Annotated in this window: 46 protein-coding genes (2 of these 46 only partly in view); 22 read left to right on the forward strand and 24 right to left on the reverse strand. The window is 65.0% G+C overall.

Annotation, left to right across the window (positions count from 1 at the left end):
* The 3 genes from ACZY08_RS24420 to ACZY08_RS24430 form a co-directional block, all read right to left on the reverse strand.
* Positions 1-270: the beginning of an MlaE family ABC transporter permease gene (locus ACZY08_RS24420; RefSeq protein WP_166906603.1), read on the reverse strand. 495 nt of this gene lie to the left of the window's left edge; the window shows 270 of its 765 coding nt (coding positions 1-270); it begins with the start codon at positions 268-270; its stop codon lies off the left edge, out of view.
* Positions 271-540: 270 nt separating this feature from the next.
* The gene (locus ACZY08_RS24425; RefSeq protein WP_463746970.1) at positions 541-1458 is read right to left on the reverse strand and encodes a 3-oxoacyl-ACP reductase; all 918 of its coding nucleotides are present in this window, start codon (positions 1456-1458) and stop codon (positions 541-543) included.
* A gap of 12 nt (positions 1459-1470) precedes the next feature.
* Entirely contained in the window at positions 1471-1662 is a 192-nt protein-coding gene (locus ACZY08_RS24430) for a ferredoxin (protein ID WP_036391771.1), read from the reverse strand.
* Positions 1663-1827: 165 nt separating this feature from the next.
* Here ACZY08_RS24430 and ACZY08_RS24435 point away from each other — a divergent pair, with 165 nt between their 5' ends.
* The 4 genes from ACZY08_RS24435 to ACZY08_RS24450 all read left to right on the forward strand — a co-directional run bounded on the left by ACZY08_RS24435 (position 1828) and on the right by ACZY08_RS24450 (position 6907).
* Positions 1828-3006 carry an acyl-CoA dehydrogenase family protein gene (locus ACZY08_RS24435; protein ID WP_463746969.1) on the forward strand — a complete coding sequence of 393 codons (1179 nt, stop codon included), beginning with the start codon at positions 1828-1830 and terminating at the stop codon, positions 3004-3006.
* Between the two features lie 13 nt (positions 3007-3019).
* Complete coding sequence (locus ACZY08_RS24440; protein ID WP_463746968.1) at positions 3020-4117, forward strand: acyl-CoA dehydrogenase family protein; 1098 nt, start codon at positions 3020-3022, stop codon at positions 4115-4117.
* Between the two features lie 2 nt (positions 4118-4119).
* Positions 4120-5631 (forward strand): long-chain-fatty-acid--CoA ligase FadD17, encoded by a 1512-nt coding sequence (gene fadD17, locus ACZY08_RS24445; protein WP_463746967.1) that lies wholly within the window; start codon positions 4120-4122, stop codon positions 5629-5631.
* Between the two features lie 301 nt (positions 5632-5932).
* Positions 5933-6907 carry an NAD-dependent epimerase/dehydratase family protein gene (locus tag ACZY08_RS24450; protein WP_463746966.1) on the forward strand — a complete coding sequence of 325 codons (975 nt, stop codon included), beginning with the start codon at positions 5933-5935 and terminating at the stop codon, positions 6905-6907.
* Here the strand turns inward: ACZY08_RS24450 and ACZY08_RS24455 are convergent.
* A complete protein-coding gene (locus ACZY08_RS24455; protein ID WP_463746965.1) occupies positions 6893-7447 on the reverse strand; it encodes a TetR/AcrR family transcriptional regulator in 555 nt (184 codons plus the stop codon). The two genes, ACZY08_RS24450 and ACZY08_RS24455, sit on opposite strands and share 15 nt — an antisense overlap.
* A gap of 43 nt (positions 7448-7490) precedes the next feature.
* On the opposite strand from ACZY08_RS24455, the gene ACZY08_RS24460 reads away from it, so the two are divergent.
* The gene (locus ACZY08_RS24460) at positions 7491-8225 is read left to right on the forward strand and encodes a DUF6597 domain-containing transcriptional factor (RefSeq protein WP_463746964.1); all 735 of its coding nucleotides are present in this window, start codon (positions 7491-7493) and stop codon (positions 8223-8225) included.
* Here ACZY08_RS24460 and ACZY08_RS24465 read toward each other — a convergent pair.
* Complete coding sequence (locus ACZY08_RS24465; RefSeq protein WP_463746963.1) at positions 8162-8557, reverse strand: VOC family protein; 396 nt, start codon at positions 8555-8557, stop codon at positions 8162-8164. The two genes, ACZY08_RS24460 and ACZY08_RS24465, sit on opposite strands and share 64 nt — an antisense overlap.
* 127 nt (positions 8558-8684) lie before the next feature.
* Here ACZY08_RS24465 and ACZY08_RS24470 point away from each other — a divergent pair, with 127 nt between their 5' ends.
* Entirely contained in the window at positions 8685-10238 is a 1554-nt protein-coding gene (locus tag ACZY08_RS24470) for a succinic semialdehyde dehydrogenase (protein WP_463746962.1), read from the forward strand.
* Between the two features lie 150 nt (positions 10239-10388).
* Positions 10389-11654 (forward strand): PucR family transcriptional regulator, encoded by a 1266-nt coding sequence (locus ACZY08_RS24475; RefSeq protein WP_463746961.1) that lies wholly within the window; start codon positions 10389-10391, stop codon positions 11652-11654.
* On the opposite strand, the gene ACZY08_RS24480 is transcribed toward ACZY08_RS24475, so the two are convergent.
* The 4 genes from ACZY08_RS24480 to ACZY08_RS24495 all read right to left on the reverse strand — a co-directional run bounded on the left by ACZY08_RS24480 (position 11616) and on the right by ACZY08_RS24495 (position 17598).
* Positions 11616-13604 (reverse strand): FAD-dependent oxidoreductase, encoded by a 1989-nt coding sequence (locus tag ACZY08_RS24480; RefSeq protein ID WP_463746960.1) that lies wholly within the window; start codon positions 13602-13604, stop codon positions 11616-11618. The genes ACZY08_RS24475 and ACZY08_RS24480 overlap by 39 nt on opposite strands.
* A 216-nt stretch (positions 13605-13820) precedes the next feature.
* On the reverse strand, positions 13821-14657 hold the full coding sequence (locus ACZY08_RS24485; protein ID WP_463746959.1) for a class I SAM-dependent methyltransferase: 837 nt from the start codon (positions 14655-14657) through the stop codon (positions 13821-13823).
* 134 nt (positions 14658-14791) lie between these two features.
* The gene (locus ACZY08_RS24490; RefSeq protein WP_463746958.1) at positions 14792-15913 is read right to left on the reverse strand and encodes an NAD(P)H-dependent flavin oxidoreductase; all 1122 of its coding nucleotides are present in this window, start codon (positions 15911-15913) and stop codon (positions 14792-14794) included.
* Entirely contained in the window at positions 15910-17598 is a 1689-nt protein-coding gene (locus ACZY08_RS24495) for an acyl-CoA synthetase (protein ID WP_463746957.1), read from the reverse strand. The genes ACZY08_RS24490 and ACZY08_RS24495 overlap by 4 nt, the downstream gene beginning before the upstream one ends.
* 33 nt (positions 17599-17631) lie before the next feature.
* Between ACZY08_RS24495 and ACZY08_RS24500 the strand changes: the two genes are divergently transcribed.
* Together ACZY08_RS24500 and ACZY08_RS24505 are read left to right on the forward strand one after the other, a co-directional pair.
* Positions 17632-18432: a crotonase/enoyl-CoA hydratase family protein gene (locus ACZY08_RS24500; RefSeq protein WP_463746956.1), complete on the forward strand. Its 801-nt coding sequence runs from the start codon at positions 17632-17634 to the stop codon at positions 18430-18432.
* A 113-nt stretch (positions 18433-18545) separates the two neighbouring features.
* Positions 18546-19826: a sensor histidine kinase gene (locus ACZY08_RS24505; protein ID WP_463746955.1), complete on the forward strand. Its 1281-nt coding sequence runs from the start codon at positions 18546-18548 to the stop codon at positions 19824-19826.
* A gap of 674 nt (positions 19827-20500) precedes the next feature.
* Here ACZY08_RS24505 and ACZY08_RS24510 read toward each other — a convergent pair.
* From ACZY08_RS24510 to ACZY08_RS24520, 3 genes are all read right to left on the reverse strand, one after another.
* Entirely contained in the window at positions 20501-21706 is a 1206-nt protein-coding gene (locus ACZY08_RS24510; RefSeq protein ID WP_463746954.1) for a cytochrome P450, read from the reverse strand.
* Positions 21703-22410 carry an acetoacetate decarboxylase family protein gene (locus ACZY08_RS24515; protein WP_463747227.1) on the reverse strand — a complete coding sequence of 236 codons (708 nt, stop codon included), beginning with the start codon at positions 22408-22410 and terminating at the stop codon, positions 21703-21705. The genes ACZY08_RS24510 and ACZY08_RS24515 overlap by 4 nt, the downstream gene beginning before the upstream one ends.
* A gap of 117 nt (positions 22411-22527) precedes the next feature.
* A complete protein-coding gene (locus tag ACZY08_RS24520) occupies positions 22528-23559 on the reverse strand; it encodes an LLM class F420-dependent oxidoreductase (RefSeq protein ID WP_463746953.1) in 1032 nt (343 codons plus the stop codon).
* A 58-nt stretch (positions 23560-23617) separates the two neighbouring features.
* On the opposite strand from ACZY08_RS24520, the gene ACZY08_RS24525 reads away from it, so the two are divergent.
* The 5 genes from ACZY08_RS24525 to ACZY08_RS24545 are packed head-to-tail and all read left to right on the forward strand — an operon-like array spanning position 23618 to position 28171.
* Positions 23618-24619 (forward strand): Zn-ribbon domain-containing OB-fold protein, encoded by a 1002-nt coding sequence (locus tag ACZY08_RS24525; RefSeq protein WP_463746952.1) that lies wholly within the window; start codon positions 23618-23620, stop codon positions 24617-24619.
* Between the two features lie 13 nt (positions 24620-24632).
* Positions 24633-25694 carry a thiolase domain-containing protein gene (locus ACZY08_RS24530; protein ID WP_463746951.1) on the forward strand — a complete coding sequence of 354 codons (1062 nt, stop codon included), beginning with the start codon at positions 24633-24635 and terminating at the stop codon, positions 25692-25694.
* A complete protein-coding gene (locus tag ACZY08_RS24535; protein ID WP_463746950.1) occupies positions 25694-26869 on the forward strand; it encodes a thiolase domain-containing protein in 1176 nt (391 codons plus the stop codon). The genes ACZY08_RS24530 and ACZY08_RS24535 overlap by 1 nt, the downstream gene beginning before the upstream one ends.
* 2 nt (positions 26870-26871) lie before the next feature.
* Positions 26872-27750: a TIGR03619 family F420-dependent LLM class oxidoreductase gene (locus ACZY08_RS24540; protein ID WP_463747226.1), complete on the forward strand. Its 879-nt coding sequence runs from the start codon at positions 26872-26874 to the stop codon at positions 27748-27750.
* 1 nt (position 27751) lies between these two features.
* A complete protein-coding gene (locus ACZY08_RS24545) occupies positions 27752-28171 on the forward strand; it encodes a nuclear transport factor 2 family protein (RefSeq protein ID WP_463746949.1) in 420 nt (139 codons plus the stop codon).
* Between the two features lie 76 nt (positions 28172-28247).
* Here ACZY08_RS24545 and ACZY08_RS24550 read toward each other — a convergent pair whose 3' ends face one another.
* On the reverse strand, positions 28248-28772 hold the full coding sequence (locus tag ACZY08_RS24550; protein ID WP_463747225.1) for a gamma carbonic anhydrase family protein: 525 nt from the start codon (positions 28770-28772) through the stop codon (positions 28248-28250).
* A 61-nt stretch (positions 28773-28833) separates the two neighbouring features.
* On the opposite strand from ACZY08_RS24550, the gene ACZY08_RS24555 reads away from it, so the two are divergent.
* From ACZY08_RS24555 to ACZY08_RS24565, 3 genes are all read left to right on the forward strand, one after another.
* Positions 28834-29469, forward strand: a complete 636-nt coding sequence (locus tag ACZY08_RS24555) for a hypothetical protein (protein WP_463746948.1) — start codon at positions 28834-28836, stop codon at positions 29467-29469.
* A 108-nt stretch (positions 29470-29577) separates the two neighbouring features.
* The gene (locus ACZY08_RS24560) at positions 29578-30741 is read left to right on the forward strand and encodes a Rieske 2Fe-2S domain-containing protein (protein ID WP_463746947.1); all 1164 of its coding nucleotides are present in this window, start codon (positions 29578-29580) and stop codon (positions 30739-30741) included.
* Positions 30741-31220 carry a hypothetical protein gene (locus ACZY08_RS24565; RefSeq protein WP_463746946.1) on the forward strand — a complete coding sequence of 160 codons (480 nt, stop codon included), beginning with the start codon at positions 30741-30743 and terminating at the stop codon, positions 31218-31220. The genes ACZY08_RS24560 and ACZY08_RS24565 overlap by 1 nt, the downstream gene beginning before the upstream one ends.
* Before the next feature lie 49 nt (positions 31221-31269).
* Here ACZY08_RS24565 and ACZY08_RS24570 read toward each other — a convergent pair whose 3' ends face one another.
* The 4 genes from ACZY08_RS24570 to ACZY08_RS24585 are packed head-to-tail and all read right to left on the reverse strand — an operon-like array spanning position 31270 to position 35381.
* Positions 31270-32310, reverse strand: coding sequence for a TIGR03617 family F420-dependent LLM class oxidoreductase (locus ACZY08_RS24570; RefSeq protein ID WP_463746945.1), 1041 nt, complete (start codon positions 32308-32310; stop codon positions 31270-31272).
* A gap of 15 nt (positions 32311-32325) precedes the next feature.
* On the reverse strand, positions 32326-33471 hold the full coding sequence (locus ACZY08_RS24575) for a sulfotransferase family protein (RefSeq protein WP_463746944.1): 1146 nt from the start codon (positions 33469-33471) through the stop codon (positions 32326-32328).
* Positions 33468-34250 carry an SDR family oxidoreductase gene (locus ACZY08_RS24580; RefSeq protein WP_463746943.1) on the reverse strand — a complete coding sequence of 261 codons (783 nt, stop codon included), beginning with the start codon at positions 34248-34250 and terminating at the stop codon, positions 33468-33470. Before ACZY08_RS24580 ends, ACZY08_RS24575 begins: the two co-directional genes overlap by 4 nt.
* A 3-nt stretch (positions 34251-34253) precedes the next feature.
* A complete protein-coding gene (locus ACZY08_RS24585; RefSeq protein ID WP_463746942.1) occupies positions 34254-35381 on the reverse strand; it encodes a hypothetical protein in 1128 nt (375 codons plus the stop codon).
* A 101-nt stretch (positions 35382-35482) separates the two neighbouring features.
* Here ACZY08_RS24585 and ACZY08_RS24590 point away from each other — a divergent pair, with 101 nt between their 5' ends.
* Positions 35483-36388, forward strand: a complete 906-nt coding sequence (locus ACZY08_RS24590) for an IclR family transcriptional regulator (protein WP_463746941.1) — start codon at positions 35483-35485, stop codon at positions 36386-36388.
* Positions 36389-36417: 29 nt separating this feature from the next.
* Here the strand turns inward: ACZY08_RS24590 and ACZY08_RS24595 are convergent, their stop codons facing one another.
* From ACZY08_RS24595 to ACZY08_RS24625, 7 genes are all read right to left on the reverse strand, one after another.
* A complete protein-coding gene (locus ACZY08_RS24595) occupies positions 36418-37179 on the reverse strand; it encodes a phthiotriol/phenolphthiotriol dimycocerosates methyltransferase (protein WP_463747224.1) in 762 nt (253 codons plus the stop codon).
* 363 nt (positions 37180-37542) lie between these two features.
* The gene (locus tag ACZY08_RS24600) at positions 37543-37869 is read right to left on the reverse strand and encodes a hemophore-related protein (RefSeq protein ID WP_463746940.1); all 327 of its coding nucleotides are present in this window, start codon (positions 37867-37869) and stop codon (positions 37543-37545) included.
* 116 nt (positions 37870-37985) lie between these two features.
* On the reverse strand, positions 37986-40820 hold the full coding sequence (locus ACZY08_RS24605) for an MMPL/RND family transporter (RefSeq protein WP_463747223.1): 2835 nt from the start codon (positions 40818-40820) through the stop codon (positions 37986-37988).
* 35 nt (positions 40821-40855) lie between these two features.
* Positions 40856-43738 carry an MMPL/RND family transporter gene (locus ACZY08_RS24610; protein ID WP_463746939.1) on the reverse strand — a complete coding sequence of 961 codons (2883 nt, stop codon included), beginning with the start codon at positions 43736-43738 and terminating at the stop codon, positions 40856-40858.
* Positions 43735-44145 (reverse strand): MmpS family transport accessory protein, encoded by a 411-nt coding sequence (locus tag ACZY08_RS24615; RefSeq protein WP_463747222.1) that lies wholly within the window; start codon positions 44143-44145, stop codon positions 43735-43737. Before ACZY08_RS24615 ends, ACZY08_RS24610 begins: the two co-directional genes overlap by 4 nt.
* A 312-nt stretch (positions 44146-44457) precedes the next feature.
* On the reverse strand, positions 44458-45258 hold the full coding sequence (locus ACZY08_RS24620) for an alpha/beta fold hydrolase (RefSeq protein WP_463746938.1): 801 nt from the start codon (positions 45256-45258) through the stop codon (positions 44458-44460).
* 23 nt (positions 45259-45281) lie between these two features.
* Positions 45282-47021: an AMP-binding protein gene (locus ACZY08_RS24625; RefSeq protein ID WP_463746937.1), complete on the reverse strand. Its 1740-nt coding sequence runs from the start codon at positions 47019-47021 to the stop codon at positions 45282-45284.
* A 409-nt stretch (positions 47022-47430) separates the two neighbouring features.
* Here ACZY08_RS24625 and pks2 point away from each other — a divergent pair, with 409 nt between their 5' ends.
* The 4 genes from pks2 to ACZY08_RS24645 form a co-directional block, all read left to right on the forward strand.
* A complete protein-coding gene (gene pks2, locus ACZY08_RS24630; protein ID WP_463746936.1) occupies positions 47431-53703 on the forward strand; it encodes a sulfolipid-1 biosynthesis phthioceranic/hydroxyphthioceranic acid synthase in 6273 nt (2090 codons plus the stop codon).
* 451 nt (positions 53704-54154) lie between these two features.
* Positions 54155-54967: a GAP family protein gene (locus ACZY08_RS24635; RefSeq protein ID WP_463746935.1), complete on the forward strand. Its 813-nt coding sequence runs from the start codon at positions 54155-54157 to the stop codon at positions 54965-54967.
* Positions 54968-55026: 59 nt separating this feature from the next.
* On the forward strand, positions 55027-56982 hold the full coding sequence (htpG, locus tag ACZY08_RS24640; RefSeq protein WP_463746934.1) for a molecular chaperone HtpG: 1956 nt from the start codon (positions 55027-55029) through the stop codon (positions 56980-56982).
* An 80-nt stretch (positions 56983-57062) separates the two neighbouring features.
* Positions 57063-57671, forward strand: partial view of a WS/DGAT/MGAT family O-acyltransferase gene (locus tag ACZY08_RS24645; protein WP_463746933.1) — the 5' portion only. 708 nt of this gene lie beyond the right edge of the window; the window shows 609 of its 1317 coding nt (coding positions 1-609); it begins with the start codon at positions 57063-57065; its stop codon lies beyond the right edge, outside the window.

Here is a 57671-nt window from a genome sequence, read left to right on the forward strand (position 1 = left end):
CTGCGTGATGGTGCCGAATGCAGTACCTGCGCCCGACAGATCGGCTGCGCCGATCTCACGGAGAAGAATATTGAGAGTAAAGGCCACCAGGACCGTGAACGGAATGGCCACCAACAGCGTGGGTACCAGCGAGACGCGGGCAATCATCCAGGTCTGGTCGAGGAATTCCTTGAGCTGGAAGGGTCGACGAAAGATCTTGGCGAACGTGTCCAAGGACATCTCGACGAAACCGCCAACGGCCCGGGCGGGAACCGCAAGCTGTTCGATCAACCTGGACTCCGTTCTCGGCGTACTCGGGTGGGGAAATTTCGCGGAAACTCGCGTTAGCGAAAAACTGACTGCCACATGTCGTGGCCGTCCCCCCACCCCTTGGTCTTATTGCGCTCTTAGTGAGCCGGATCATATTAACTAGAACATGTTCGCACTGTCAAAGAATTCAAATTATCGGCTTAAACAGCGGTTTTCCCAGCTCAAGATAGGTGCGGTCACCCCTTGAATAGAACGCGTTCCAGTGCCATTGAGCGACCCCAAACGAGACTGTCAGTCTCGTGAAGTCATCAGTTCAGTGGCCGAGAATCCACGCTCCAGGTCACGATCAGCAAAGTATTCGTGCAGTGCCCCGCTGAGGTCTGCCGGGTTCCAGGCGGCGGAGTCCGCAGTGAAATGCATCTCCGCTGTCGGGGGCGCGACCAACGTGACAGTTGGACCATAGACGATGAACAGCTGACCGTTGACGGCTTCGGACGCCGGCGCAGCCAGGAATCGCACGAGGGTGACGACGTGGTCGGTCGACAGTGGGTCGACCTGACCGTCGGCCACCTCGGGCGCGTCGCCGAAGACGCCTGCGGTCATGGCCGTGCGGGCCCGCGGCGCGATCGCGTTGGCCCGTACACCGAAGCGCTCCAGAGCCCGGGCCGCCGACACCGTCAACGCAGTGATTCCCGCCTTGGCGGCGCCGTAGTTGGGCTGGCCGACGGGACCCGACAGCCCGGCTTCCGACGAGGTGTTGATGATCCTGCCGTAGACCGTCCCGTCCCCGGCCTTGGCCTTGTTGCGCCAGTAGACGGCGGCGTTGCGGGTCAGCAGGAAGTGGCCGCGCAGATGCACCGCGATGACCGCGTCCCACTCCTCGTCGCTCATGTTGAACAGGATCCGGTCGCGAGTGATACCCGCGTTGTTGACGACGATGCCCAGGCCGCCCAGACCGTCGGCGGTCGCGACCAGCTCATCGGCGGTCGAGCGCACGCTGATGTCTCCGGCAACCGCGACACCCTTGGCGCCGGCGGCCGCGATCTCGTCGAGGACATCAGAGGCGTCCAGCGCGCCGGCCATGTCGTTGACCACCACGGTCGCCCCGGCCTTGGCCAGGCCGATGGCTTCGGCACGGCCCAAGCCTGCGGCCGCGCCGGTGACCACGGCCACTTTTCCGGACAGATCGATCTGAGCATCGTCGGTCATTTATGAATACCTCTAGTCTTTTCGGATCAGGGCTGCGCGGGGGCATTCGGCGATGGACTGCTCGGCCAGATCCTCCTGGTCGGCAGGCACCGGATCGGACTTGACCACGGCATAGTCGTCGTCGTCAAGATCGAACAAATCGGGGGCAATACCCACGCAGACCGCATTGCCTTCGCAGCGATCACGGTCAACTTCTACTCGCATGGCGACCTCCTCACGACGTGTGCACGCACGGGGCTGCGTACGTGCAGCCACAGAATACGACCACACCTGACGGATACCAGTCAGACACCGGCCTGGATCCTAAGACTAGAACGTGTTACAACCAGGTGAGAACTCAGGTCTATCAAGCAGTAAGGATGCAGCGCAATGCGGATCGGTTACACCCCCGAGCAGGAGGAGCTGCGCCGCGAGTTGCGCGCGTACTTCTCCAAGCTGATGACACCCGAACGGGTCGAGGCCCTCAGCTCGTCCGAGGGCGAGATGGGACGCGGCAACATCTATCGCGAGACCGTCGCGCAGATGGGCAAAGACGGCTGGCTGACGCTGAGCTGGCCCGAGGAATTCGGCGGACAGGCCCGCCCACCCATGGACGGATTGATCTTCACCGACGAGGCCGCCATCGCCGGCGCCCCGGTGCCGTTCCTGACGATCAACAGCGTGGCGCCGACGATCATGCACTTCGGCACCGAGGAGCAGAAGAAGTTCTTCCTGCCCAAGATCGCCGCGGGCGAGCTGCACTTCGCGATCGGCTACTCCGAACCCGGCGCGGGCACCGACCTGGCTGCACTGCGGACCACTGCGGTCCGCGACGGCGATGACTACGTGGTCAACGGCCAGAAGATGTGGACGAGCCTGATCGCCTACGCCGACTACGTGTGGCTTGCCGTGCGCACCAACCCCGAGGCCAAGAAGCACCGCGGCATCTCGATGCTGATCATGCCGACCACGGCCGAGGGCTTCTCCTGGACTCCGGTGCACACCATGTCCGGCGTCGACACCAGCGCCACTTACTACCAGGACGTGCGGATCCCGGCCACCAACCTGGTCGGCGAGGAGAACGCCGGCTGGAAGCTCGTGACCAACCAGCTGAACCACGAGCGCGTCGCCCTGGTGTCCTCACAGCCGATCTATGTCGCGCTCGACGGGGTCCGCGAGTGGGCCCAGAACACCAAGGACGTGCACGGCAAGCGGGTCATCGACTCCGAGTGGGTGCAACTCAACCTGGCGAGGGTGCACGCCAAGGCAGAGGTTCTCAAGCTGATCAACTGGGAGCTGGCCTCGTCCACTTCCGCACCTTCACCCGCGGACGCGTCGGCGGCCAAGGTGTACGGCACCGAGTTGGCCACCGAGGCCTACCGCCTCCTGATGGAGGTCATGGGCACCGCGGCGACCTTGCGTCCGGACAGCGCCGGTGCGCTGCTCCGCGGCCGCATCGAGCGGTTCCACCGGTCGGCGCTGATCCTGACCTTCGGCGGCGGCACCAACGAGATTCAGCGTGACATCATCGGCATGGTCGCTTTGGGCCTGCCCAGGGTCAACCGGTAAGGACGGCACACCAATGGATTTCAAGACGACTGAAGAGGCCGACGATCTCGGCGGCCTGGTGCGCACGATCACCGAGTCGGTGTGCACACCCGAACGCCAGCGCGAGCTCGACGGGCTGGAGCAGCGTTTCGACGCCGAACTGTGGGCCAAGCTGGTCGAGGCCGACGTGCTCTCGGCGGCGGCGCCGGAGTCGGTGGGGGGCGGTGGTTTCGGCGTGCTCGAGCAGGCCGCCGTGTTGACTGCGCTGGGCCGCCAGTTGGCGGCCGTGCCCTACCTGGATTCGGTGGTGCTGGGAGCCGGCGCGCTGGCCGCGTTCGGGTCCGAGGAACTGCGCACCCAGTGGGCTGCGCCCGCGGTGTCCGGCGACAAGATCCTCGCTGTGGCCCTCGACGGCGAGATGGGCCAGGGCCCTGTGCAAGCTCAGGCGGATGGTCCTGGGTACAAGCTCACCGGCACCCGCACCCAGGTCAACTACGGACCGATCGCCGACGCGTACCTGGTTCCGGCCGAAACCGATTCCGGGGTCAGTGTTTTCCTGGTTTCCGGTGATGATCCCGGCGTGACGGTCAGCGTGCTGAGCACCACCGGTAAGGGCAGTGTCGCCCACCTGGAGCTGCAGGCCACCGCGGTGGACGCCACACGCGTCGTCGGTGGCGCAGAGGTCGCCCAGTGGCTGACCACACACGCGGATCTGGGCCACAGCGCCTACCAGCTCGGTGTGTTGGAGCGGGCGTTGGAGCTGACATCCGAGTACGCCCGCGAGCGCGAGCAGTTCGACCGGCCGATCGGCAGCTTCCAGGCTGTCTCGTCGCGACTGGCCGACGGCTACATCGACGTCAAGGGCCTGCGTCTGACGCTGACCCAGGCGGCGTGGCGGTTGTCCGAGAACCTGCCTGCCGACATTGATGTCGCCAGCGCGGCGTTCTGGGCTGCCGAGGCCGGCCATCGCGTCGCACACACCGCGGTGCACGTGCACGGCGGTGTCGGCATCGACATGGACCACCCGGTGCACCGGTACTTCCTGGCCGCCAAGCAGACCGAGTTCGGGGTCGGCGGGGCCACCGGCCAGCTGCTGCGCATCGGCCGCGAACTCGCCGATACCCCGGTTTAGGGATGGGGGGTCCAACCGTCGGTCCGACGGTCTCCGAGCTGCTGGTCCCGCTGGCCGACGTCACCGACCGTGGTGTTTACCAAGAGGATTCGTTCGTCAGCTGGGCTGACCACATCGCCGCCGGTGCGCAACTGGCCGCGGCGCTGCGGGCACGGTTGGACCCCTCCAAACCCCCGCATGTCGGGGCGCTACTCGGCAACACCACTTTCTTCTCCAGTCTGTTGGTGGCCGCAGGGCTGAACGGGCTGGTCCCCGTCGGGCTCAACCAGACCCGCCGCGGCGAGGCTCTGGCGCGCGACATCGCACAGGCCGACTGCCAGCTGGTGCTGACCGACAACCCTGATGCCGTCCCACCCGGGGTGGAATTCATCGATGTCGAATCCGCCGGGTGGGCAACCGAACTCGCGTCGCACCGGGACACCCCGGTGACGTTCGCCGACGTGTCGGCTGATGACCTGTTCATGCTCATCTTCACCTCCGGAACCAGTGGCGATCCCAAGGCTGTGCGGGTCACCCACGACAAGGTGGCGTTTCCGGGCCGGATGCTGGCCGACCGCTTCGGACTGGGGCCCAGCGACACCGTTTACCTGTCGATGCCGTTGTTCCATTCCAATGCGATCATGGCCGGGTGGGCCGTAGCGACCGCTGCCGGCGCGTCGATTGCGTTGCGGCGCAAGTTCTCCGCATCCGGCTTCATCCCCGACATCCGGCGCTTCGGCGCCACCTACGCGAACTACGTCGGCAAGCCGTTGTCCTACATCCTGGCGACCGAGCCGGCGCCAGACGATGCCGACAACCCGTTGAAGATTCTCTACGGCAACGAGGGCGCGTCGCGTGACCTGAGCCGGTTCGCCGAGAGATTCGGTGTGACCGTGGTCGACGGATTCGGTTCCAGCGAGGGCGGTGTGGCGATCGCCCGCACCCCTGACACTCCCGAAGGCGCCCTGGGACCACTCACCGATCAGGTGGCGATCGTCGATGTGGACACCGGTGAACCGTGCCCGCCCGGCGTCGTCGGCGAGTTGGTGAACCCGACGGGGCCCGGCTGGTTCCGCGGCTACTACAACGATCCCGACGCCGAGGCGGCCCGGATGGCCGGCGGCATCTACCACACCGGCGATCTGGCCTACCTCGACGAGGACGGCTACGCGCACTTCGCCGGGCGGCTCGGTGACTGGATGCGGGTGGACGGCGAGAACCTCGGCACCGCACCGATCGAGCGAATCCTGTTGCGTCACCCCGACGTTGCCGAGGTCGCGGTGTACCCGATCCCCGATCACGATGTGGGTGATCAGGTGATGGCCGCACTGGTCCTGGGGGCGCGGTCGGCGTTCGACATCGACAGCTTCGTCAAGTTTCTTCATGAGCAATCCGACCTGGGGCCCAAGCAGTGGCCGTCGTATGTGCGCGTCGGAGCCGCGTTGCCGCGCACCGAGACCTTCAAGGTGATCAAGCGGCAACTCTCCGCGGAGGCCACCGAGTGCGCCGATCCTGTCTGGCCGGTACCGCGCTGACTTTGCGCGCTGTGGCACGCCGCGCCCTGTAGGGATGTGTCGTCGCGCCCGCCTGATAACAACTGTGTCGGTGAAATCGCCTCAGGGGCAGCGTTGTCGCTCACGTTCGTGAACAGTTGATACGGCTGGGCCGCCAACGCCGTTCATCTGGGATGCGCGATCCGCGCCAGTAACGCTGCGGCGGCCTGAAGCCCATTTTTCCGCCGTGGCGTTACTGGCGCGGTCGTGCTGACGACATACCCCAGGGGCACCCACGCGCGCTATTTCGATACCATCGGCATCGAAACATGGGAGACACAGCATGCACATCGCAGTAACCGGCGGCACCGGCTATCTCGGGGCCCACACCGTTCGTGGCCTGCTCGCCGCGGGACACCGCATCCGACTGCTGGTCGCACCGGGATGCGGCGACGACGAGGTGATCGGTCATCTCGCCGCGCTCGGCGAGATGGCGGTGCTCGCGGGCGACATCCGCGACGGTGACACCGTCGGGGAACTGCTGTCGGGCTGCGACGCACTGATCCATGCCGCAGGCATCGTCGGCACCGACCAGCGCCGTGAAAAGTTGATGTGGGAGATCAACGCATACGCAGGAGAGACCGTGCTGAACCGCGCCGTCGAGGCGGGGCTCGATCCCATCGTCTCGGTCAGCAGCTACAGCTCACTGTTCCCGCCGCCGAACGGGGTGATCTCCGCCGACACCCCGCCTGCACCGGGCCGCAGCCCGTACGCCCAGACGAAGGCATATGCCGACCGGGTGGCCCGGCGGTTGCAGGACGCCGGAGCTCCCGTGGTGGTCACCTACCCGTCGAGCGTGGTGGGCCCGGCTTACTTCACCGCCGCCGGGGTCACCGAGCGCGGTTGGGCGCCGATCGCCAACGCCGGTGTGGCGCCTCGGATGTCTGGCGGCATGCAGATGATCGATGTGCGCGACGTCGCATTGGTGCACGAGCGGCTGATGGCACCCGGGCGCGGCCCCAAGCGGTACGTCTGCGGCGGCGTGATGGTGTCGTTCAACGAGATGATCGATGTCCTCGAACAGGGCGCCGGCCGCAAGATCCGCCGAATCCCCTTGTCCGCGAGACTTTTCCGCGGTATCGGCTGGTGCTCGGATCTTGTCGGCGGGATCCTGCCGCTCGGTGACGGGATCAGCTACGAGGCGGCCATGCTGCTCACCGCCGCCACCCCCACTGACGACAAGAGCACGCTCACCGATCTGGGTATCGACGCCTGGCGCTCGCCGCAGGCGGCGATGCTGACCTCATTCGGCCGGTGACACGCCCAGCGCGCGGCTGAGCAGCCACACCAGGCGTTTCCGCAGTTCGGGTGAATCGTCGTCGGTGGCCACCGTGGTGGTGAACAACGCCGCACCCGCCGCCATGGACAACGCCGCCCGGGCGTCGGATTCCGATCCGTAACCCCTGGCCGCGAACATCTCGATCGCGGGCCGGCTGAACCCGTCCCACAGCGCCTTGCGCATCGCGTCGTTCTCACGCAAGGCCAGCAGCAGCCCGGGCACGGCTTCGCTGACGTCCGGGCGACTGAACAATTGGTGGCTGCCACGCACCACCCAATCGATCCACCCAGCGAGGTCGGTGCCGGAGAACGGCGACATGTCGGGCGCTTCGCCGAGTATCGCGTTCAGCACCAGTTCCGCCTTCGACGCCCAACGCCGGTTCAGGCTGGACCTGCCCACCCCGGACCGCACCGCGACCAACCGAACGCTCAGGTCGTCCCAGCCCACCTCGACCAGCAACTCACGGGTGACCGCAAGCACGCGCTCGTCGATCGACGTGTCGCGTGGTCGCCCGCTCATTCCCCCGATTCAACCGCATGGCGCCACGGGTAGCGTCGGTGACGTGGGCTACCGCGAACACCGTCCGCCGCCCCGGCTGCGCAACCTCGTGGAGTGCCGGTGGATCCGCACCGGCACGGCAGAACCCGGCCGGATCCTGCCCGACGGCTGCATGGATCTGATCTCGCTGGACGGCAGGATCGTCGTCGCCGGCCCCGACACCACGGCGTTCGTCGCCGCAGCAAGCCGGGATCCCCTGCAGGGTTTACGGTTTCGTCCCGGCGTTCTACCCCGCCTGCTCGGTGTTCCGGCCTCCGAACTGCGCAACACCCGGGTCGATCTTCGCGAGTTGTGCGCGATCGACGACGGCAGTTCGCTCGATGAACTCGCCGTGACACTGGCAGCCCGGGCGCCTCGTGCCGAGACCGCGCCTTGGACACTGCCGGCACTTCACGACATCACGCGCCGGTTGGCAGCCGGCGAGTCGGTCCGTGCGACGGCACGCCACGTCGGCTGGTCGACCCGAACGATGCAACGGCAGTGCGGGGCGGTCTACGGCTACGGGCCGGCGACACTGCGTCGCATCCTCCGGTTCCGGCGCGCGGTGGCACTGATCGGCACCGGTATGAGCGCCAGGGCGGTGGCGGCGCAGGCCGGTTACGCCGATCAGCCGCACCTGCACCGTGAGGTCCGCGCCCTGGCCGGGGTGGGAATGCCGCAGCTGCGTGAACTCCGTCAGTTTTCCAGTGCCGCGAACAGGTCCACCGACGTACCGTCTGGATCTTCGACAGTCGCATAACGCTGCCCCCACGGCGCATCGAATGGCTTGAGCGTCCCCGGGTGCCCGGCGCCGGTGAGCCGCTCATAGAGTTCGTCGACGTCGCCGGGTGAATCGACGCCGAATGCGAGGGCCACCCGCCCGGGCCCGGCCGGAGGCGTCCACCCGGGAAGCATGCCTGCGATCACCTCCTCGGTGTCGAACGCGAGCCGGTTTCCGCCCGGCAGCGCCACCTCGGCATGTGGCCCGTCCAGGTCTGGAACGGCCAGGCCGAGCAGCCGGTAGAAATCCAGCGAGCTGCGCAGGTTCTTGCTGACGATCTCGATGACCGCCGAGGTCAGGTTCAAGGACATACCCGCAGGTTAGGGCGTTGGTCCACCCTCAGTCGTGAACAGATCGGACAAGCTGCGCCTTTGTCGGACCGCGGGTACCGAGTAGGTTGGCCAGGACTGTTAGTTACTTGCCAGTAGGGAGTCCCCGATGCCCGCTCCGTCCGCCGCCGAGTTCGCCCGCCTACGTGCGCTCGTCGCCATCGAAGACGTCGAAGCCCGTCAGTCCAAGCCGATCGACGAGGTCTTCACCGGCAAGGAACTGACCACCATCCCGGTCGGCACCGCCGACGACGTGACCGCCGCCTTCACCAAAGCCCGTGCCGCACAGGCGCAGTGGGCCAAGCGTCCGGTCAAGGAACGCGCCGCCGTCATCAAGCGCTTCGGCGCACTGCTGGCCGAGAATCGCGACTTCCTGATGGATGTGGCCCAGGCCGAGACCGGCAAGGCCCGCTCAGCCGCGCAGGAAGAGATCGTCGATATGATCTTGAACGCGGGCTACTACGCGCGCGAGGCGGCCCGGCTGCTGTCGACGAAGCGTGTACAGGGTCTGCTGCCGGGGTTCGTCAAGACCGTGGTCAACCACCACCCCAAGGGCGTCATCGGCGTCATCTCACCGTGGAATTACCCCATGACCCTGTCGATCTCGGATTCGATCCCGGCCCTGCTGGCCGGCAACGCCGTGGTGGTCAAGCCGGACAGCCAGACGCCGTACTGCACGTTGGCCAACGCCGAACTGCTGTATCAGGCCGGCCTGCCGCGCGATCTGTTCGCGGTGGTTCCCGGTCCGGGCTCGGTGGTCGGTACCGCGATCGTCGAGAACTGCGACTACATGATGTTCACCGGTTCGACGGCCACCGGGCGGACACTGGCCGAGCAGTGCGGGCGCCGGTTGATCGGTTTCTCCGCCGAGCTCGGTGGCAAGAACCCGATGATCGTCACCAAGGGCGCGAATCTGAAGGTGGCCGCCAAGGCCGCGACTCGCGCCTGCTTCTCCAATGCCGGTCAGCTGTGCATCTCAATCGAGCGGATCTACGTCGAGCGCGAGGTCGCCGACGAGTTCACCGCCAAGTTCGCCGAGCAGGTGCGCAACATGAACCTGTCGGCGGCCTACGACTTCACCGCCGACATGGGCAGCCTGATCTCCGAAGATCAGATCAAGACCGTGTCCGGCCATGTCGATGATGCAAAGGCCAAGGGCGCCAACGTTGTTGCCGGCGGTAATGCGCGCCCCGACATCGGCCCGCTGTTCTTCGAGCCGACCGTGCTGACCGGTGTCACCGACGAGATGGAATGCGCACGCAACGAGACCTTCGGCCCCCTGGTGTCGATCTACCCGGTCGATTCCGTCGACGAGGCCGTCGAGAAGGCCAATGACACCGAGTACGGCCTCAACGCGAGTGTGTGGGCCGGATCGAAGTCGGAGGGCGAGGCGATCGCGGCCCGGGTGAATTCCGGCACGGTCAACGTCGACGAGGGCTACGCGTTGGCATTCGGTAGTACCGCGGCCCCGATGGGCGGCATGAAGGCCTCCGGCGTCGGGCGCCGCCACGGTGCCGACGGGATCCTCAAGTACACCGAGTCGCAGACCGTCTCCACCGCGCGGGTGATCAATCTCGATCCGCCGCTGGGTATTTCACAGACGTTCTGGCAGAAGGCACTTACCCCGATGATCCGCGCACTGCAGAAGCTGCCCGGCCGCTAGAACCACGCCGGCAATGTTGAGGCGACATTCTTCCGGTCAGGTGCGGTGACGATCGGTGTGGCCCTGGCGGCGGGGTGCACCGAACCCGCTGGTGGGGAGAGTGCCGCCGACTAGGCCCCGGTCTCGCGGTCGGGGCCTACGCTTCATCTCATGGAGCAGCGCACGCCGCTACCTGCCGACACCGATCCCGCCGCAGTGATCGCCGCGCGGCTGGCTGACCGGGTCGACGATGTCACCCAGATGATCCAGCAGCATCTGATATCCGAGATCGCCGAGATGCGCGGGCAACCTCAACTGCTCGATCTACTGCGCGACAGCGTGGCCGAGAACGTCGAAACCGTCTTCTCGGCGATCCAGCACGGCACGGCGATCGAGCGCATCGAACCGCCACCCTCCGCGTTGGCACACGCCAGGGAGCTGGCCCGCCGGGGCGCCCCGGCCAACGCCCTGGTGCGCGCGTATCGGCTCGGCCAGCAGACCCTGCTCGACATCGTGCTCGACGAGGTCCGGCTGCTCGACCTGGATACCCAGCAGGCCCTGGACGTGTTTCAGAGCGTCACCGCCACCACGTTCACCTACATCGACCAGATCTCGCAGCGGGTCACCGCGGCGTATCAGGTCGAGCGGGAGCGTTGCCTGGCAGCCCAGAACACCGCGCGGGCCATTCGGGTCCGGGAACTGCTCGAATCCGGCCCGGTCGACATCGACGAGGTGAGCGTCCAGATCGGCTATCCGCTGCGACGGATCCACTTGGCGGTGGTTGTCTCCTATACCGATTCGCCCGAGGGTGATGAGCTGGTGCACATGGGGCGCCTCGCCCGTTCCCTCGCCGAATGCCTTGGTAGCCAAGGCGCCCCACTGTTGGTCGCCGCCGACCGGCTGACCGGGTGGGGCTGGATTCCGTTGACGGCGGACTCGGCGGCAGAGGCAGTTGAGCGCACGCGCCAGTTCGCCGCCGAGCAGCGGCACCCACCGCTGGTCGCAATCGGGGATCCGCTGCCGGGAGTCGAAGGCTTCCGGCGGTCACACCGCCAGGCGCTGGGTGCACTGAGGGTCCTCACGTCGGGCGCACAGTCCGACCGGTTCATCGCCAACACCGACCCGGGCGTATCGGCTGCCGCACTGCACGTCGACAATCTGCCCGCGGCACGTGCCTGGGTGGGTGAGGTGCTCGGCGGTCTGGCCTCCGCGACCGAAGCCGATGAACGTCTCCGCGAGACACTGTGGGTCTTCCTGCAGTCCGGCTCGAGCTACAAGGCTGCCGCGACGGACCTGAACATGCATTTCAACACCGTGCGGTACCGCGTCCAGCGGGCCGAAGAACGACGAGGCCGGCCGATAACCATCACCGACCGGCTCGACGTCGAGATCGCTCTCCTACTGTGCCACTGGTTCCAGGCTGCGGTCCTGCAGTGATTCCGTGGCCGCGCGGAGGATGGCTTCGGCGGTGCGGTGCGCCACTGCCATGGTCGAGATCATCGGATTCACCCCGGTAGCGGTCGGCAGTGCGCTGGCATCGCCGATGTAGACACCGGAGGTGTCGTGGACTTCGCCCCACGGGTCGGCCACCGAGGTCGCCGGGTCCGAACCCATGCGGCAGCTGCTCATCTGGTGCGCGGAGAACACCCGGTGCCCGCCGGCACCGAAGGGAACACCCTTGAGCGTCTCGATGAACTGCTCGAGGTCCTCGCCCCGGCGCCAGCGCAGCGAACCGGCCGTGAACGGCACGATCTCGCGGGCGCCGCTCGCTGCGTGCAAGCGAATCTGGGCCTCCAGCGAGCGCTGCTCGTTGCGCACGTCGACCTCGTCGGTCACCTCGTAGTGGATCACCGAGTTGCCGGCGTCGTCGATCGTCACGCTCCCGTGCCCACGGTCGCGCGGGATACCGACAAACCACACCGCGTTCTCGAGCTGAGCCATCGTCTCTTTGAGTTCAGCCGCCGAGGACCGCGCCATCCCGGCTGCGATGATCGAGTTCGACCACTGCACACCTTGGATCAGAAAGCCGTGCCCGTCCTCGACATCGGCGAACTCGTCGACCATCGCCGTCATCGGGGCGCCCCACCACGGCCGCTGCGGCTCGTCGTGCAGAGCGAGAGTCGCGATCACCGGGTGCAGGTGCAGGTTCTTCCCGACGGCGGGACCGCCGATTCCCGAACGAAGCAGCAGCGCAGGAGATTCCAGCGATCCGCAGGCCACCACGACGCGTGGGGCGCGTACCTGCAGATCAGTGGTTGCGCCGGTTCGCGGGTCGACGACCGTTGCCGCCACGCCGGCGGCGCGGCCGTCCTCGGTCAGTACCCGTTCGGCGTTGCAGCGCACGATCACTCGCGCGCCCGCGGCGACCGCGTCGGTCAGATAGGTGCGGCGTACATCGAGTTTGGCGCCCGACCGGTCCCCCATACCTATGTAGCCCGCGGTGTCGGGTGAGTAGGCGGCGGGGTCGGCATTTCGGGTCAGACCCGTGAACGACCAGCCGAGTTCGGCTGCGCCGGCGCGCATCCGCTCATGCGGGCCGTTGAGGTCCGAGCAGTGCGCGTTGACACCGAGTCGGGCCCACACGGCATCCATGTGCCGGTCGAAGTCGGGGCCGTCGACGCCATCGAGGCCGGATTCGCGAGCCCACTGTTCGCGCACATGCGCGGGGGTACGCAGGCAGTTGGACCAGTTGACGGTCGGCCCGCCGCCCAGGGTGGAGCCGGCCAGCAGCGACACGTTGAAATCGGCGGTCGGGGTTGGGCCACCGTGCCAGAACAACTGCTGGAAGGCAGGCAGTTCGAGTCCGCTGAAGTCGGATTCGTTGTGGTTGCCGCCGGCCTCGAGCACCACGACGTCGAGACCCGCGCCGGCGAGCACGCCGGCGATCAGACCACCGCCGGCACCCGAACCCACCACACAGACGTCGGCTTCGATCACCGAGGCGTCCGGCAGATAAGGCTCGAATCCGCCGTCGCCACCGGGTTCGACGGCCGGGCCACCCGGGAAGCCGAAACCGGCCCACATCGGGTTGCTGCCGGTCTGGGGATCGGGGCCCGCGTAGGCGAAGGCCAGCGTCAGCGACGCCAGAGCGTTCACCCCTGCGGCGGCTTCCGGGCCCAGCAGCCCGACATTGGTCAGGATCTGTTCCCGCGCCGACGGTGGCTCGCCGACGAAACCTGCCGCGTGCAGCGCATCGAGCAGCCCCAGCAGGCCTGCCTGCTGGGCCTGGGGCATCGCGGCGAGGGCCATCGCAACGCCGGCGTCGGCGTGCAGGTCGCTACCGGACAGCGCCCAGAATCCCGTGGGGTCATCGGCGCGTTCCAGTGCCGGCACAACCGCCTCGGCCAGGGCCTGCAGTACCTCACGGTGGTTCTCGGTGATCGGCATGTCTGTGTGACTCCTCGCTCGCGGATGGTTCTCGCGGCGCAGATGTAGGTCAGATACACATCGATCAGGGGATGTTGGGGCGAGGGGCAATCCCCACGCCCATTGGTGATCCGGCGTCGCGTTCGTGACGAAAATTACGCGGCGAGCGGGCGGATTCCGATGTACCGGCGCCACCAACTCTGCGGGGCCGGTTGTATCCGGACTACAACGCCGCTGTCAGCGGGGACGTCGCGCGACGACTGCGAAGTTCAGCGGGATCCGGGGCGCCTCCGGCGGCAGGGCCCAGCCTTGAGGGCAGGGCACCAGCGCCGGGAATGCCTGCCAGTCCATGTAGGGCAGTTCGGCCAATGCCTCGATGACGAGCCCGGCCTGCAGCAGGCACGTGATCACTTCGGACAGGTCGTGGCGCCACTCGTGGTTGCGCACTTGGGTGATCTGATCGGCCGAGTTCTCGGTGTATGTTCCTGGGTCGTCGTAGGTTCGGACTCCGCCGCCGCTGAGGTAGTCGTCGGTGATGTTCCACGGCTCGTAGTCCATCGCGCTCAGGATCGGATGGTCGTCGCGGATCAGGAACACTCCGCCCGGCTCAAGCAGGTCGTGGATCGATCGGGCCCAGCTGGCCAGTTCGGGCAGCCACACGATGGTTCCCGTACTGGTCACGATGGTCTCGAAGCGTCGCTGGATCAACGTCGACGCGAACCGCGCGTCGCCCTCCACCCAGGTGATCTCGCGGCCGTCGGCCTCGGCGATCCTGGCCGCGTGCCGCAGCGAATTCGGCGACAGATCCACGCCGTGCACGTCGCGGGCTCCCAGCCTCGCCCACGACACGGTGTCGGTACCGATGTGGCATTGCAGGTGCAGAAGCGAGCGGTCTTTCACACCGCTTTCCGGCAGGTGGGGCGCGAGCACCTCGAGGTCGTTGCGCACCACCCATGAGATATCGGTGGGATCGGCCAGAAACCCTGGTACGTCATACATCTGGGACCGGACGTGCACATCGGCCCGTTCGTCCCAGTTCGCACGGTTGGCCGCAAGAGCGTCGGCTTCGTTCACCAGCTGATCCTTTCCTCGCCGCCGCGACCATACCGGTCTGCACGAGGAAGTCTCGCTAGGTTTTTTCGGGACCGCTCAGTTTGAACACCCGGCGCCCGCAACGAGGCGAACCCATTCCTCCTCACGGGAGAAAATCAGCTGCCGGCGATACCGTCCAGGCGCTTGGTGGCCGCCTCGAAACCGCTCACCAGCTCACCGATGATGTCGGCGACCGGCCGGATCTCGTTCATCCGGCCCACGATCTGACCGACCGGCATCGCGACCGCGGTCGGGTCATCGGAAAGGCTCATCCGCTGATGCGCCTCGCCGACCAGAATGTTCTGCAACGGCATCGGCAGCGCTTCGGGGGCGTCCGGTGCGTCCCAGGCATCGGTCCAACGGCTCTTCAAGATCCGGGCGGGCTTGCCGGAGTAGATCTTCCGGCGCACGGTGTCGGCGGAGGTGGCATTCAGCAATGCCTCCTGGATCACCGAGGCACCCGACTCGCGACGCACGCCCAGGTCGTACTCAGCCGCGGTGAGGAATGCCGATCCCATCCAGACACCCTGAGCACCGAGTGCCAGGGCCGCCGCGACCTGTCGGCCGCTGCCGATACCGCCGGCAGCAAGCACCGCGGCCTTACCGTCGACGGCGTCGACGATTTCCGGCCACAACACCACCGAGCCGATCTCACCGGTGTGCCCGCCGGCCTCATGCCCCTGGGCGATCACGATGTCCACCCCGTTGGCCACGTGGCTGAGCGCATGCTTCGCGCTGCCGGCCAGCGCGGCCACCGGCACACCTGCCTTGTGAGCCTGCTCGATGACGTCATTGGGCGGGGACCCCAGCGCGTTGGCGATCAGCTTGATCGGATGGCGCAACGCCACCTCGACATGGCTTCGCGCCACCGAGTGCAGCCAGCCCAGCACACCTGTGTTGTGCTCGCCCTCCGCGGGGAGCGGCGGAACGCCGAGATCGGCAAGGGTTTTCGCGACGAAGTCCCGGTGAGCCTGCGGAATCAGCTTGTCGATGTCGACTGCGCTGCCCTCGGTGGGGATCTTGTTCGGCATCACCACGTCGACGCCGTACGGCTTGCCGTCGGTGTTGGCGTCCATCCAGGACAGCACGTTTTCCAGCTCGTCGGGATCGTTGAACCGCACGCAGCCCAGCACACCCAGACCGCCGGCCCGGGTGACCGCGGCGGCCACCTTCTCCGACGGGGTGAAGACGAAAATCGGGTATTCGATCCCGAACCGTTCGCAGAGGTCGGTTTTCACGACTTGGCTCCCACGTGATTGGCGTGCACCTCGTCGGCGGCCCGCTCCTCGGTGGTGTCCTTGGCCCACCGGTAGTCAGGCTTGCCCGCAGGCGAACGCTTGACCTCGTCGACCAGCCACAGGCTGCGCGGCACCTTGTAGCCCGCGATCTCGCTGCGCACGAACGTGTCGAGGTCGGCCAGGGTCGGGCGTGCACCCTCGCGCGGCTGTACGACGGCCGCGACGTGCTGACCGAAACGCTCGTCGGGCACGCCGACCACCAAGGCGTCGAACACGTCCGGGTGCCCCTTCAGCGCGGCCTCGACCTCTTCGGGGTAGATCTTCTCGCCACCGGAGTTGATCGACACCGAGCCGCGGCCCAGCATGGTCACGCTGCCGTCTGCCTCGACCTCGGCGTAGTCGCCCGGGATGGCGTAGCGGACCCCGTTGAAGGTCCGGAAGGTCTCAGCGGTCTTCTTCTCGTCCTTGAAGTAACCGACCGGGATGTGGCCGCACTTGGCGATGATGCCGCGCACGCCCGATCCCGGGACCACCTCGTTGCCGTCCTCGTCGAGCACCTTGGTGTTCTTGTCGATCGTCACGCGCGGACCGCCGGTGTGGCTCTGTCCCTTGGCCACCACGGAGGTACCGCCGAAACCGGTCTCCGACGAGCCGATCGAGTCGGTGATGATCCGGTTGGGCAGCAGCTCCAGGAACTTCTCCTTGAGACTGGTGGAGAACAGGGCCGCGGTGCTGGCGAGCAGGAACAGCGACGACAGGTCGTATTCGTTCCCTGCGTCCTGATGGGCCAGCAGCGCATCGAGCAGCGGCCGGGCCATCGCGTCACCGGTGAAGAACAGGAGATTCACCTTGTGCTCGTGGATCATCCGCCACGCGGCGTCGGCGTCGAACTCCGGCATCAGCACCACGGTGTGCCCGGTGAACAGCGCCATCCAGGTGGCCGACTGGGTCGCGCCGTGGATCATCGGCGGGATGGGCAGCCGGATCATCGGCGGGTTGGCGACGGCCTGCTTGGACAGGTCGTATTCGTCGGCAACGGGCTCGCCGGTGGCGAAGTCGGTGCCGCCGAACAGCACCCGGTAGATGTCCTCGTGACGCCACATGACGCCCTTGGGGAAGCCGGTGGTGCCGCCGGTGTAGAGCAGGTAGATGTCGTCCTCGCTGCGCGGGCCGAAGTCGCGCTCGGGTGAGTGCTCGGCGATGGCCGAGTAGAACTCGACGCCGCCGTAACGCTGGTAGTCGTCGTCTGACCCGTCTTCGACCACCAGGACGGTCTTCACATTCGGCGTCTCCGGCAGCACGTTGGCCACCCGGTCGGCGTAGCGCCGCTCATGGATCAGCGCGACCATGTCCGAGTTGTCGAACAGGTACTTCAGCTCGCCCTCGACATAGCGGAAGTTGACGTTCACCAGGATCGCGCCGGCCTTCACGATGCCGAGCATCCCGATGACGATCTCGATGCGATTGCGACAGTAGAGGCCGACCTTGTCGTCCTTCTTGACGCCTTGGGCGATCAGGTAGTGGGCCAGACGGTTGGCCTTCTCCTCCAACTGCGCATAGGTCAGCTGTTCGTCGCCACAAATCAGGGCGACACGGTCAGGCACAGCATCGATGGCGTGCTCGGCAAGATCCGCAATATTCAGAGCCACAGAACCTAAACTAGAACGTGTTACATTTCGAGACAAGTCTGGGTTGAAATTGCAGAGAGGCTGGCACTCGTGAGCGAGACCGAAAAAGGGCCCGACGCCCTCATTGAGCAGCGCGGACACACCCTGATCCTGACGCTGAACCGGCCGGAGGCGCGCAACGCGCTTTCCACCGAGATGCTCTCGATCATGGTCGAGGCCTGGGACCGCGTCGACAGCGATCCGGAGATCCGTACCTGCATCCTCACCGGCGCCGGCGGGTACTTCTGCGCCGGCATGGACCTCAAGGGCGCGACCAAGAAGCCGCCGGGCGATTCGTTCAAGGACGGCAGCTACGACCCGTCACGGATCGACGGCCTGCTCAAGGGTCGCCGGCTGACCAAGCCGCTGATCGCCGCAGTGGAGGGTCCGGCCATCGCCGGCGGCACCGAGATCCTGCAGGGCACCGATATCCGCGTGGCCGGTGAGAGCGCCAAGTTCGGCATTTCCGAGGCCAAGTGGAGCCTCTACCCCATGGGTGGCTCGGCGGTGCGCCTGGTGCGCCAGATTCCGTACACGATCGCCTGCGACATGCTGCTGACCGGGCGGCACATCACCGCCGCCCAGGCCCTGGAGTACGGCTTGATCGGTCACGTCGTTCCCGATGGCACCGCGCTGGACAAGGCCCTGGAGATCGCCGAGGTGATCAACAACAACGGCCCGCTGGCCGTGCAGGCCATCCTCAAGACCATCCGCGAGACCGAGGGCATGCACGAGAACGAGGCGTTCAAGCCCGACACCGCCAACGGCATCCCGGTGTTCCTGTCCCAGGACGCCAAGGAAGGCCCGCTGGCTTTCAAGGAGAAGCGCGCGCCCAAGTTCCAGATGCGCTGATTCGCGGGGCGGCCGGCACAGACCGTCACCGTCGTGGTTTCGTCGCCAACTGTCCTCGTCGCGGCACTGAGCAGTCCTATACTCGTGCCAACTTGCCGGGACGGGAGCCGGGCATGTCTGAACGCGATGAGGCGTCTGCGCCGACCGCCGATACCTCGGTACGCCATGGCCTGTTACTGCAACTCGCCCTGCGAATACTCATGGCGATGTTCATCGGTGCGGCCCTGCTGTCGCAGCCTCCGCACTCGAACCTGTGGCTGCACCGGGCGATCTTCGCCGGATATGTCGCGGCGGTCGCGGCGTGGAGCTGGTGGGAGCTGCGCTCTGCCGATCGGTTGGGCGGGGGAACCCGGCGGTCGGTGGCGCTGCTCATGCTGTGCGTGGATCTCCTTGCGGTAGCGATCATTTCAACGGAGACAGGGATCAGTTCGGCAGAGACCTGGACCTCCGACGTGGTACAGCACGGGCTGTTCCTGATCCCACTGATCGCGGCAGCACAGCTCGACCCGGTCGTCAGCGCCACGATCGCGGTCCCCACGGTGGTCACTTTCTTCGCAGTGAGCTGGGTCGACAAGGCTGCCAACGGCAATGAGCCCTGGGGGTCGATCCTGGCACGGACCGCCGTGCTGTTCGGCTTGGCCGCCGGGTCGGTCGCGTTGTCGCGGATTCAGCAATCGAGAACGAGGACCATCGCCGGCCTCGCCCTGGAGCGGACTCGCCTGCTCGAAGAAGTGATCAGCCTGGAGAAGCGCGAACGCCAATCGCTTTCCGAACGCCTGCACGATGGCGCGCTCCAGTACGTGCTGGTGGCGCGGCGCGATATGGAGGAGGTCCGGGACGGATCGGTCGACGGGATGGACCGCGTCGACTTCGCGTTGGCGGAGTCCTCCCGGCTGCTGCGTGACGTGGTCCGTGAACTGCACCCCGAGGTGTTGGCCCGGGCCGGCCTCAAAGCGGCAATGACCTCACTTGCCGACGGAATCGCGACGCGCACCAGCCTCGCGGTCCAGTTGGACGCCAGCAGCTGGCCCGACGACTTGCGCACCGACGCCGATCACCTGATCTACAGTGCGGCCCGCGAATTCTCGACGAATGCCATCAAGCACGCACAGGCCGATAATCTGCGGTTCATCTTGGGGTACAACGGTATTCAGGCCGCACTGGGCATCACCGACGACGGCATCGGCATTCCGCCGGAGCGTCTGGCCCAAAGCGTCGAAGATGGCCACATCGGGTTCGCCTCGATCTGCGCCAAGGTGCTGGCCGCGGGCGGCACATTCGTGGTCGCGAGCCCACCCGGAACCACCGTGTCGATTTCGGTGCCCGCGAAGTGCACCTCCGATGCGAACAGAGCATTGGCGGTCAAGCGGCCGCCCAACTTTCAGCTGAAGTAGTTCCGTACGCAAAACTGAGGCCCTGCCCGATGTTTCGAGCAGGGCCTCAGCTTCAGGCGGTCGACGCACTGCTAGCGCCAGTGCCCGGGCCGTGGCCTCCAGTGTCCCGGCGGCGGCCCCCAATGTCCGGGTGGCGGCGGAGGCGGCCCCCAGAACGGTGGAGGTGGCGGCCCCCAGAACGGTGGCGGCGGAGGCGGTCCCCAGAATGGCGGCGGAGGTGGTGGTGGCGGGCCCCACGGCCGCAACGGCGGAGCGGGCATCGAGGACAGCGGGACCGATCCCGCAACCTGAACGCTTGCCGGCGCCGGGGTCATTCCCGGTGTCGGCGCCGCGTTGGCCTGACCGGCCACTCCGATGGCGCCGGCCAAAAGCGCCCCACCCAGCACTACTCCGCTCAACACACTTCGCCCAGGTAAATGTCGTGCCATCTCATGCACTCCTCTAGTCGTCGCGTCACATCCCCCGATATCGCGAGCCTATCTAATTAGGCCAGCTATACGAAACCCGTGAAGGCGTTACACAGCGGATGCTTAACCAACGCACAGGAGTACACAGCCGGCTGACATGCCCGAGGGGCCGGTGCCGCGTCTGCGCAGAGCTCTAAATCGAGGATTGCTGCTCAATAGTGGCTGGAATCCTCGGTTTAGAGCACCTGAAGCCCCCGACGCAGACCGCTATGCCCCCACCGGAGCGCTCGGGGTGAACACGACCGGCATCGATTCCGGACCGCTGACGAAGTTGGCCGGACGCAACGGCAACTGGTTGTCGTCGGCCAACCTCAGATCGGGCAGTCGTTCGAGCAGCCGTTCGAGCATCAGGCGCAGTTCCAGGCGAGCCAGCTGATTGCCCAGGCAGAAATGCGTCCCGAAGCCGAAAGCCAGATGGCTGTTGGGGTTTCGATCGATCCGGAAATCGTCCGGATCTCCGAACACCGCCTCGTCGAAATTCGCCGACTCGAACATCAGCATGATCTTCTCGCCGGCCTTCAACTCGGTTCCGTGGAAGGTGGTGTCGGCGGTCAGGGTGCGGCACATGTTCTTGACCGGTGAGGTCCAGCGCAGCGTTTCCTCGATCGCGCCGGGCAGCAGGGACTGATCAGCTACCAGACGATCCCACTGATCACGGTGGCGCAGTAGCTGATCGGCCCCGCCCGAGAGCGTGTGCCGCGTGGTCTCGTCGCCGCCGATGAGGATCAGGAGCGTCTCCATGACGATCTCGTCGTCACTCATCTTCTGTCCCTCGACCTCGGCATTCACCAGGATCGAGAACAGGTCATCGGTCGGCTCGGCGCGGCGCTTGGCGATCACATCCATGGTGAACGCGGTGTAGGCGGCAAACGTCTCCATCAGCATGTTGACGGCCGTCTCGTCGAGATGTGAACTCAGCCCGCAGACCAGGTCATCCGACCACTTCAGCAGCATCTCGCGCTCAGTGGGCAGCACACCGAGCATGTCACCGATCACCGCCATCGGCAGAGGTGCGGCAATGTCGCGGACGAAATCGCATTCCCCGCGTTCACACACCGCGTCGATCAGGGTGTCGCACAGGTTCACGATCGACGGCACCTTGTCCATCACGCGCTTGCGGGTGAAGCCGGAGTTGACCAGCTTGCGGCGCAACACATGTGCCGGATCGTCCATGTCGATCATGTAGGGCATGCCGGGCTGATCGGGACGGATTCCACCGGCGTTGGAGAACAGCTCGGGATTACGCTCGGCATCGATCACCGCCGCATACGTGGCGGCCGCGGCCAACCCGTTGCGGTCGCGGAAGACCGGCTCGTTGGCCCGCATCCATCGGTAGGCCTCCCGCGCGCCACCGTCGGCATAAAAATTGCCGTTGGTGAGGTCGACATCAGGCTTGAGCAGTACTTGGGTCACGAAATCTCCTTGGCATCAGCAAACGTCATCTGCACATTGCGGACCGAACTGGACAACATCGCCCGTTTGGGCAGGCCCAGGGCCGCGAGCTCTTTGGCGTACGGGTGCTCTCCCAGCCGCACCGTGACCCCGCCCGGGCGGTACCGCACACCGGAAAGCCGCATCTGGCCTTCGGTTTCGCGCAGGACGCCGTCGAGGTGGGAGAAAGTGGACTGCACCTGCGGTTTGGCGGTGAACCGGGATGGAATCGGGAGCCCAGGTTTGAAATCCATGCCCACCGCCGGCTTGCCGTCGATGCTGACATCGAAGCTGAACGGCCTACCGTCACGAACCCCGGCGCCATTGTCCGCACCGCGAACGGTGAAGTCCGCCAAGACCTTCGGATAGCCCCAAATCTGTCGGCCGGCCTGCAACGTGAACTCCCCGTCGACCGGAAGATGATGCACCAAGGCGCCGGCCGACCCCAGACCGCGCAAACCGCTGTCCTGAGATCCGGGCCGGTTCACCATCACGTTGGTGCCGTACTCCAGATACGGGCCCAGATCACCGTCGATGTAGTGCATCAGCATCAGCACGACGAGCGCGCGGTGCGGCCGGTGCCGGTAGACCTGCAGACCGCTGTAGTCGATCATCCGCTGCGCAGCAGCGGCGTCCACCGAGAACATCGCCATGTGCTGTTCGGCCGTGCGGATCTGCACCGGCATGGTCAGTACGGTGCCGGCAACGGTGTGTTGCGAAGGCCCGGAAGAGGGCGCGCTGTGACTCACGCCATAAATCTAGAACCTCGAGTAGACAGGTTGCAACAAAGTGTCTACTCAGACTCAGACCAAGGCGGCGAGATCTTTGATCTGCTCGACAGAGCGGGCACCGACGACCATCATCGTGACGCCGGAGGCCTCCCAGGCTTTGATCTGATCCTTGACGTAGTCGAGGTTTCCGACGATCGCGGAGTCATCGACCAGCTCGTCGGGGATGATCTTGGCGGCTTCCTCTTTGCGGTCGTTGCGGAAGAGTTTGGTGACGTCGTCGACGACCTCCGCATATCCCATCCGGCGGTACACCTCGGCGTGGAAGTTGGTGTCTTCAGAACCCATCCCGCCCATGTACAGCGCGAGGTGCGGCTTCATCAGCTCCATGATCGCCGGCCGGTCGTCGGTGACCACGACCTGAGCGGTGGCACAGATCTCGAAGGTCTCCCGGGTGCGCCGCGCGCCGGGTCGGGCGAAGCCCTCGTCGAGCCACTCGTTGTACATACCGGCGATGCGCGGCGAGTAGAAGATCGGCAGCCAGCCGTCGGCGATCTCGGCGGCCATCGCGACGTTCTTGGGACCCTCGGCGCCCAGCATCACCGGGATGTCGGCGCGCAGCGGATGGGTGATCGGCTTGAGGTTCTTGCCCAGGCCGGTGGTGCCCTCGCCGGTCAGCGGCAGCGGGTAGTGCGGGCCGTCGCTGTGCACCGGGGCCTCGCGCGCCCACACCTGACGCAGAATGTCGATGTACTCGCGGGTGCGGGCCAGCGGCTTCGGGAATTTCGCGCCATACCACCCCTCCACCACCTGCGGACCGGATACGCCCAGCCCGAGGATGTGGCGGCCACCGGACAGGTGATCCAGCGTGAGTGCGGCCATCGCGCACGCGGTCGGTGTGCGGGCCGACATCTGGATGACCGAGGTCCCCAGTCGCATGCGGGTGGTTTCCCGGCCCCACCAGGCCAGGGGCGTGTAGGCGTCCGAACCCCAGGCTTCGGCGGTGAAGACAGTGTCGAAGTCCGCTTCCTCGGCGGCGGCGACAAGTTCGGCGTGGTTGGTCGGCGGCTGCGCGCCCCAGTATCCGAGTTGCAAACCGAGCTTCATTTAGATTGCCTTCCCACTCGTCCTTGCGACGATTCTTAGAACCTGTTCTACTCGATGTGTGACAGCCAGCCAAAGCCGCCCGGCCTCGACAGATCACCGTGAGCCGCCACTTTCCGCGCCACTGAAACTGTCGTTTGACTACACCCGTTCAGTGGGCCCACTGCTCAGCCAGTTCTTCACTGCCCTGCGTGAGCGCCGGATCGTCGGCGTGCGCGGGTCGGACGGACGCGTGCACGTGCCACCCGCTGAGTATGACCCGGTCACTTACGAGGCCCTGACCGAGGTGGTTCCGGTGTCCAGTGTCGGGACCGTGGTGTCCTGGACCTGGCAGCCCGAGCCGCTCGAGGGCCAGCCCTTGGACCGGGCATTCGCCTGGGCGTTGATCAAGCTCGACGGTGCCGACACACCGCTGCTGCATGCGGTGGACGTCAAGGAAGGCGACCTCAGCACCGGCGCCCGGGTGCACGTGCACTGGGTCGACGAGCCGGTAGGCGCCATCACCGACATCGCGTACTTCGTGCCCGGCGAGACTCCCGAAGACGTTCCGCCGGCCGCCGACGATCGTGATCCGGTGACCATGCTGGTGACGCCCTCCACCGTCGAGATCCAGCACACGGCCTCGCTGCCCGAGAGCACCTACCTGCGGGGCCTGCGAGACGGCAAGCTGCTGGGCGCGCGCACTTCCGGCGTGAACGGTGAAAAGGGCAAGGTGTACTTCCCGCCCAAGGAGGCGGACCCGGCCACCGGCAAGGAGCTCACCGAGTACGTCGAGCTGCCGGACCAGGGCACCGTCACCACGTTCGCGATCATCAACATCCCGTTCGCGGGCCAGCGCATCAAGCCGCCCTACGTCGCGGCCTACGTACTGCTCGACGGCGCCGACATTCCGTTCCTTCATCTGGTGACCGACATCGACGCTTCCGAAGTGCGGATGGGCATGCGGGTCGAAGCCGTGTGGAAGCCCCAGGAGGAATGGGGGCTCGGTATCGACAACATCTCGCATTTCCGGCCGACGGGTGAGCCCGACGCCGACTACGACAGCTACAAGCACCACCTGTAAAGGGAACCCCCATATGACTCTTCGTGATGTCGCTGTCGTCGGTTTCGCTCATGCCCCGCATGTGCGCCGCACTGACGGCACCACCAACGGCGTCGAGATGTTGATGCCGTGTTTTGCCAGCCTCTACGCAGAGCTCGGCCTGCAGCAGACCGATATCGGTTTCTGGTGCTCCGGCTCCTCCGATTACCTTGCCGGCCGGGCATTCTCGTTCATCTCGGCGATCGACTCGATCGGCGCCGTGCCGCCGATCAACGAATCGCACGTCGAGATGGACGCCGCTTGGGCGCTGTACGAGGCCTACATCAAGATCCTCACCGGCGAGGTTGACACCGCACTGGTCTACGGCTTCGGCAAGTCTTCGGCGGGTGTGCTGCGCCGGGTGCTGGCTCTGCAGACCGACCCCTACACCGTCGCACCGCTGTGGCCGGATGCAGTGTCGCTGGCCGGACTGCAGGCCCGGTTCGGCCTGGACTCCGGTAAATGGACTGCCGAGCAGATGGCCCAGGTGGCCCTGGACTCGTTCGCCGCGGCCGGCCGCACCGATTCGGTGGAATCCGCGTCGTCCATCGCCGAGCTGCTCGATCGTCCCTACTTTGCCGAACCGCTGCGCCGCCACGACATCGCCCCGATCACCGACGGAGCCTCGGCCATTGTGCTGGCCGCCGGCGACCGGGCCCGCGAGCTGCGCGAGAACCCGGCCTGGATCACCGGTTTCGAGCACCGCATCGAGACCCCGGTGCTCGGCGCCCGCGATCTCACCGTCTCGACCTCGACCAGCGCATCGGCACAGGCCGCGACCGGCGGCGACGCCGGCTCGATCGAGGTGGCCGAGCTCTACGCCCCGTTCACCCACCAGCAGTTGATCCTCACCGAGGCCATCGGGCTGGGCTCGTCGACGAAGATCAATCCGTCGGGCGGCGCCCTGGCGGCCAACCCGATGTTCTCGGCCGGCCTGGAGCGCATCGGTTTCGCCGCGCAGCACATCTTCTCCGGCTCGGCCGGCCGCGTGCTGGCGCACGCCACGAGCGGTGCTGCGTTGCAACAGAATCTGGTCGCGGTCTTGGAGGGCAAGTAATGGCTAAGAATCTCGCTGCGGTGCTGGGCACCGGGCAGACCAAGTACGTGGCCAAGCGTCACGACGTGTCGATGAACGGCCTGGTGCGCGAGGCCATCGACAGAGCATTGGCAGATGCCGGCGCGACGATGGCCGACATCGACGCCGTCGTGGTCGGTAAGGCGCCGGATTTCTTCGAGGGCGTGATGATGCCCGAGTTGTTCATGGCCGACGCCACCGGCGCGACCAACAAGCCGCTGATCCGGGTGCACACCGCCGGCTCGGTGGGCGGGTCCACCTCGATCGTGGCGGCCAGCCTGGTGAAGTCGGGCAAGTACCGTCGGGTGCTGACCATGGCCTGGGAGAAGCAGTCGGAATCGAATGCCATGTGGGCGTTGAGCATTCCGGTGCCGTTCACCAAGCCCGTCGGCGCCGGCGCGGGCGGATACTTCGCACCGCACGTGCGCGCCTACATCCGCCGCTCCGGCGCGCCCGATCACATCGGCGCGATGGTGGCGGTCAAGGACCGCCTCAACGGTGCGAAGAACCCGTTGGCTCATCTGCACCAGCCCGACATCACCTTGGAGAAGGTGATGGCCTCGCAGATGCTGTGGGATCCGATCCGTTTCGACGAGACCTGCCCCTCCTCCGATGGTGCCGCCGCCATGGTGATCGGTGACGAAGCCTCGGCAGACGCCCGGGTGGCCGAGGGACATCCGGTCGCCTGGATCCACGCCACGGCACTGCGCACCGAGCCCCTGGCCTACTCCGGCCGGGACCAGGTCAACCCGCAGGCCGGTCGCGATGCGGCCGCGGCGTTGTGGCGCGATGCCGGCATCACCAGCCCGATCGACGAGATCGACGTGGCCGAGGTGTACGTACCGTTCTCGTGGTTCGAGCCGATGTGGTTGGAGAACCTCGGTTTTGCCGCCGAGGGTGAGGGCTGGAAGCTCACCGAGGCCGGCGAGACCGCGATCGGCGGGAAGATCCCGTTCAACGCATCCGGAGGTGTGTTGAGCAGCAACCCGATCGGCGCATCCGGCATGATCCGGTTCGCCGAATCGGCAATCCAGGTGATGGGCAAGGCCGGCGACCACCAGGTCGAGGGCGCCCGCAAGGCACTGGGCCACGCCTATGGCGGTGGCGCGCAGTACTACTCCATGTGGGTCGTCTCCGCAGACAAACCGGCGTCATGAGCATGAAGTACACGCTCAGCGTGGCCATGGGCCCGCTCGAGCACCTGACCGGATTGGCCCGCACCGCAGAGGAAGTCGGGTTCGATTCGATCGCGCTGCCCGACTCGCTGTTCTACATGGAGAAGCAGGCTGCGGACTATCCGTACACCCCGGACGGGTCTCGGATGTGGAATGCCGAGACCCCGTGGGTGGACCCGCTGATCGCCGCGGCCTCCATGGGTGCGGCGACCTCGACGCTGCGGTTCTACACCAACGTGATGAAGCTCGGCTCACGAAACCCGCTGCTGCTGGCCCGCCAGGTCGGCTCGGTGGCCAACCTGACCAACAACCGGTTCGGGTTCGGCGTCGGTATCGGCTGGGCCCCAGAGGAATTCGAGTGGTGCGGGGTTCCATTCGCCAAGCGTGGGGCGCGCGTCGACGAGATGATCGAGGTGCTCAAGCTCGTGCTCGGCGGCGGCATGGTCGAGTTCCACGGTGAGTTCTACGATTTCGAACGGCTGCAGATGAGCCCGGCCCCGTCGGCGCCGGTGCCGTTCTACGTCGGCGGGCACACATCGGTGGCGCTCAAGCGGGCCGCCCGCGTGGGTGACGGCTGGACCAGCGCGATGATGACGTGTGCGCAGCTGGGTGAGACGGTGACGGCGATCAACAAGCTGCGGGCCGAATACGGCCGGGCCGATGAGCCTTTCGAGTTCCAGGCGGTGTGCATCGACAAGTTCGACCTCGCCGGACACCGGGAACTTGCCGCAGCGGGCATCACCGACAACATCGTGATCCCGTGGATGCTCGAAGGTCTGGGCTTCGATGCGCCGCTGGACAAGAAGCAGGATTCACTCAAGCGGTTCGCCGATACCTACATCCACTCCGGCTGGCAGGACTGAGATGGCCGTCACCGATCCTCAGCACCCGGCGCACCTGGCAGGCAAACGATCCCGGGAGGCGGTCGCCTCTCGGGACAAGCAGGCCTGGCTGGACAATTTCGCCGACGACGCGATCGTCCAGGACCCCATCGGGCCGTCGTTCTTCGACCCCGAAGGCAACGGCCATCAGGGCAAGGAAGCCATCGCGACGTTCTGGGACAAGGCCATCGCCCCGACCGACAACCTCGAGTTCAAATTCGTCGACACGTTCCAGTGCGGCAACGAAGAAGCCAACGTCGGCAGCATCGTCACCACCATGGGCGGGCACCGGATCACCACCCCGGGTGTGTTCACCTACCGTGTGAACGACGAAGGCCAGATGGTCGCGCTGCGTGCCTTCTGGGAAGTGGACCGCGCGAGCGCCGAGAAGATCGAAAGCTGACCAACTTCTGCCGAAACGGCATTCCAGCAGACGAAGTGCGAGTAGCGACCTGCCGGAATGCCGTTTCGGCGGAATATCAGAGCTCGGCGAGGCCGGCGAGATAACGCTGGGCCAGTTCCCGGTACGCCGCCGGGTTGCTCTGCACCCAGGTCTGTGCGCCGGTCCCCGCGATGGGTCCACGGATCTTCGCGGGCGCGCCGGTGACCAACACCTCGTCGGGGATCTTCGTGCCACCCACCACCAGCGAATGCGCCGCGATCAGACTTCGTCGGCCGATGATCGCGCCGTCGAGCACCGTGCAGTGGTTGGCGATCAGTGCCTCCTCGCCCACGTGTGCGCCGTGCACCACGCACATGTGGGCGACGGTCGCGCCGGGCCCGATGTCGACGGGAATTCCCGGTGGCGCGTGCAGCACCGAGCCGTCCTGCACGTTGGCGCCCTCACGGATGACGATCGGCGCGAAGTCGCCCCGCAGCACGGTGTTGAACCACACAGAGGCGCCCGCCTCGACGGTCACGTTGCCGATCAGAGTCGCCGTAGGGGCCACGAAAGCGCTTGGGTCGACCACGGGCGAACGGCCCTCGAACGAATACAGCGGCATCGTCCACATATACCGCAGGAAACCGGCGTCAGCGCGACGACGCGTAGCCTGAACAGTAACTATGTCGCTCACGACAACCAACCGCCCCAAGTTCCTGCTCACCCTCGGCCTTGCCACGGCCATCGTCGGCACGGCGGCAGCGTGCTCGCCGGCCGCCGATTCACCGAGTACGCCATGGGTGGCCACGCCGTCCTCCTCGGCCTCGTCGGCAACGCCGAAGTCGTCGAAATCGGAGGTATCCGACTACAGCCACCTGCTGCTTCAGGCCGAGGATGTCAGCATTCCGCCGGACACGTTCACCGCGCGGTCGAGCAACGTCAACCCCGATGGTCAGTCGGGAGCCAGCGCGTTGTTCGTCAATGCCGACGACACCAGGGCGATCGCCGACACGATCCTGATCTACCCGGATGCCGCGACCGCCTCGGCAACGCTCAAGCAGGCCTCTGCGGCCGTCAGCACGATGGTGACCGGCGGGCAGCCGCAACCGGTGCCGGTGGGTTCGAACGGCACCGTCATCTCGGGGACCGCACCCGACGGCTCGAAGGCGGTGACGCTGTTGATGTACACCCAGGGCCGTGCGGTGGTGCGCCTCGAGTTCGACAGCAACCCGGACGACCCGGTGCCGCCTCAGACGGTGGCAAGCGTGGGACGAATGCAACAGATAGCTCTGCGAATCGGCCTTCCGGAGCGTGAGTAACACCCGTTCACGACGGGTATGCCCCAGGTCACGCCTCAATTATTGCCAGAAGGGCAGAAAAAACTGTAACGTGTTCTAGTTAGAGAGCACCGATACGGGAGGCCCACCGTGACTACCGAACATGCCGGCATCAGAGAGATCGACACCGGCGCCCTGCCAGACCGCTATGCGCGGGGTTGGCACTGCCTGGGACCGGTCAAGAACTTCCTTGACGGTCAGCCGCACTCTGTCGAGATATTCGGCACCAAGCTGGTGGTGTTCGCGGACTCGGAAGGGTCCCTCAAAGTTCTTGATGGCTACTGCCGGCACATGGGCGGCGATCTGTCGCAGGGAACCATCAAGGGTGACACCGTCGCCTGCCCGTTCCACGACTGGCGCTGGGGCGGCGACGGCAAGTGCAAGCTCGTCCCCTACGCCAAGCGCACGCCGCGGCTGGCCCGCACCCGGGCCTGGCACACCGACGTGCGCGGCGGCCTGCTGTTCGTCTGGCACGACCACGAGGGCAATGACCCGCAGCCTGAGGTTCAGATCCCGGAGATTCCCGAGGCCGCCAGCGACGACTGGACCGAGTGGCAGTGGAACTCGATGCTGATCGAGGGCAGCAACTGCCGCGAGATCATCGACAACGTGACCGACATGGCGCACTTCTTCTACATCCACTTCGGCCTGCCGACGTACTTCAAGAACGTCTTCGAGGGACACATCGCGTCGCAGTACCTGCACAACGTGGGCCGTCAGGACATCGGCGGCATGGGCACCCAATACGGTGAGTCGCACCTGGATTCCGAGGCCTCCTACTTCGGGCCGTCGTTCATGATCAATTGGCTGCACAACAACTACAGCGGCTACAAGGCCGAGTCGATCCTGATCAACTGCCACTACCCGGTCAGCCAGGACGCATTCATGCTGCAGTGGGGCGTCATCGTCGAAAAGCCAAAGGGCATGGACGACAAGACCACCCAGAAGCTGGCCAACGCGATGACCGAAGGCGTCAGCCAGGGCTTCATGCAGGACGTCGAGATCTGGAAGCACAAGACCCGCATCGACAACCCCCTGCTGGTCGAGGAGGACGGCGCTGTCTACCAGATGCGTCGTTGGTACCAGCAGTTCTACGTCGACGTCGCCGATGTGACACCGGACATGACCGACCGGTTCGAGATGGAGATCGACACCACCGCGGCCAACGAGAAGTGGGCCGACGAGGTCGAGGAAAACCTGAGGCTCAAAGCCGAAGAGAAGTCGGCCGAGAAAGAAACACTGCAGTCCAGCTGATGACACCACGCAACGAGCGGAGCCAGGCGCCAGATGTTGACGACCTGGCCCGCTCGATGCTGCTTCTGCACGGCGCACATGATGACGACGATCATCATCATGGCGGCGGCACCGGCGGTTCGCCCGCCGGAACATGGTCCAAGGCCCCGGATTTCGCGTCCGATCCGCAACGCGCCGCCGCGGTCCGCGAGTCCAGCGCACGCGACCGCGAGCGCTACCTGACCTCAGGCCTGGTTTCGGTGGACTGCCGGTTCTGCCACGTGGCGGTTCAGGTGAAAAAGCTCAGCGCGGAACACACTTCCGTGCAGTGGTCTTCGGAGGCGGTCCGGCGCTGCGCGACGTTCGAGGAGATCCGCTCCGCCGGCGGAGATCCGGCCCGGGCCCGGTCATGCCCGCGATTGACCGACAGCATCAAGCACGCTGTCGCCGAAGGGTGCCTGGAGGAAGTGTCCTCGGCACCGTCCCCGGGCGACGGCTAGTTCACATCCAAACTGCAGTCAGGGACAGCAGAAGCGTGATTTCTGTCCCTCAGTGCAATCTCGGTGCGGCACTCCCCCGCCGCAACTCCTCCACACAGGCACCCAGCGACTCGTCGTCGTCCCCATCGCCCAACGGCGGCAGCACGATGCCGTCGGCGACATCGCCGAATCTCACCTTCAACATCGCGGGCAATTCATCATGGCGCCCGCACACCAACAGCTCGTCGAGAATGGAATCGGTCAGCACCGAGGGCAATTCGTCCCACAGCTCGGTACGCACCAACGACCGCAGCTGATCCGGCAGTTCAGCCAGGCCGCGCCAGACCAGACCGGTCGCATAGGCCGGCGTCGAGTACAGGAATGCCAGCATCCGGCGCTGCCGTTCCCGTTCCGTGGCCACCGCCTCGTCGGTGCGGCCGGTGGCGATGGCCGTCGAGGCCATGACGAGCGGTGTGTCTGCCCTGCCGGAAGCCTCGGCGCCCCGTGCCAATGCCGGGCGCACCACGTCACGCAGGTAGCCGGGGTCCGAGTTGGTCGAGTGCGTGACGATCCCGCGCGCGACGCCGCCGGCGAGTTCGCACATTCCGGCGTTGACCGCACCCAGCCAGATCGGCGGGCGGACCGCGTCACTCGGGCCGGGATTGAAGTAGGGCTGCATCCGGGTCAGCCGGTAGTTCTCACTCTCGAAACACACTGTGTCCCCGGTGCGGAACGCGTCGAACAGGGCGTCCAGCGCACCCACATAATCCCGGAGCCGGGTAATCGGATCGGTCCACGGCATGCCGTAACGGTCGGCGATGTTCTGCTTGATCTGCGTGCCGAGGCCCAGCTCGAATCGTCCGCCGGACAGCACCGAGAGATCCCACGCCGTGTACGCCGTCAGTGTGGGGCTGCGCACGAATGCCAGTGTCACGGCGGTACGCACGGTGATGCGCGAGGTGTGCTCCAACGCCAGCAGCGCGACTACCAGGGAGTCGTGCACGGTCTCAGCGACGTGCAGGCCGTCACAGCCCAGGCGCTCGGCCCGCCGCGCGTAGTCCGCGGTGGCGGTCAGCGGCATCCGCGGGTCGAGCGCCAGATAGACCTTCATCTCAGGGGTTTGACCCTACAGCCCCTTGAACCGCTCCTTGACCGTCTCAGCGGTCAACCCGTAGTCGGCCAGTGAGTAGGTGTGCTTCGGTGCACGCGGCCCTTGCTTGCTGGCGTTGTGACTGTCGACCATGGCCTGCCGCGCGGCGTCGGTGAAGTCCAGACCGAACGTGCGGTAGATGCCTTCGACCGCACCGATCGGGTCCTCGACGAACTCGAAATAGTCCACATCGCAGAACTGCGCCGGATCATGCTTGGCCCGTTCGGCATTGAACAACTCCAGTCCGCGCGACCAGGTTTCCATGGAGTCTTCGCCGATGACGTTCCCGGTGAACGTATTGGACCACCCGGCGGTTGTGTGCTGGGCCAGTGAGCACATCGAGGCCATGATGGTCTCTGCCGGGCGGTGGCACTGGACCACCAGTGCGTCCGGGTACGTTGCGAACAGCGCATCCAGGGCGAACAGGTGACTGGGATTCTTTAGTACCCAACGCTTCTCGGGCTCGTTGAGGCCGATCAACTGCAGATTCTTCCGGTGCCGGGCATACGGCTTGGACCAGTCCTGACGGGCCAGCCACTGGGAGTAGGTCGGTACGTGGGCCAGCGTTTCGTAAGACACCGAGTGCAACGACTGGCGCAACAACTGCCAGCATTCCTCGACCTCGTCTGCGGTCATGAAATGCAGCCCGGTGTAGTCCGGGTTCTCCTCGTGCGCCTGCTTGAACCGGGCATCGAGCGCACTGAAGACCGGGTTGTCCGGCCAGGTTTCGCGCGGCGGCCGCGGCTGCGGGAACTCCGCCAGCCACATCTCCAAACCCTGATGCATGGGATCCGCGGTCAGCAACCGGTGGATCACCGTGGTCCCGGTGCGCGGCAGGCCGGTGACGAAGATCGGCCGCTCGATGGGCACATCGACGTGCTGCGGATACTGCTTGAACGCAGCCTCCGAGACGAGACGGGCCACCAGCGCATTCCGGGTGAAGAAGCGCTGCATCTTGCTGCCGAGCTCGGTCAGATCGGCGTCACGCTGATAGGACTCCAGCAGCACCCCGAGTGCTTCCCGATAGTTGTCGTCGTCGGCCCCGAAATCATCGAGTCCGCAGGCCTTTACCGCCGAGGCATGCAGATCCTCGACGGTGCCGACATTTGTGCGTGGGGTCATGCCTTGTACTCCCCGCAGTTCACATCGAGGGCCTGGCCAGTGATACCGCTGGACAGATCGCTAGCCATGAACAGGATGGCCGAGGCCACTTCGTCCTCGGTCGGCAGCCGCTTGAGGTCGGACCCGGCCGCCGACGCCTTGTAGATCTCGTCGACGGTGGTGCCGTACTTCTGCGCCTGGTGGTTGAAGTAGCCCTCCAGAGTTTCACCCCAGATGTAGCCGGGCAGCACCGAGTTGACCCGGATACCCTTCTCCCCCAGCTCGGTGGACAGGGTCTGCGACATGGCCAGCAGGGCCGACTTGGCCATCTTGTAGGCGCCGTACTTGGCCTGCGAGTGCCGCACGACCATCGAATTCACGTTCACCACCGAGCCGTTGGCGGTTTCCAGGGCCGGAGCGAAGCCCTGGGTCATGCGCAGCGCGCCGAACACGGTCAGCTCGATCGCATCCCGCATGTGCTCGAAAGTGGTGTTCGCGAACGGCTTCATGGACGGCACCCGGAACGCGTTGTTGATCAACACGTCAGCCTTGCCGTACTCCTCCATCGTGCGGGCCACCACGTTGGCGACCTGCTCCTCGTCGGTGATGTCGGTGCCCACCGCGAGCGCGCGACGGCCCAGTGCCGTCACCTCTTTGGCGACGTCCTCGAGCCGCTCCACCGTGCGGGCGGCCAACACGAGGTCGGCGCCGTTCTCCGCACATCGGCGGGCCAGAGTCGTCCCGAGCCCGGGTCCGACGCCACTGATCACCACTACCTTGCCATCCAGCAGTCCGGCCATCGGTCAGCCCACCATCCTTTCGCCAATAAGCTTCTGACGCAGCGCGATCCGCGCTCGCCAATCGTCGTCGGAAATCTTGTTGCTCTCGTAGTACGGCAGCTTCTCGGCCACGGAACCGATGTCCACCAGCTCCGCAGTCGGGCCGTCCGCGGCGCTCAACTCGCGCGAGACCCGCTGCCAGCGGAATTGCAGATAACCCTTGGTATGGCCCAGCGTCTCACACCAGTTGGTAACGCCGGGATTGTTCTCGGACACCACGATCCGGATCTTGCCATCCGGGTCGGCTTGCGCCTGCGTGCCGTTCAGTGAGGTCTGGTGGTTGATGTAGTCCAGAGAGATGTACCAGAGGCTCCCCAGCTGGAAGCCCAGGTAGGGCGCGTCCGAGACCGGCAGCGTGATGATCATCGCCTGGTCCGGCGTCATGTCGTAGTGCCCGACCGACGAGTACTGGGTGGCAAGCCCGCCGGGGGTGAGGCGTGGTGCGGTCAGCGCGTTGACGGGCAGGTTGTCGTAGAACCACTTCGGGAACTGCAGCCACGTCTTGACTCGCTGCACAAGTTGCTTACCCGCAGTGGCGTAACGCTTCTCGATGAGTGCAGGGGTCAGTGGCGCCGGCGCGGTGCCGGCGGTGTCGGTACGCGAGATCGCGAAGGTGCCGCGCTGCGCCGACCAGTCGTTGTAGACCTCGCGGATCACCAGCTGCGAGGGCGTAGCCGGGGTGAACCGCCATTCGAAGGTGCCGTCTGCGGCGATGTCGAGCTTGCGATCATCGAATGCGGTCTCGCTGTCGGGCACGTTCTCGTCGGTGTACTCCCCGCCGAGCAGCTGGAAGCTGACGTCGGTGGTGGTGCCCCGCTTTCCGGTGACGACGTACTCGTGGCCGGGTTGAACCCGGGTGCCGAAGTACATGGTGTCGGGATTGTCCAGGCCCATCTTGGTGAACGGCCCGGTTCCGCTGTGCAGGAACGGGTGGTCGCGGTCGTAGTCGAACGCGACGTGAGTGCAGGCCGCGATACAGCCGGCCAGGTACTGCAGACCCTCGGTGAGATCCGCCTCGGATTCGATGAACGGCGCTGCTGTGACCAGGGCTTCGGCCTCGGCGATGGCGTCGGCCAATGGTTGCGAGTACATGCGACCCCCGCTCTCTCGGTCCAATATTGGACCGCAGTGGTAGAGTTTCCTACCTGACACTAGAACGCGTTCCAATTCGAGTCAACGCCCGTGGAGGTCAGATGCCCGAAGCCGAGCCCGCCGGCCGTGCCTCACCACCCACTGCCCGGGTGGTGGCCATCCTGGATTTTCTGTCCCGCCATCCGCAGGAGCGGTTCGGGCTCTCCGAGCTCACCCGTCAGGTCGGGCTGAGCAAGCCGACTTGCCTGGGCATCCTGAGCACACTCACGGAATCGGGCTACCTGATCCGTGATGGCGAAGACAAGACGTACCGCCTTGGGCCGAGCCTGATCTCGCTCGGCCACGCTGCGCAGGAGTCGATGCGCGTCAACCCGGCGGCCCGTGCCGAACTGCTCGCGCTGTCAGCCACTTTCGACACCTCCGCGGGCCTCACCGCCGTCGTCGACGACCGGATCACCGTGCTGGAGCTGGTCGGCCCGCCGGGGCGGGACCCCGGAGTGCGGGTGGGGCAGAGCTATCCGTTCGCGCCGCCCGTCGGTCTGATGTTCGTGCTGTGGGACGACGACGCGCTGCGCGCCTGGCTGGCCAAGGTGCCGACCATTCCGCTGCGCACCGAATCCGCCCGACTGCACCGGGTGATCGAAAGCTGCCGCGCCGATGGATATCTGGTGGAACGCCTCACACCGGGGGGCCGCCGGCTCTATGCGCTGATGGCGGGGATGTCGACCAACCTGCCCGACGAACTGCGTGCGTTGCTGAGTGAGTTGGTGTCCGATATCGGTGAGCGGGTGTATCTGCGTGACGAGGGACCGAACGGCCGAACGCCGCATGACATCAGCGTCATCTCCGCGCCGGTGTTCGACCACTATCAGCGCCAGGTGATGGCGGTGTCACTGCATATCGGAACCGCATTGACGGATAAGGGGATCAGCGATCGGGCCCGCGCACTGGTCGCGACGGCCGACGCATTGACCAGCCAACTCGGCGGGACCAAGCCGACGCACTGAGTTGACTGCAGCCTCAGGGGCCAGGCGTATCAGTCCGCGGGAGGTTTGATGAAGAGATAGATCCGGTACGCGAAGCCCTCCGTTTCCAATTCGTGGTAGACCTTCCCGTTCTTCATGTCCATGTCGTCGCGTAGCCCGAACAGCTGCTTCAGTGCGAGCTGGTCGCCCTTGCTCATACCGGCCAGCTCCCATCGGGTCTGCATCCCGCGCATCACCTCGAGTCTGATGTCGCGTTGCGAGATCATCTGTAGGCGCGTCTTGGCCAGCGCCGCGTCCCAGTCGTCGAGCAGTTCCTTCGGTCGGGAATCCGTGTAGAGGAAATGCCCTCCCGGGGTCAACACGCGCGCCACCTCATCCAGGAAAACGTTGAGATGCGGGTAGCAGTGCGAAGACTCGACATTGATCACAGCGTCGAATGATTCATCGGGGAATGGCAGGTCTTCAGCGTTCCCGCTGACGAAGTCCAGGTCGGGTATCTGATGGCGTTTGCGGCAGAACTCGATGCCGGCAGAGTTCAGGTCCAACCCTGTATAGGAGGCGGGCCGATACGTGCGGGTGAGGTAGGAGGCGCCGCCGCCGTGGCCGCAACCGACCTCCAGCACTCGCTTACCGGTGAGGTCGCCCGCTTGCGTGGCAGTGGCGTGGTAAAGCTGGAGGGGGTAGCGGCTGGGTTCGTCGGACTCTTCCAGCTTCAACCCCATAGGAGGGTCCTCTTCGTAGCCGTTGTTCATCATCACGACGTCGTGGGCCGAGAGTCGGCGGGTCATCCAGGGATAGCTGTACCTGGTCATCGTGGGAAGAAGCTTCCAGCCGATGGGATTGTAGAGCCGGCCGATGTAGAGCCGGTCTTTGAGCGTCATAGCTGATTCTCCCAAACACGACAGTTTGCTGGATACGAAACGAGCAAACAAGTCTTCGCGACATTGATTTCAGCCGCCACCGTTCGTCGCTCGTGGTCGCCGCGTCAGCCGTCGAGGGCACCATTTCGATGAACACCACGGTGCGCGGGCGCGGTGCGCCTGCAATAGGGCCCGCCACGTCTACCGTCAGGTCTTGGCGGCATCACTGCACATCGGAAGCGCCTTGACCGACAAGGCGACCGACGATCGGTCCAGGGCGCTCGCGGCGACGGCCGGTGCGCTGCGGCGCCGTGTTCAGAAGTTGTTACAGGTGTCGAAGACTGTCTGCAGCAACCCCAGATACGGCTGATTGGCCGGCTGGGCGGCTATGCCCTCAGCCATGCGCTGCCGTTGATCCCGCGGTGAGCCGAGAAACTGACGCAATACATCCTGAACTGCCGGCGATGCGCCTGCCATGGGACTCTGCGCGTTCAGAGCGCCCATCACCTGCGGATAACTACAGGAGCTGTTGACGGCAGAATCCAACCTGGGATCTGCCGACGCGACACCGGCCCCGGCGATCATCGAGAATGCCAGACCACCGACTGCGACAACCGATTTGATCGACGAACGCTTCGTCATGTGAGGACCTCCTCCCCCTGTCCGGACTCTACCCCCGCGACGTCAGCAGGCCCGGGTTTTCGAGATTTGCTATGCGGAAGCACACGTAATTGCGTACGCAAGAGTGTTGCCATACGTCACCTCTCGTCGGACGGCAGCAACAGGGAGCGGACAACGGGCCGCGAAGCCGTATCCCGCAACAACGCACTGGCGGGCCGCTGGCGAACCATTTGCGGCCACCAGAACCAGCGGCCGAGCAACGCCGCGATGGCCGGAGTCATCAGCGCGCGAACCACCAGGGTGTCCAACAGCAGACCGATACCGATGGTGGAACCGATCTGCCCGATGATTCGCAGATCACTGGCCACCATCGACATCATGGTGAACGCGAACACGAGGCCGGCCGCCGTCACGACCTTTCCACTACCGCCCATGGCCCGGATGATGCCCGTGTTGATACCCGCGCCGATCTCTTCCTTCATCCGGGAGACCAACAGCAGGTTGTAGTCAGAACCGACGGCCAAAAGAATGATCACGGACATCGCGAGCACCAACCAGTGGAGGTTTATGCCGAGGATGTGCTGCCAGATGAGCACTGAGAGGCCGAACGCCGCGCCGAGTGACAGTGCCACCGTGCCGACGATGACGAGGGCTGCGATGAGACTTCGCGTGACCAGCAACATGATCACGAAGATCAGACAGAGTGCGGCCACCCCGGCGATCAGCAGATCGTATGTCGCCCCGTCACGCATGTCCTTGAACGTCGGCGCGGAACCGGCCAAATAGATCTTGGCGTTCTCCAGTGGGGTCACCTTGAGCGCCTCTTCGGCCGCCTTGCTCACCGCGTCGACCCTCGAGATGCCTTCGGGCGTCGCCGGATCGGACCGGTGCGAAATGATGAAGCGAACAGACTTCCCGTCCGGCGAGAAGAACAGGTTCATCGCGCGCTTGAAGTCTTTGTTCTCAAGGACTTCGGGCGGAAGGTAGAAGGAGTCATCGTTGCGGGCCGCGTCGAATGCCTGGCCCATCGCGGTGGCATCCTCGCCCACCTCGTCCATCATCGCCAGGGAGCCCGCCATGGTGCTGTGCATGGTCATCAGGCCGGCCCTCATCGCCCTCATGCTGGCGATCATCAGCGGGAACTGGCCGATCATCTGGGGCATGAGCGTATCGAGCCGGTCCGTCCCCAGACTGAGATCGTGCACTCCGTCGGAAACCGCGTCGACCCCGTCGAGCGCGTCGAAGAGGGATCGGAACGACCAGCAGATGGGAATGTCGAAGCAGTGCGGCTCCCAATAGAGGTAGTTACGGATGGGCCGCCAGAAGTCGTCGAAATCAGCGATATGGTCGCGCAATTCATCGGTGACGGCGTCCAACTCATGTGTGTCCTGCGTCATCGCATGGGTGGTGTCGGCCATCTTCAGGCCCACATCGTAGAGACGCTGCGTGATGTTGATCATCGTGGTCAGATCGTTCGCCTGCTTCAACAGGTCCTTCATGCGGTCCCGCTGGAACGGCAAGACCTGCTTCTGATTTGCGCTCTGCATACTGAGCAAGAACGGGATCGAGGTCCGATCGATCGGGTTGCCCTCAGGCCGGGTGATCGCCTGCACCCGGGAGATGCCCGGTACGGCGAAAACACCCTTCGCCAGCTTGTTCAATATCAACAGATCTGCCGGATTGCGCATGTCGTGATCGGCCTCGAGCATGAGGACGTCGGGCGTCATCCGGGACTGCGGAAAGTGCCGTTCGGCGGCTGCGTATCCGATATTCGCCGGAATGTCCGCAGGCACGTAGAGGCGGTCGTTGAAGCTGGTCTGGTAGGCCGGCAGCGCCAGCAACCCGATGAGCGCGATCACACAGGCGGTGATGAGAATCGGTGCGGGCCAACGGACTATCGCCGTCGCGAGCCGCCGCCACCGCCGGACGATGATCTTGCGCTTGGGTTCGAAGAGCCCGAAGCGACCGCCCACCGCAAGAACGGCCGGCACCAGCGTGAGCGCCACCGCGACCGCGACGATCATCGCGGCGGCGGTGGGGACACCCATGGTCTGGAAATAGGGCAGCCGAGCGAAGCTGAGGCAGAAGATGGCTCCGGCGATGGTCAGGCCGGAACCCAGCACCACCTTGGCCACGCTTCGATACGTCGTATAGAAGGCGGCCTCGCGGTCTTCGCCCGCCTGACGTGCCTCCTGATAGCGGCCGAGGAAGAATATGCCGTAGTCGGTTCCCACCGCGATCCCCAGGGAGACCAGGAGATTGACCGCGAAGGTCGACAGACCGATCACCTGGTGTTCACCGAGGAGCGCGACCACTCCGCGCGCCGCCTGAACCTGTACCCCGACCATGACCAGGAGAAGCACCGCGGTGACGACGGAGCGATAGACGAGGAGCAACATCGTGAAGATCACCACGAGCGTGACGATGGTGATCTTGATGATGGATTTGTCGCCGGCGTGGTTCATATCCGAGACCAACGGCGCGGGCCCTGTGACGTAGGCCTTGATGCCGGGGGGCGGCGGCGTCCGCGCGACGAGGTCCCGGACTGCCTCGACGGATTCGTTGGCCAGTGATTCACCTTGATTGCCGGCGAGGTTCAACTGGACATAAACGCCCTTGTCATCAGCGCTCTGGACACCGGTCGCCGTGAGGGGGTCGCCCCAATAGTCCTGCACGTGCTGCACATGCCGGGTGTCGGCTTTCAGCTGGCGAACCAGCTCGTTGTAGTAGCGGTGCGCCTCATCGCCGAGTGGTTGGTCTGCCTCGAGGACGACCATCGCCACACTGTCCGAATCGGATTCCTCGAAGCTCTTGCCCATGCGCTGCGCCGCCTGGAATGACGGGGCGTCTTTGGGGACCAGCGAGACGGAATACTGCCGCCCCACCTGTTCGAGGGACGGAACGGCAAAGGTCAGAATCGCGACGATCACCAACCATCCGAGGATGATCGGCACCGCCAGCCGATGGATCATCCTGGCAGTAAACGGCGGCTTGTTGCTCACCGCCGTCAACGTTCGTCGGGTTTGAGCAACAGGGAACGGACCAGCGGGCGAGGGCCGGTCGGCCGGAGCATCGCGCTGGCGGGCCGCTGACGGACATGCAGCGGCCACCAGAACCATCTGCCCAGCAGAGCGGCGATGGACGGGGTCATGAACGCGCGCACAACCAAGGTGTCGAAGAGCAGACCGATACCGATCGTCGAACCAACCTGGCCGATGGTGCGCACATCACTGGCCAACAACGCGAACATCGTCGAGGCGAACACCAGACCCGCGACTGTCACGACCTTTCCGCTGCCGGCCATGGCACGGATGATGCCGGTGTTGATGCCGGCTTTGATCTCCTCTTTCATCCGGGACACCAGCAGCAGGTTGTAGTCAGAGCCGACAGCCAAAAGAATGATGAGTGCGATCGCGAGCACGATCCAGTTCAACTGGATCCCGAGAATGTGTTGCCAGATGAGCACCGAGAGCCCGAACGCCGCGCCGAGTGACAGCGCCACCGTCCCGACGATGACCAAGGCCGCGACGAGGCTCCGGATCATGATGAGCATGATGATGAAAATCAGGCACAGCGCCGCGATTCCGGCGATCAGCAAGTCATAGGTCGACCCGTCCACCTGATCTTTGGCCATGGCCGAGCTCCCGGTGAGGAGGATCTTGGCGTTCTCCAGCGGTGTGCCCTTGAGCGCCTCCTCTGCAGCTGTTCTGATCGGGTTGACGCGAGCAATACCTTCAGGTGTCGCCGGATCGCCTCGCTGGGTGATGAGCAGCCGCGCCGTTTTCCCGTCCGGCGACAAGAAGACGTCCATCACTCTCTGGAAGTCCTTGTTCTTGAACACGTTGGGCGGGATATAGAAGGAATCGTCATTCTGTGCGTTGTCGAAGGCTCTGCCCATGGCGGTGGCACCCTCGGACATCTCATCCATCTGCGCCAGGATTCCCCCCATGGTGCTGCGCATCGACAGCATCATGGACCGCGTGCTCTGCATGGTGGTGATCATGGCCGGGAACTGCGCGATCATCTGCGGCAGAAGCAGATTGAGTTGATCGAGGTTGCCGATCAGATCGTGCATCGTCACCGTGAGTTTGTCGACGCCGTCAAGCGCCTCGAACAGGGATTTCGTCGACCAGCACAGTGGGATGTTGAAGCAGTGGGGCTCCCAGTACAAATAGTTGCGAATCGGGCGCCAGAAGTCGTCGAAATCCGCCATGTGGTCCCGCAGCTCGAGCGTGACGTCTTCCAGGTCGTGAGTCTTGCTGACCACATCGTTGGTCGCGACCGCGAGCTGTTGCATGAGCCCGTACATGCGTTGCATCACCGCGATGGTTTTCGTGATTTCGTCGGCCTGAGCGAGCAGGTCGTTCATCCGGGCCTTCTGAAAGGGCAACAGCTGCATCTGGCCGGCATTCGAGGAGCTGATGATGAACGGAATCGTCGTGTGCTTGAGGGGAATACCCTCGGGTCGTGTCGCCGACTGCACCCGGGCGACTCCGGGGACGGACAGCACGCCCTTGGCCAGTTTGTTGAGCACCAGGAAGTCGGCCGGGTTACGCATGTCGCGGTCGGCCTCGACCAGCAGGATGTCGGGCGAGGCCATCAGTGACTGCTGAAAATGGCGGGCTGCGGCTTCATATCCGGCGTTGGCGGGAATGTCCTTGGGCAGGTATTGCTGATCGTTGTACCCGGGCTGGTACGCAGGCAGCGCCAGCAGCCCGATCAACGACACCGCGCAGGTGGCAACCAGGATGGGTGCGGGCCAACGAACGATCGCCGTGCCGATTCGGCGCCAACGGCGAACGATGATCTTGCGCTTGGGCTCGAACAGCTTGAATCGACTACCCAGTGCGAGAACGGCCGGGATCAGCGTGAGTGCCACCGCAACTGCCACCATCATGCCCAGTGCGCATGGGATACCGAGGGTCCGGAAGTAGGGCAAGCGGGTGAAACTGAGGCAGAAAACAGCGCCGGCGATGGTCAAGCCGGATGCCAGCACCACCTTGCCGACACTGAGATATGTGGTGTAGAAGGCGGTTTCGCGATCCTCGTCGGCCTGACGTGCTTCCTGATAACGCCCGACGAAGAATATGCCGTAGTCCGTTCCCGCCGCGATGCCGAGGGTCACCAGAAGGTTGACGGCATAGGTGGAAAGCCCGATCGCACCGTGATCGGCGAGAAGTGCGACCACTCCTCGGGCCACCTGCAATTGAATGCCCACCAGGAACAACAGGATCACGGCCGTGAAGATCGAACGGAAGAAGAAGAGCAACATCGCCAGGATCACCGCGAGGCTCAGACCGGTGACCAGCAGGACCGTCTTGTTGCCGCTCGCACTCAAATCGGCGACCATCGCTGCCGGGCCGGTGACATAGGCTTTCACGCCCGGCGGTGGTGAACTCCGATCGACGATGCCCCGGACCGCTTCCAGCGATTCATTGGAAAGCGCTTGGCCGAGGTCGCCCGCGAGACCCATCTGGACGTACACGGCCTTGCTGTCGGCACTCTGCGCTGCGCCCGCCATGAGTGGGTCGCCCCAGAAATCCTGGACGTGCTGTACATGCGCTGTGTCGGCTTTCAGCTGACGAACCAGATCGTCGTAATAGAGGTGTGCATCGTCGCCCAGGGGCTGTTCACTTTCCAGAACGATGATCGCCGCGCTGTTCGAGGTGGCTTCGCCGAAGTTCCTGCCCATGCGCTCGACCGCCTCGAACGACGGTGCATCATTGGGGATCAGGGATACGGAGTGCTCTTTCTCCACCTGCTCGAGCGGGGGAACGACGGCACTCAAGACATAGGCGATCACCAACCAACCGATGATGATCGGCACCGCCAGTACGCGGATCATCCTTGCTACGAATGGCGGTTTGCCGCCGGTCTTCTGGCTACTCATGCGGCCTTCAGGAGGCAGTAGGTGAAGGCGCTCTCGCCGTTCTCGACCTTCTCCGCCTTGACCTCGTCATCGACGATGATGCGGCAGCCGATCCTGTCGCTGTCTCCCTGCGCGATGACGTTGACCATGGAGGTGGCCTCGGTCATCGGGAACTTCAACGACCATGGCAGGCTTGCCCCTTCGACGAACCGCGGCTCGGCATCGACGTCGAAGTAGCTGATGTTCGCCACCGTCCCGGGCGGGCCGAACACCTCATATACCAATTGTTTCGGATCGTACGGCCTACGTTCCTCGAGCTCTGTGTCGGCATATGCGGGGCGAGTCTGAGAGCCGAAGACACCATGCAGCCGCATAACGGTGAATCCTCCGGCACCGAGGACCACCACTACCAACAGCGGAATCCATATCCGCTTCAGAACCCCCAAATCACCAACCCCCTGAATCCGTGGCCCAATCCGGACAATCCGCGCCGCAGGTACCGGCGAAATGCATCGACCGATACCCGAAAGACGCCGGCGATTCATTTACGGCAGTGCTCTCGGGCCTGCCGCAAATGGGTGTCACGGCAAGCATGCAACAGCCCGGGCAGGACGATCCGAGCCTGACCAGTAGAGCATTCAGGCAACCTCCATATCTGTCCATTCCCAAGGTGATACGGGATCGTAATGCATTTGGCGGGGCCGCCGCCGTGGAACTCAATTTAACGCGGCTAACAATTTTCATGTGACTGAATGGCCGTTGTGTGACTCTGCAAAGAAATTCAAGATTGCCGAATTCACCGTTTGAGGCCGTTCCAGGAAGCCAAGGTGGCCCGCGTCCGCAATCTCAAGATAGCGCCCGTTGGGCAGGGCATCTGCGACTTCGGCCCCGAGATGCGGGGGCATCACCAGATCGTCGGCGAATCCGATCACGAGCACCGGAGTGTTGACCGTCCGGTAGGCCGGCCTTCGATCTTCCAGCGGAGCGACGCCATACTGAGCGCGAATTCCCGGTGTCACCTTCGCCGGCCATCTGGTGAACGTGTCGATCCAGTCCCGAGCAGAGCCTTCGTTGTTCAAGGTCTTCGGTGAAAAGTTTTCCAGCAGGCGCAATTTCGCGTCATATGTGGCGGGCAACCGCACACCGGCATCGGCAAGGTCCCGCTCCGCGATACGAAAGAACTCGCGCGTACAGTCATGGCGCCCACGGGTGGCCATCAACGCCGACCGGCTCACCAGTTCAGGCCTGGCTAGCATCAGCTCCTGCGCGATATACGAGCCCATCGACACCGCCACCACCCGGACGGGGGCGATGTCGAGTCGCTCGATCAACTCCGCCGTGTCGGCCACCATCGTCGCCGTGGTGAAGCCGTCGCCGTCCGACGTCGCGCCCACACCCCTGTTGTCGAAGGTGATGACGCGATAGCCCGCGGCGCGGAATGCGGGCACCTGATAAAGATCCCAGGTACGTCCGACACCGCCCTGCCCGGCGATGAACAGCACAGGCTCACCGTCGCCGCGGTCTTCGTAGGCCAGGTTCACCCGTCATCCGCCCACACGGCTGCTCATGCGTCCAGGCGGGCGAACTCGCCCTGCCGGTACTGATCGACGCACGCCGCACGGCGGACCTTTCCGCTTGTGGTGATCGGAATCGAACCGGGCGGCACCAGAACCAGATCTGAGACACCCAGGCTGTGCGTGTTGAAGATCGCCGAGGTCACTTCACGCTTGACGACAGAAAGCGGATCCTCCGGCGCCTCGGGCGACGGCGCCCGCGTCCTGACTTCGACGATGACCACGAGCTTCTCGGTATGGCCGTCCGGGACGGCTATGGCCGCACACCGGCTCCGGCTGATCTCCTGGATCGTCGCCTCGATGTCGTCGGGAGAGTGATTACGCCCGTACACGATCAGCAGATCCTTGATACGACCGATGATGAACAGCTCGTCGTCGAACATGAATCCCGAGTCCCCGGTGCGCAGCCAAGGCCCCTCGGGCGTGCCGTCCGAAGGAGCGACAAGCTTCCCACCGAAGGTTGATTCCGTCTCTTGCGGTCTGCGCCAGTATCCGCTCGCGACATTCTCGCCGTATACCCAGATCTCTCCGACGGTTCCGGCCGGACATTCGGAGCTCGTCTCGGAATCTACGATCCGGATCAGCGGCGATACCGGGACGCCGTAGCTGACCAGAGGCGTGCCGGCTCCGTTCTGGCAGCGCCGCGCAGTGCCCGCGGTCAGCGGTTCGGACTCGAAACGCACGATCGCAGGGGGCTCACCCGATTCGCGAGTGGCGATGTACACCGTGGCTTCGGCCATTCCGTAAGACGGGCGTATCACTTTCCCCGGCAGGTTGAACCGAGCGAAGCGCTGGGTGAAGCGCTCGAGCGTTGCCGGGTGCACACGCTCACTTCCGGTGATGATGACGAGAACGTCCGACAGATCCAGACCGGCCATGTCCTCGTCCGAAGCCTTGCGCACCGCCAGTTCGAATGCGAAGTTCGGTGCGGCCGTGTAGGTACGGCCGTTGGTCGCGAGCATCTGCACCCAACGGGCCGGGCGCTGCAGGAAGGCCACCGGACTCATGAGTACTGCGGGAACGCCCGACAGCACCGGCCCACAGACCCCCAGGTACAGACCCATGTCGTGATAGAAGGGCAGCCACGACACGATGGTCGAACCCTCCGGGACGACGTTTCCGAATTCCGCGAAGTAGCCCGACATCAGCTGCTCGAAATTCACCAGCAGGTTTCGGTGCGACATCATCACTCCGGCCGGGTTCCTCGTCGAGCCCGACGTGTACTGCAAATACGCTGTCTCCGTCACGCTTTCACTCGGGGCTCCATGCGCTGCCGGAGCATCGAAGTCCAACGTGTCGACCTCGACGACCGCCGGAGCGGATCCGCCGGCCGCAGATCCGACGAAATCGCTCACTGCGCCGGAAACCGCGGAAGTGGTGAGGATGACCGTGGGCGCCGCATCCTGGAGCACCGAGCTGACCCGCTCGTCGCTGACGCCACCGAGTGGAACCGCCAAGGGGACGGCGATCAGCCCCGCTTGCAGCGCACCGAAGAAGGCGACGATGTAGTCCAGGCCCTGTGGCGCCAGGATGAGTGCGCGGTCGCCGGGCGCGCCGAACCTCCCGAGTTCCCGCGCAACGCCACCCGCACGCCGATACAGCTGCGCGTACGTCAGGCTCTCGGTTGAGCCTTCCCAATCATTTTCGTAGTCAACAAACGTCATCGCCGTGTCGTCGCCCTGCAGCCCAGCTCGATCCCGCAGCAGCGTCAAAATGGATGCCTCGCCCACGGACGTCAGAGTATCGCGCTAATCGCAACAACATATCCGGAACCATCAGCAAACTATATTTCGATGACCATATGAATCACATCGAGGTCATTCCCCGCCGTCGATCGCTGCGAGCGAAGCCATGGCGCGCGCACAACGATGGCCTCTGATCTTGACAATCAAGGTATTTGCCTGGTGAAGCGCGCGAAGTGCTTGCAATCGGGGGCATCTTCGCGATCGATTGAACGGATTCTGCGACAACATTCCGCAGCGAACCATACTGTTATTGATTACGACCGCCTTGGCGGGCGTTGAGCCCCTAATGGCCGCACCACATAAGCGGTCTAATTCTGCGGCCCGACGCACGAATAGGGGGCATCGAGCCTGACAGCGGCCGGACCGCGGAAAGGCCTGTCGGGAGGAGGGCAATTTGAGCGTCACACCAGTTACTCCGGTTGCGGTCATCGGCATGTCCTGCCGGCTCCCGGGGGGCATCGATTCGCCCGAGCGGTTGTGGGAGGCGTTGATCCGAGGCGATGACCTGGTCACCGAGGTTCCGCCCGACCGTTGGGACGCCGACGAATACTACGATCCGGAACCCGGGGTGCCTGGTCGGTCGGTGTCGAAGTGGGGTGCGTTCCTCGATGACGTCGCCGGATTCGATGCGGAGTTCTTTGGTATCAACGAACGAGAGAGCGCCGCACTCGATCCACAGCACCGGTTGTTGTTGGAGACCGCCTGGGAGGCCATGGAGAATGCCGGCCTCACCCGGGAGGCGTTGTCAGATTCACCGACCGGAGTGTTCGTCGGCCTCACGCACGCCGACTATCAGATGCTCGCTGCCGACGCGCAAGCTCTCGAAGCCGCATATGGCTTCAGCGGCAACAACTTCAGTCTGGCGTCCGGGCGGATCGCTTACGCGCTCGGGCTCCACGGCCCCGCGCTCACCGTGGACACCGCATGTTCCTCGGGTTTGACTGCCGTACATCTGGCGTGCCGCAGCCTGCATGAGGGCGAGAGCGATCTCGCCCTGGCCGGTGGCGCCACCTTGGCTCTGGACCCGCGCAAGTTCGCTTCGGGTTCGGCGGAGGGAATGCTCTCGGCGACCGGGCGCTGTCACGCCTTCGATGCCGCGGCCGACGGGTTCGTGTCCGGAGAGGGCTGCGTCGTCATCCTGCTCAAGCGGCTGCCCGACGCACTGCGTGACGGCGATCGAATCCTGGCCGTCGTGCGTGGCACCGCCGCCAACCAAGACGGTCACACCGTGAACATCGCGACGCCATCGGATGCCGCACAGACCGCGGTGTACCGAGCGGCATTGGCTGCCGCCGGCGTCGATCCCGTCACAGTCGGCATGGTCGAGGCGCACGGCACCGGGACACCGGTGGGCGACCCTATCGAATACTCGAGCCTGGCCAAGGTCTACGGCACTGACGGCCCCTGTGCGCTGGCATCGGTCAAGACCAATTTGGGGCACGCCCAGGCAGCTTCTGGAGCCATCGGCCTGATGAAGGCCGTCCTCGCCGTGCAGCACGGCGAGGTTCCGCAAAACCTGCATTTCACCCGTCTGCCCGAGCAGCTCGCCGCGATCCAGACCAATCTCTTTGTGCCCCAGGAGACCACGCCGTGGTGCACCGACGGGCATCATCCCCGCAGGGCAGCAGTCTCGTCGTACGGGCTGTCGGGGACCAATGTCCACGCCATCCTGGAACAAGCACCGGAACAGCCGGCAGACCCCGCCGCAGTAGGCCGGGAACCCCGATCGGCGACCGAACCCATGTTGTTCCCGTTGTCGTCGACCTCGGCCGACGAACTGCGGAACACGGCCGGCCGGCTGGCGGACTGGGTGCAGGCACATGATGATGTCGCACTACCCGATCTGGCCTACACCCTGGCACGCCGACGGGGGCACCGGCCGGTACGCACCGCCGTCAGTGCGAGCGGCCGACCGGAACTCATCTCGGCCTTGCGCGAGGTCGCCGACAGCGATACCCCGTATCAGCCGGCGGTCGGACGCGACGATCGTGGTCCCGTCTGGGTGTTCTCGGGTCAGGGTTCGCAGTGGGCGGGAATGGGAGCCGAGCTCTTGGCGACCGAACCGGTGTTCGCCGCCACGGTGGCGCAGGCCGAACCGATCATCTTGGCCGAGTCCGGATTCTCGGTGACCGAGGCGATGTCGTCGGCGGACGTCGTCACCGGTCAGGACCGTCTGCAGCCGACGTTGTTCACCATGCAGGTCGCCATGGCCGCCACCATGAAGACACACGGCGTGCACCCCGGTGCGGTCATCGGCCACTCCCTGGGCGAGGGCGCAGCAGCTGTCGTCGCAGGCGCGCTGTCTCTGGATGACGGGCTGCGGCTCATCTGCCGCCGGTCTCGCCTGATGTCCCGCATTGCCGGGAAAGGTGCCACCGCCGCGGTGGAACTACCTGCCAAACAAGTACTTTCCGAGTTGACCGGCCGCGGCATCAACGATGTCGTGGTGGCAGTGGTGGCTTCACCACAGTCGACCGTCATCGCCGGCACCACTCAGACGGTGCGGGATCTGGTCGCCGACTGGGAGAAGCGCGGGGTGATGGCTCGCGAAGTCCCCGTCGACGTGGCCTTCCACTCCCCACAAGTCGAGCCGATCGTCGGCGATCTGGCGGCCGCTCTCGCCGATCTGAAACCCATGACACCCGAGATCCCGTTCTACTCGGCGACGTTGTTCGATCCCCGAGAACAACCGGTGTGCGATGCCGACTACTGGGTGACAAACATGCGCCGGATGGTGCGCTTCGCCACCGCCGTACAAGCCGCGCTGGAGGACGGGCATCGGGTCTTCGCCGAACTGTCGCCACACCCGCTGCTCACCCGTGCCCTCGAGCAGACCGCCGCAGGCCGGGAAACTCCGATGGCCGCGCTGGCCGCGATGCGCAGACAGCAGCCGATGCCGAATGGTCTGCGCGGACTTCTGATCGACGTCCACAGTGCGGGCGCCGCCGTCGACTTCTCGGTGCTCTGCCCGAGCGGTCAACTCGTGGATGCGCCGTTGCCGAGCTGGACGCACCGCCGACTGTGGCTCGACGGCGGTGGTCATGACTCCCCGACCCACGGTGGTTGCACCATCGCGGTCCACCCTCTGCTCGGCGCCAACGTCAGGTTGCACGAAGAACCGGAACGCCATGTCTGGCAGGCCGATGTCGGCACCGCGGCGCAGCCGTGGCTGGCCGACCATCAAATCCGTACTGTCGCGGTACTTCCGGGAGCCGCCTTCTGCGAGATGGCGCTGGCCGCCGCCAAGGCTGTGCTGGGCGAGGGTTCCGAAGTCCGTGACATCCGGTTCGAGCAGGCTCTGCTCCTGGACGAATCGACGGAGGTCGGAGCGTCCGCCTCGGTGTCCTCCCCCGGCGCGGCCACCTTCATCGTCGAGACCGATGAGGAGGGTCAGCACACGCGGCACGCGATCGCGGCCCTGCATACCGCCGTGGATGAGCAACCGCCCGCGTACGACATCACTGCGATCCTCACCGCCCACCCGTGCGAGGACGAAGGCGCCGAGGTCCGTAATCGCGTGGGCCAGCATGGTATTCAGTACGGTCCCGCGTTCACCGGACTGGTCACCGTGCGTACCGGCGAGGCGCATGCCCGCACGGTGCTCGCCGAGGTCGCCCTGCCTCGCTCGATCCGCTCACAACAGGACGCGTACGGCGTGCACCCGGCACTTCTCGATGCGTGCTTCCAATCGGTCGAGGCGCATCCGGAGGTTCAGGCGCTCGGCGGCGACGCTCTGGGACTGCCGTTGGGTGTGCGCCGGCTACGTACCTACGATTCGGCCCGCAGCGCACACTACTGCTACACGCGGCTGGTCAAGGCCGACGCCACCGGCATCGAGGCCGACATCGATGTACTCGACAAGGACGGAGCCGTCCTGCTGACAGTGCAGGGACTTCGCCTGGGCACCGGCGCCTCCTCAAGCGGACACGATGATCAGGTTCTCAGCGAAAGACTGCTGACCGTCGAATGGCGCCAACGGGACCTGCCGGAGGTGGAATACGCCGAAGCCGGATCCTGGCTGCTCATCAATGCCTCCGACGGCCCCGATGCGGTCGCCGACGAACTGAGCAGGATCCTGAAAGAGCGTGGCGCCCAGTGCACCACCATGAGCTGGCCCAATCAACCAGACGACTCGCTGACCTGCGCTCAACTCGGCAATCATCTGCGGGAGGGCCGGTTCACCGCCGTCGTCGTCACGACCTCGCCCAACAATGGCGACCACGCCGACCAGTCACCCCTGTTGGGCCGGGAGTATGTGTGCCATCTGGTGCACATCGCCCGACAGCTACCGGAGATGAGCGGCGAACTACCTCGCCTCTATGTCGTGACCCGCAACGCCCAAACGGTCATCGCCGGGGATGTGGCCAATCTGGACCAGGCTGAGCTCCGTGGCCTGATCCGGGTCATCGGCACCGAACATCCGCACCTGAGCGCCACTCAGATCGACGTCGACGAGGCCACCGACGTGGAGCAGCTGGCACGCCAACTGCTCAGCGGGTCAGAGGAGGATGAAACCGCGTGGCGCAACGGCCGGTGGTACGCCGCACGGCTGTGCCTTGCCCCACTACGCCCCGATGAGCGCCGCACCACCATCGCCCATCTCGAACGCGACCGAATGCGGCTGCAGATCCGTACACCGGGCGACCTGGAGTCGCTGGAACTTGTTGCCTGCGAGCATGTTCCTCCTGGCCCGGGCCAGATAGAGGTCGCGGTCAGTGCATCCAGCATCAACTTCGCCGACGTGCTCGTGGCGTTCGGACGCTACCCCGCCTTCGATGGGGTACTGCCCCAACTCGGCATCGACTTCGCCGGTGTGGTGACCGCGGTCGGACCCGACGTGACCGACCACAAGGTCGGCGATCGGGTCGGTGGCCTGTGCGCCGACGGCTGTTGGGGCACGTTCGTCACCTGCGACGCCCGCCTGGCAGCCACCGTGCCCGCCGGACTGACCGACGCCGAGGCGGCCGCATTGACCATTGCGACCGCCACCGCTTATTACGGGCTCAACGACATGGCCCGGGTCAAATCGGGCGACAAGGTGTTGATCCACTCCGCGACCGGCGGGGTCGGGCAGGCCGCGATGGCCATCGCCCGCGCGGCGGGCGCGGAGATCTTCGCCACCGCCGGTAGCGAGCAGCGCCGACAGCTCTTGCGCGACATGGGTGTTGAGCATGTATATGACTCGCGGACCGTGGAGTTCGCCGAGCAGATCCGCCAGGACACCCAGGGATACGGCGTGGACATCGTGCTGAATTCGGTGACCGGTGCCGCCCAGCGGGCCGGCCTCGAACTGCTGGCATTCGGCGGACGATTCGTGGAGATCGGCAAGCGGGACATCTACGGCGACACCCGGTTGGGGCTCTTCCCCTTCCGGCGCAACCTCTCGTTCTATGCCGTCGACCTGGCGCTGATGTCCGTCAGCCATCCGGACCGGCTCCGGGAATTGCTCGAAACCGTATATCTGCTGACCGCGGAAAGTGATCTGCCCGCACCGGAGGTCACCCACTACCCACTTGCCGACGCCGCCACCGCGATACGCATGATGAGCGGCGCACAACATATCGGCAAGTTGGTCCTCGACATTCCACACACCGGCTCCAGCCGCCTGGTGGTCCCACCGTCACAGGTGCAGGTGTACCGGCCCGATGGCGCCTACATCATCACCGGCGGACTCGGTGGCCTCGGATTGTTCATGGCCGAGAAGATGGCGGCCAACGGATGTGGACGCATCGTGGTGTCCTCTCGCTCGCAGCCGACCGAGCGGGCTTCGGAGATTCTCGAGCGCATCCGGTCGACGGGCGTGGACGTACTCGTGGAGTGCGGCGACATCGCCGAGTTCACCACCGCGGAGCGGTTGGTGGCCGTGGCGACCGCCGACGGGCATCCGGTGCGCGGTGTCTTGCACGCGGCGGGCGTGATCGAGGACGCCGCGCTGACCAACATCACCGACGAGCTGATCGAGAGAGACTGGGCACCAAAGGTTTATGGAGCGTGGAACCTCCACACGGCCACCATGGGCCAGCCTCTGGACTGGTTCTGTTCGTTCTCGTCGGCGGCAGCGCTGATCGGTTCCCCCGGGCAGGGTGCGTACGCGGCTGCCAACAGCTGGCTGGACGCCTTCAGCCTGTGGCGCCGTTCGCAGGGATTGCCGGGCAGCGCGATCGCATGGGGCGCCTGGGGCCAGATCGGGCGTGGCACCGACCTGGCCGAGGGCGCCGGAATCGCCATAGCGCCTGACGAGGGCGCGTATGCGTTCGAGGCCCTGCTACGTCATGACCGTGCCTACACCGGATATGCGCCGATCACGGGAACTCCGTGGTTGAGCGTATTCGCCGAACGCAGCCCGTTCGCCGAAGCATTCCGCTCGACCGGCCAGGCCGCCACGGGCACCGGCAAGTTGCATGCCGAACTCGAGGAGCTGCCCCCGGAAGAATGGCCCGGCAAGTTGCGGCATGTGATCTCCGATCAGGTGGGCGTCATCCTGCGCCGCAGTGTCGACCCGGACCGCCCGCTCTCCGAGTACGGCATGGACTCACTGGGAGCACTCGAACTGCGTACCCGCATCGAGAACGAAACCGGCATTCGGATCTCGGCGACCGGAATCACGACCGTGCGTGGCCTGGCAGACCTGCTGTGCGAAAAGCTGCTGCCCGCGGGGGCTGCGTGAGATGAGGGGCGGCAAGAAGCTGAATCCGGCCGCGTCCAGCAAATACGTGAGCGGCCATCGGTATCGAGGTGCCCGCGGATTCATCCGGCCCGCACCCGACCCCTGCACCGCGTCGGCCGCCGCCTCCGGCGCGCCGCCGGCCTCGGTTTCCGGCAGAACCCGCGCCGATCGACTGTTTCTCACCCCGTTTCCGCGACCACCGACCATGGGTGCACGAAACTAGCTTATTGACAGTGCATTTGGACAAATCAATACCGAAACGGCGGGGAGGATCGGCAGGGTGGCACCGAGATCCGCGGAACCGATACGCGATGAGGGTCAAACCGTTCAGGTTCGCCGACCATGACGTACACAGCCCCGCGCATCCGCGCGGACAGACGAGCCCAAAACTGCTCGTGGTCAGGCGGCAAGAACGCATACAGCAAATAACAGACGAGGTAGGATTCCGGTCATGTGGGGCTCGTTGGTAGTACTGGCACTTTTGACGACCATCAATCCTGTGCGCCTCGGAATCATCCTTCTGGTGCTCTCGCGGCCGCGGCCTGTGCAAAACCTGCTCGCCTACTGGGCGGGCGCAGTGCTGATAGGACTGGCCAGCCTCGTCATTCCACTGTTCGTGCTCCACTCCACTCCGGCCTCGTCCGCCTTCGCGCAGAAGTTTGCGCACCCCACCGCAGACCCGCTCACGCAGCGCATCACCATCGGCATCGGCATAGCTCTGCTGGCCATCGCCGCGATCATGGTGGCCCGCAACGTGCTACGGAAACCTGTCGCCGCAGGTAGTCATCGGAAGTCGGCAGGCGACGGCACCGGCACCACCTCGACGCTCGTAGATGATTCCGGTGCGCCACCGGCGATCACAAGACTGCTGTACTCCACCCCGGGCGATGACGATGCCGATACCAAATCTCGGGGATTGCTCGGTCGCGTACGCGAAGCCTGGCAGAACGGATCCCCGTGGATTCCCTTCGTCATCGGGGTGATCGTGATTCCGCCACTCGACGGACTTCTGTTCGCCCTGGCCATCGTCGTCGCCTCAGGTGCCTCGTTCGAAGTCCAGTTGGTCGCAGTGATCGCCTTCGTCTTCGGCGTACTTCTCGTGGAGGAGTTCATTCTCGTCAGCAACGTGGTCGCGCCGGAGAAAACCCAAGCGGCACTGCGCAAGTTGCACGAATGGGCCAGTGCGCATCGCCAGACGTTCGCGGCGGCCATCTGCGCGGTTGTCGGCGCCTCCTTGGTGCTCCGGGGCGTGGGCGGCCTCTGATCGGCGGGTCGGTATGATCCGGCTGTCCAACGTAGGTTGATCTGTGGGGATGGGATCACATGTCTGCACGCGTCGAGCAGTTGGAGTTTCAGGCGGAGGCACGCCAACTCTTGGACCTGCTGGTTCACTCGGTGTACTCCAACAAGGACTCGTTCCTCCGAGAGCTGATCTCAAATGCCTCGGACGCCTTGGACAAGCTGCGCCTCGAAACGCAGCGGAACAAGGAGCTGACCGCCGACACCTCCGATCTTCACATCGACATCGAGGTGGGGCACGATCCGCGGACACTGACAGTCCGCGACAACGGCATCGGGATGACACACGACGAGGTCGTGGATCTGATCGGCACCCTCGCGAAGTCGGGAACCGCAGAGCTTCGTAAGCAATTGCAAGAGGCCAAGAAGGCGGCGGCCTCAGAGGAATTGATCGGACAATTCGGCGTCGGCTTCTACTCCACGTTCATGGTCGCGGACAAGGTCGAACTGCTCACCCGTAAGGCCGGCGAGAGCGAAGCCACCCGATGGGTGTCGAGCGGCGACGGTACCTACACCATCGAATCCGTCGACGACGCACCGCAGGGCACGTCGGTCACTCTGTACCTGAAACCCGAGGATGTCGAGGATCAACTTCACGACTACACCGCCGAGTGGAAGATCAGAGAGCTCGTCAAGAAGTACTCCGACTTCATCGCCTGGCCGGTCCGGATGGAGGTCGAGCGATCCACGCCGGCGGGCGAAGAGGGCGGGCCGGATACCGTCACCGTCGAAACTCAGACACTGAACTCGATGAAGGCGTTGTGGGCCAAGCCCAAAGATGAGGTTTCCGAAGAGGAGTACCACGAGTTCTACAAACACATCGCCCACGCCTGGGACGATCCGCTCGCCGTCATCCCGATGAAGGGGGAGGGCACCTTCGAGTACCAGGCGTTGTTGTTCATCCCGTCGCACGCGCCGTTCGACCTGTTCACCAGGGACGCCAAGACGGGCGTGCAGCTGTACATCAAGCGGGTCTTCGTCATGGGTGATTGCGAAGAACTCATGCCCAGGTACCTGCGCTTCGTCAAGGGCGTGGTGGATGCACAGGGCATGTCACTCAATGTCTCTCGTGAGATCCTGCAGCAGGATCGGCAGGTTACCGCGATCCGTCGCCGGCTGACGAAGAAGATCCTGTCTACCATCGTGGACCTGCAGTCCGGCAAGCCCGAGGATTACCGCAGCTTCTGGACACAGTTCGGCGCTGTCCTCAAAGAAGGCCTGATGTCTGACCCGGACAACCAGGGCACGCTGCTGAGGATTTCATCGTTTCACTCCACGTTCTCCGGCAGCGACGGCACTGAGGGGCCCACCACCACGCTGGCTGAGTACGTCGAACGCATGAAGGAAGGTCAGGAACAGATCTTCTACGCCACGGGACCGTCGGCGGAGCAGCTTCGGAAGTCGCCGCACCTGGAGGCGTTCAAGGCCCGAGGTTACGAAGTGCTGCTGCTCACCGACCCGGTCGACGAAATCTGGGTGGGCTCGGTACCCGAGTTCGACGGCAAGCGGCTGCAGTCGGTCGCCAAAGGCGAGGTCGATCTCGACTCCGAGGAAGACAAGACCGCGCACGAGGCTGAGCGAGAAGCCCAGAAGCAGGAGTTCGCCGACCTGCTGGCCTGGTTGAAGGAGACTCTGAGCGAACAGGTCTCGGATGTGCGATTGTCCGGTCGATTGATCGAGTCGCCGGCCTGCTTGGTCACCCCCACGTTCGGCATCACACCGTCGCTGGCGCGCATGTATCGCGCCTCCGGGCAAACAATCAGCGCCGGGAAACCCGCACTCGAGCTCAATCCGACGCATCCACTGGTCACCGGCTTGCGACGGGCGTACGAGACGGGCGGTGACGCTGATTACTTGCATCGGTTGGGAGAAACCAGCGAATTGCTGTACGGCACCGCCCTTATAGCTGAAGGTGAAATACCCGAGGACCCGGCCAAATTCGCCGGACTACTCGCCGACCACTTGGCCCGCACCCTGTAAGGCGCTTCATCGCAACCGATTTCGTATCGATTCATCAAAATCGCCGAGTGAAGGGATGCTTGGGCTCGTACCGTACGAGAATGAGCAACGTACTCGATCTGCTCGATCAGACCATGTACGACATGGAGCAGGCCACGGGATCGAAAACTCTGCTGCAGGGTGTCTGGGTGTATGACCGCCCGATCGACATCGACGGTCTAAGGCAGTTCCACCGTCACCTTGAACGTGGTCGGTTGTCTCGCTGTATCGCACGGTCGCCCTTGCCGTTCGGCCGCCACCGCTGGGTGGCACCCGACAAGCTGCCTGAGCTCGAGATCGTCGAGCCGGCCCGCCCGCGTGAAGAATTCGACGCCTGGCTCGACGAACAGGTGAACACCCCACTGGATTGTGAGCACGGTCCCGGCTGGCACCTTGCGGTGCTCCCGTTCACCGACGGCGGCACAGGCGTGAGCCTGGTCGTCTCACACTGCCTCACAGACGGCGTCGGACTGGGGCAGGCGTTGGCCGATGCGGCGTGTGGCCGCGACGACCCGATCAGCTGGCCGTCTACCGCGTCGCGCGGCCGATTACGGGCCGTGCGAGAAGACACCGGCCAGACTGTGCGCGATTTCCCGGCCATCGGCCGTGCCGTCGCCGCCGCAATACGCTTTGGACAACAAGGGCGCAACGGTGCCGAAACAGTCAGACGG

The organism is Mycobacterium sp. IDUB_9 (genome assembly GCF_055419505.1).

Coding starts and splice junctions, on each gene's coding strand:
- ACZY08_RS24555 (WP_463746948.1), top strand. CDS start 28,834: ATGTCGCTCACGACAACCAACCGCCCCAAGTTCCTGCTCACCCTCGGC.
- ACZY08_RS24540 (WP_463747226.1), top strand. CDS start 26,872: ATGAAGTACACGCTCAGCGTGGCCATGGGCCCGCTCGAGCACCTGACC.
- ACZY08_RS24585 (WP_463746942.1), bottom strand. CDS start 35,381: ATGTACTCGCAACCATTGGCCGACGCCATCGCCGAGGCCGAAGCCCTG.
- ACZY08_RS24605 (WP_463747223.1), bottom strand. CDS start 40,820: ATGATCCATCGGCTGGCGGTGCCGATCATCCTCGGATGGTTGGTGATC.
- ACZY08_RS24465 (WP_463746963.1), bottom strand. CDS start 8,557: ATGTCCTTGAACCTGACCTCGGCGGTCATCGAGATCGTCAGCAAGAAC.
- ACZY08_RS24470 (WP_463746962.1), top strand. CDS start 8,685: ATGCCCGCTCCGTCCGCCGCCGAGTTCGCCCGCCTACGTGCGCTCGTC.
- ACZY08_RS24565 (WP_463746946.1), top strand. CDS start 30,741: ATGACACCACGCAACGAGCGGAGCCAGGCGCCAGATGTTGACGACCTG.
- ACZY08_RS24600 (WP_463746940.1), bottom strand. CDS start 37,869: ATGACGAAGCGTTCGTCGATCAAATCGGTTGTCGCAGTCGGTGGTCTG.
- ACZY08_RS24580 (WP_463746943.1), bottom strand. CDS start 34,250: ATGGCCGGACTGCTGGATGGCAAGGTAGTGGTGATCAGTGGCGTCGGA.
- ACZY08_RS24505 (WP_463746955.1), top strand. CDS start 18,546: ATGTCTGAACGCGATGAGGCGTCTGCGCCGACCGCCGATACCTCGGTA.
- ACZY08_RS24635 (WP_463746935.1), top strand. CDS start 54,155: ATGTGGGGCTCGTTGGTAGTACTGGCACTTTTGACGACCATCAATCCT.
- htpG (WP_463746934.1), top strand. CDS start 55,027: ATGTCTGCACGCGTCGAGCAGTTGGAGTTTCAGGCGGAGGCACGCCAA.
- ACZY08_RS24475 (WP_463746961.1), top strand. CDS start 10,389: ATGGAGCAGCGCACGCCGCTACCTGCCGACACCGATCCCGCCGCAGTG.
- ACZY08_RS24530 (WP_463746951.1), top strand. CDS start 24,633: ATGACTCTTCGTGATGTCGCTGTCGTCGGTTTCGCTCATGCCCCGCAT.
- ACZY08_RS24550 (WP_463747225.1), bottom strand. CDS start 28,772: ATGCCGCTGTATTCGTTCGAGGGCCGTTCGCCCGTGGTCGACCCAAGC.
- ACZY08_RS24455 (WP_463746965.1), bottom strand. CDS start 7,447: ATGAGCGGGCGACCACGCGACACGTCGATCGACGAGCGCGTGCTTGCG.
- ACZY08_RS24520 (WP_463746953.1), bottom strand. CDS start 23,559: ATGAAGCTCGGTTTGCAACTCGGATACTGGGGCGCGCAGCCGCCGACC.
- ACZY08_RS24590 (WP_463746941.1), top strand. CDS start 35,483: ATGCCCGAAGCCGAGCCCGCCGGCCGTGCCTCACCACCCACTGCCCGG.
- ACZY08_RS24545 (WP_463746949.1), top strand. CDS start 27,752: ATGGCCGTCACCGATCCTCAGCACCCGGCGCACCTGGCAGGCAAACGA.
- ACZY08_RS24595 (WP_463747224.1), bottom strand. CDS start 37,179: ATGACCAGGTACAGCTATCCCTGGATGACCCGCCGACTCTCGGCCCAC.
- ACZY08_RS24435 (WP_463746969.1), top strand. CDS start 1,828: ATGCGGATCGGTTACACCCCCGAGCAGGAGGAGCTGCGCCGCGAGTTG.
- ACZY08_RS24575 (WP_463746944.1), bottom strand. CDS start 33,471: ATGACCCCACGCACAAATGTCGGCACCGTCGAGGATCTGCATGCCTCG.
- fadD17 (WP_463746967.1), top strand. CDS start 4,120: ATGGGGGGTCCAACCGTCGGTCCGACGGTCTCCGAGCTGCTGGTCCCG.
- ACZY08_RS24610 (WP_463746939.1), bottom strand. CDS start 43,738: ATGAGTAGCCAGAAGACCGGCGGCAAACCGCCATTCGTAGCAAGGATG.
- ACZY08_RS24535 (WP_463746950.1), top strand. CDS start 25,694: ATGGCTAAGAATCTCGCTGCGGTGCTGGGCACCGGGCAGACCAAGTAC.
- ACZY08_RS24425 (WP_463746970.1), bottom strand. CDS start 1,458: ATGACCGACGATGCTCAGATCGATCTGTCCGGAAAAGTGGCCGTGGTC.
- ACZY08_RS24480 (WP_463746960.1), bottom strand. CDS start 13,604: ATGCCGATCACCGAGAACCACCGTGAGGTACTGCAGGCCCTGGCCGAG.
- ACZY08_RS24515 (WP_463747227.1), bottom strand. CDS start 22,410: ATGCCGGTGCAGATCCGCACGGCCGAACAGCACATGGCGATGTTCTCG.
- ACZY08_RS24570 (WP_463746945.1), bottom strand. CDS start 32,310: ATGAAGGTCTATCTGGCGCTCGACCCGCGGATGCCGCTGACCGCCACC.
- ACZY08_RS24430 (WP_036391771.1), bottom strand. CDS start 1,662: ATGCGAGTAGAAGTTGACCGTGATCGCTGCGAAGGCAATGCGGTCTGC.
- ACZY08_RS24440 (WP_463746968.1), top strand. CDS start 3,020: ATGGATTTCAAGACGACTGAAGAGGCCGACGATCTCGGCGGCCTGGTG.
- ACZY08_RS24450 (WP_463746966.1), top strand. CDS start 5,933: ATGCACATCGCAGTAACCGGCGGCACCGGCTATCTCGGGGCCCACACC.